38 protein-coding genes and 1 pseudogene are annotated in these 43,293 nt (G+C 68.9%); 19 read left to right on the top strand and 20 right to left on the bottom strand.

Going from position 1 to position 43,293, the window contains the following annotated elements:
• Positions 1-67: 67 nt before the first annotated feature.
• Entirely contained in the window at positions 68-4,090 is a 4,023-nt protein-coding gene (locus ACTRWB_RS27080; protein WP_446903621.1) for a DUF3683 domain-containing protein, read from the bottom strand.
• Between the two features lie 578 nt (positions 4,091-4,668).
• Here ACTRWB_RS27080 and ilvA point away from each other — a divergent pair.
• Positions 4,669-6,192 carry a threonine ammonia-lyase, biosynthetic gene (ilvA, locus tag ACTRWB_RS27085; protein ID WP_129512950.1) on the top strand — a complete coding sequence of 508 codons (1,524 nt, stop codon included), beginning with the start codon at positions 4,669-4,671 and terminating at the stop codon, positions 6,190-6,192.
• 12 nt (positions 6,193-6,204) lie between these two features.
• A complete protein-coding gene (gene queF / locus ACTRWB_RS27090; RefSeq protein WP_446903622.1) occupies positions 6,205-7,035 on the top strand; it encodes an NADPH-dependent 7-cyano-7-deazaguanine reductase QueF in 831 nt (276 codons plus the stop codon).
• Positions 7,036-7,162: 127 nt separating this feature from the next.
• Here queF and ACTRWB_RS27095 read toward each other — a convergent pair whose 3' ends face one another.
• From ACTRWB_RS27095 to ACTRWB_RS27110, 4 genes are all read right to left on the bottom strand, one after another.
• The gene (locus ACTRWB_RS27095) at positions 7,163-7,582 is read right to left on the bottom strand and encodes a bleomycin resistance protein (protein ID WP_446903623.1); all 420 of its coding nucleotides are present in this window, start codon (positions 7,580-7,582) and stop codon (positions 7,163-7,165) included.
• A gap of 175 nt (positions 7,583-7,757) precedes the next feature.
• Complete coding sequence (locus tag ACTRWB_RS27100; RefSeq protein ID WP_011353171.1) at positions 7,758-8,144, bottom strand: RidA family protein; 387 nt, start codon at positions 8,142-8,144, stop codon at positions 7,758-7,760.
• 125 nt (positions 8,145-8,269) lie between these two features.
• On the bottom strand, positions 8,270-9,751 hold the full coding sequence (locus ACTRWB_RS27105) for an N-acyl-D-amino-acid deacylase family protein (RefSeq protein ID WP_446903624.1): 1,482 nt from the start codon (positions 9,749-9,751) through the stop codon (positions 8,270-8,272).
• Between the two features lie 2 nt (positions 9,752-9,753).
• Positions 9,754-10,683, bottom strand: coding sequence for a MurR/RpiR family transcriptional regulator (locus ACTRWB_RS27110; RefSeq protein WP_446903625.1), 930 nt, complete (start codon positions 10,681-10,683; stop codon positions 9,754-9,756).
• A 118-nt stretch (positions 10,684-10,801) separates the two neighbouring features.
• Here ACTRWB_RS27110 and ACTRWB_RS27115 point away from each other — a divergent pair, with 118 nt between their 5' ends.
• A complete protein-coding gene (locus ACTRWB_RS27115) occupies positions 10,802-12,082 on the top strand; it encodes an amino acid deaminase (protein WP_193099066.1) in 1,281 nt (426 codons plus the stop codon).
• Positions 12,083-12,273: 191 nt separating this feature from the next.
• The gene (locus ACTRWB_RS27120; protein ID WP_048242758.1) at positions 12,274-12,855 is read left to right on the top strand and encodes a DJ-1/PfpI family protein; all 582 of its coding nucleotides are present in this window, start codon (positions 12,274-12,276) and stop codon (positions 12,853-12,855) included.
• A gap of 111 nt (positions 12,856-12,966) precedes the next feature.
• On the opposite strand, the gene ACTRWB_RS27125 is transcribed toward ACTRWB_RS27120, so the two are convergent.
• Both ACTRWB_RS27125 and ACTRWB_RS27130 read right to left on the bottom strand, forming a co-directional pair.
• Positions 12,967-13,413: a MarR family winged helix-turn-helix transcriptional regulator gene (locus tag ACTRWB_RS27125; RefSeq protein ID WP_129512955.1), complete on the bottom strand. Its 447-nt coding sequence runs from the start codon at positions 13,411-13,413 to the stop codon at positions 12,967-12,969.
• 51 nt (positions 13,414-13,464) lie between these two features.
• Positions 13,465-15,060: an MDR family MFS transporter gene (locus tag ACTRWB_RS27130; protein ID WP_446903626.1), complete on the bottom strand. Its 1,596-nt coding sequence runs from the start codon at positions 15,058-15,060 to the stop codon at positions 13,465-13,467.
• Between the two features lie 422 nt (positions 15,061-15,482).
• Between ACTRWB_RS27130 and ACTRWB_RS27135 the strand changes: the two genes are divergently transcribed.
• Positions 15,483-16,325: an EcsC family protein gene (locus ACTRWB_RS27135; RefSeq protein ID WP_175847507.1), complete on the top strand. Its 843-nt coding sequence runs from the start codon at positions 15,483-15,485 to the stop codon at positions 16,323-16,325.
• Here the strand turns inward: ACTRWB_RS27135 and ACTRWB_RS27140 are convergent.
• The 5 genes from ACTRWB_RS27140 to ACTRWB_RS27160 form a co-directional block, all read right to left on the bottom strand.
• Positions 16,295-17,257: an alpha/beta hydrolase gene (locus ACTRWB_RS27140; protein WP_446903627.1), complete on the bottom strand. Its 963-nt coding sequence runs from the start codon at positions 17,255-17,257 to the stop codon at positions 16,295-16,297. The genes ACTRWB_RS27135 and ACTRWB_RS27140 overlap by 31 nt on opposite strands.
• 89 nt (positions 17,258-17,346) lie before the next feature.
• Positions 17,347-17,781 carry a CHRD domain-containing protein gene (locus ACTRWB_RS27145; protein ID WP_412023029.1) on the bottom strand — a complete coding sequence of 145 codons (435 nt, stop codon included), beginning with the start codon at positions 17,779-17,781 and terminating at the stop codon, positions 17,347-17,349.
• A 354-nt stretch (positions 17,782-18,135) separates the two neighbouring features.
• Positions 18,136-18,909: a class II aldolase/adducin family protein gene (locus ACTRWB_RS27150; protein ID WP_048242764.1), complete on the bottom strand. Its 774-nt coding sequence runs from the start codon at positions 18,907-18,909 to the stop codon at positions 18,136-18,138.
• A gap of 147 nt (positions 18,910-19,056) precedes the next feature.
• The gene (locus tag ACTRWB_RS27155) at positions 19,057-20,682 is read right to left on the bottom strand and encodes a phospholipase D family protein (RefSeq protein ID WP_446903628.1); all 1,626 of its coding nucleotides are present in this window, start codon (positions 20,680-20,682) and stop codon (positions 19,057-19,059) included.
• Positions 20,683-20,926: 244 nt separating this feature from the next.
• Positions 20,927-21,640, bottom strand: a complete 714-nt coding sequence (locus ACTRWB_RS27160; RefSeq protein ID WP_129512963.1) for a FadR/GntR family transcriptional regulator — start codon at positions 21,638-21,640, stop codon at positions 20,927-20,929.
• Between the two features lie 135 nt (positions 21,641-21,775).
• Between ACTRWB_RS27160 and ACTRWB_RS27165 the strand changes: the two genes are divergently transcribed.
• From ACTRWB_RS27165 to ACTRWB_RS27180, 4 genes are read left to right on the top strand one after another with little or no spacing between them, the layout of a single operon-like run.
• A complete protein-coding gene (locus tag ACTRWB_RS27165; protein WP_446903629.1) occupies positions 21,776-22,573 on the top strand; it encodes a (Fe-S)-binding protein in 798 nt (265 codons plus the stop codon).
• Positions 22,570-23,295 carry a LutC/YkgG family protein gene (locus tag ACTRWB_RS27170; protein ID WP_446903630.1) on the top strand — a complete coding sequence of 242 codons (726 nt, stop codon included), beginning with the start codon at positions 22,570-22,572 and terminating at the stop codon, positions 23,293-23,295. The genes ACTRWB_RS27165 and ACTRWB_RS27170 overlap by 4 nt, the downstream gene beginning before the upstream one ends.
• Positions 23,292-24,737, top strand: a complete 1,446-nt coding sequence (locus tag ACTRWB_RS27175; protein ID WP_446903631.1) for a LutB/LldF family L-lactate oxidation iron-sulfur protein — start codon at positions 23,292-23,294, stop codon at positions 24,735-24,737. Before ACTRWB_RS27170 ends, ACTRWB_RS27175 begins: the two co-directional genes overlap by 4 nt.
• Positions 24,738-24,794: 57 nt before the next feature.
• Positions 24,795-26,501 (top strand): lactate permease LctP family transporter, encoded by a 1,707-nt coding sequence (locus ACTRWB_RS27180; protein ID WP_446903632.1) that lies wholly within the window; start codon positions 24,795-24,797, stop codon positions 26,499-26,501.
• A 111-nt stretch (positions 26,502-26,612) separates the two neighbouring features.
• Here ACTRWB_RS27180 and loiP read toward each other — a convergent pair whose 3' ends face one another.
• From loiP to ACTRWB_RS27205, 5 genes are all read right to left on the bottom strand, one after another.
• Positions 26,613-27,374: a metalloprotease LoiP gene (loiP, locus tag ACTRWB_RS27185; RefSeq protein WP_129512968.1), complete on the bottom strand. Its 762-nt coding sequence runs from the start codon at positions 27,372-27,374 to the stop codon at positions 26,613-26,615.
• Positions 27,375-27,572: 198 nt separating this feature from the next.
• A complete protein-coding gene (locus ACTRWB_RS27190) occupies positions 27,573-28,355 on the bottom strand; it encodes a glycosyltransferase family 2 protein (protein WP_446903633.1) in 783 nt (260 codons plus the stop codon).
• 125 nt (positions 28,356-28,480) lie between these two features.
• The gene (locus ACTRWB_RS27195) at positions 28,481-29,773 is read right to left on the bottom strand and encodes a chorismate transformation enzyme, FkbO/Hyg5 family (protein ID WP_446903634.1); all 1,293 of its coding nucleotides are present in this window, start codon (positions 29,771-29,773) and stop codon (positions 28,481-28,483) included.
• Between the two features lie 89 nt (positions 29,774-29,862).
• On the bottom strand, positions 29,863-30,579 hold the full coding sequence (gene fabG, locus ACTRWB_RS27200) for a 3-oxoacyl-ACP reductase FabG (protein ID WP_129512971.1): 717 nt from the start codon (positions 30,577-30,579) through the stop codon (positions 29,863-29,865).
• 109 nt (positions 30,580-30,688) lie between these two features.
• Positions 30,689-30,973 carry a phosphopantetheine-binding protein gene (locus tag ACTRWB_RS27205; RefSeq protein ID WP_129512972.1) on the bottom strand — a complete coding sequence of 95 codons (285 nt, stop codon included), beginning with the start codon at positions 30,971-30,973 and terminating at the stop codon, positions 30,689-30,691.
• 550 nt (positions 30,974-31,523) lie between these two features.
• Here ACTRWB_RS27205 and ACTRWB_RS27210 point away from each other — a divergent pair.
• The 10 genes from ACTRWB_RS27210 to ACTRWB_RS27255 all read left to right on the top strand — a co-directional run bounded on the left by ACTRWB_RS27210 (position 31,524) and on the right by ACTRWB_RS27255 (position 41,918).
• Positions 31,524-32,177 carry a hypothetical protein gene (locus tag ACTRWB_RS27210; RefSeq protein ID WP_446903635.1) on the top strand — a complete coding sequence of 218 codons (654 nt, stop codon included), beginning with the start codon at positions 31,524-31,526 and terminating at the stop codon, positions 32,175-32,177.
• A 64-nt stretch (positions 32,178-32,241) separates the two neighbouring features.
• The gene (locus tag ACTRWB_RS27215) at positions 32,242-34,011 is read left to right on the top strand and encodes an AMP-binding protein (RefSeq protein WP_446903636.1); all 1,770 of its coding nucleotides are present in this window, start codon (positions 32,242-32,244) and stop codon (positions 34,009-34,011) included.
• The gene (locus tag ACTRWB_RS27220; protein WP_446903637.1) at positions 34,008-34,985 is read left to right on the top strand and encodes an LpxL/LpxP family acyltransferase; all 978 of its coding nucleotides are present in this window, start codon (positions 34,008-34,010) and stop codon (positions 34,983-34,985) included. The genes ACTRWB_RS27215 and ACTRWB_RS27220 overlap by 4 nt, the downstream gene beginning before the upstream one ends.
• Entirely contained in the window at positions 34,982-35,641 is a 660-nt protein-coding gene (locus ACTRWB_RS27225; RefSeq protein WP_446903638.1) for an outer membrane lipoprotein carrier protein LolA, read from the top strand. Before ACTRWB_RS27220 ends, ACTRWB_RS27225 begins: the two co-directional genes overlap by 4 nt.
• Positions 35,641-38,103 carry an MMPL family transporter gene (locus tag ACTRWB_RS27230; protein WP_446903639.1) on the top strand — a complete coding sequence of 821 codons (2,463 nt, stop codon included), beginning with the start codon at positions 35,641-35,643 and terminating at the stop codon, positions 38,101-38,103. Before ACTRWB_RS27225 ends, ACTRWB_RS27230 begins: the two co-directional genes overlap by 1 nt.
• Positions 38,100-38,990, top strand: a complete 891-nt coding sequence (locus tag ACTRWB_RS27235; protein WP_446903640.1) for a polysaccharide deacetylase family protein — start codon at positions 38,100-38,102, stop codon at positions 38,988-38,990. Before ACTRWB_RS27230 ends, ACTRWB_RS27235 begins: the two co-directional genes overlap by 4 nt.
• A 63-nt stretch (positions 38,991-39,053) precedes the next feature.
• Positions 39,054-40,265: a beta-ketoacyl-[acyl-carrier-protein] synthase family protein gene (locus ACTRWB_RS27240; RefSeq protein ID WP_446903641.1), complete on the top strand. Its 1,212-nt coding sequence runs from the start codon at positions 39,054-39,056 to the stop codon at positions 40,263-40,265.
• Between the two features lie 8 nt (positions 40,266-40,273).
• Positions 40,274-41,092, top strand: coding sequence for a beta-ketoacyl synthase chain length factor (locus ACTRWB_RS27245; RefSeq protein WP_446903642.1), 819 nt, complete (start codon positions 40,274-40,276; stop codon positions 41,090-41,092).
• A complete protein-coding gene (locus ACTRWB_RS27250; protein ID WP_446903643.1) occupies positions 41,089-41,592 on the top strand; it encodes a hotdog family protein in 504 nt (167 codons plus the stop codon). The genes ACTRWB_RS27245 and ACTRWB_RS27250 overlap by 4 nt, the downstream gene beginning before the upstream one ends.
• Positions 41,589-41,918 (top strand): hypothetical protein, encoded by a 330-nt coding sequence (locus ACTRWB_RS27255; RefSeq protein ID WP_226800052.1) that lies wholly within the window; start codon positions 41,589-41,591, stop codon positions 41,916-41,918. The genes ACTRWB_RS27250 and ACTRWB_RS27255 overlap by 4 nt, the downstream gene beginning before the upstream one ends.
• An 88-nt stretch (positions 41,919-42,006) precedes the next feature.
• On the opposite strand, the gene ACTRWB_RS27260 is transcribed toward ACTRWB_RS27255, so the two are convergent.
• The 3 genes and pseudogenes from ACTRWB_RS27260 to ACTRWB_RS27270 all read right to left on the bottom strand — a co-directional run.
• On the bottom strand, positions 42,007-42,213 hold the full coding sequence (locus ACTRWB_RS27260) for a hypothetical protein (protein ID WP_419685334.1): 207 nt from the start codon (positions 42,211-42,213) through the stop codon (positions 42,007-42,009).
• A 109-nt stretch (positions 42,214-42,322) separates the two neighbouring features.
• Positions 42,323-43,066: an acetoacetyl-CoA reductase gene (phbB, locus tag ACTRWB_RS27265; RefSeq protein ID WP_048242790.1), complete on the bottom strand. Its 744-nt coding sequence runs from the start codon at positions 43,064-43,066 to the stop codon at positions 42,323-42,325.
• An 8-nt stretch (positions 43,067-43,074) separates the two neighbouring features.
• Positions 43,075-43,293 (bottom strand): annotated as a pseudogene (locus ACTRWB_RS27270) (hypothetical protein); the annotation flags it as partial.

The raw sequence follows: 43,293 nt of genomic DNA on the forward strand, positions 1-43,293 counted from the left end.
GGGCGCCGGCGCTACCGCGCCGGCGCCCGCTCATCCCTAGCCCGGTCGGGCGGTCGTCATGCCCGCATTAGACCAGCACGCGCTCGATCCCGCCATGGTTCGCACGTGCGACATAGTCGGCCATCCAGTTCTCGCCGAGCACCTGGCGCGCGATCTCGACCACGATGTAGTCGGCCTCGATGTTCGCATCCTCGTTGTAGCGCGACAGGCCCTGCAGGCACGACGGGCAGCTCGTCAGGATCTTCACGTCCGGGCCGTTCGCGGCCGGCGCCGGTGCGCTCGCGCCGTCGGCCACGACCGGGATGCTGCGCAGCTTCGCGGCACCCTTGCGGATCTCTTCTTCCTTGCGGAAGCGGACCTGCGTCGACACGTCCGGGCGCGTGACCGCGAGCGTGCCCGATTCGCCGCAGCAACGGTCGTTCTTCTCGATCTTGTAGCCGTCCTTCTCCGTGCCCATCAGCTCGTTGACGAGCTTGACCGGGTCCATCGTCTTGATCGGCGTGTGGCACGGGTCGTGATACATGTAGCGCGTGCCCGTCACGCCATCAAGCTTCATCCCCTTCTCGAGCAGGAACTCGTGGATGTCGATGATCCGGCAGCCCGGGAATATCTTGTCGAATTCATACCCGGCAAGCTGGTCGTAGCAGGTGCCGCACGACACGACCACCGTCTTGATGTCGAGGTAGTTCAGCGTGTTCGCGACCCGGTGGAACAGCACGCGGTTGTCGGTGACGATCTTCTCGGCCTTGTCGTACTGGCCCGCGCCGCGCTGCGGATAACCGCAGCACAGGTAGCCCGGCGGCAGCACCGTCTGCACGCCGGCTTCCCACAGCATCGCCTGCGTCGCCAGACCGACCTGCGAGAACAGGCGCTCGGAGCCGCAGCCCGGGAAGTAAAACACCGCCTCCGAATCGACGGTCGTCGACTTCGGGTTGCGGATGATCGGCACGATCTTGTTGTCCTCGATGTCGAGCAGCGCGCGCGCCGTCTTCTTCGGCAGGTTGCCCGGCATCTTCTTGTTGACGAAGTGGATCACCTGCTCGACGACGGGCGGCTTGCCGGTCGTCGCGGGCGGGTGCTGCGTCTGCTTCGTCACGACCTTCTTCAGCATGTCGTTCGCGAAGCGCTGCACCTTGTAGCCGACGCCCATCATCACGCCGCGCGCGGCGTTGATCGTCTGCGGATTGGTCGCGTTCAGGAAGAACATGCCCGCGGCCTGGCCCGGGTTGAACTTCTTCTTGCCCATCTTGCGCAACAGGTTGCGCATGTTCATCGTGACATCGCCGAAGTCGATCTTCACCGGGCACGGCGTCGCGCACTTGTGGCACACCGTGCAGTGGTCGGCCACGTCGTTGAACTCGTCCCAGTGCTTGATCGACACGCCGCGGCGCGTCTGCTCTTCATACAGGAACGCCTCGACCAGCAGCGACGTCGCGAGGATCTTGTTGCGCGGGCTGTACAGCAGGTTCGCGCGCGGCACGTGGGTCGCGCACACCGGCTTGCACTTGCCGCAGCGCAGGCAGTCCTTCACCGAATCGGCGATCGCGCCGATGTCGGACTGCTGCATGATCAGCGACTCGTAGCCCATCAGCCCGAAGCTCGGCGTGTACGCGTTGCGCAGATCGGCGCCGTCGAGCAGCTTGCCCTTGTTGAAACGGCCGTTCGGGTCGACGCGCTGCTTGTACGCGCGGAATTCGGCGATCTCGTCGTCGGTCAGGAACTCGAGCTTCGTGATGCCGATCCCGTGCTCGCCGGAGATCACGCCATCGAGCGAGCGCGCCAGCTTCATGATGCGCGCGACTGCCGCGTGCGCGTCCTGCAGCATCTCGTAGTTGTCGGAGTTGACCGGCAGGTTGGTGTGAACGTTGCCGTCGCCCGCGTGCATGTGCAGCGCGACGAACACGCGGCCGCGCAGCACCTGCTTGTGGATCGCCTGCGCTTCGTCGAGGATCTGCTTGAACGCGCCGCCGTTGAAGATCGCGCGCAGCTCCGCACGGATCTCCTGCTTCCACGAGATGCGGACCGTGCGGTCCTGCGTGATGTGGAACACGGTCGCGCCCGGCTGCTCGTCCGCGCGATCCGCGAACTTCTCGGCCAGCGCCTCGTAGCCAAGCTGAACGAGGTAGTGCTGCGCCTCGCGCAGCGGCTGGTCGAGCCGGTCGCGCACGAATTCCCAGCGCGCACGCACGCGCTTGAACAACTCCAGCGCCTGCTGGACACGGTCTTCGAGCAGCTCGGCGCTCGGGATCTCGTTCGCGTCGTCGGTCTTGCCGAGCGGCAGGTTGCCGGCGCGGAAGAATGCTTCGAGCGCGTCGACGAGTTGCAGCTTGTTCTTCAGCGACAGCTCGATGTTGATCCGCTCGATGCCGTCGGTGTACTCGCCCATCCGGTTCAGCGGGATGACGACGTCCTCGTTGATCTTGAACGCGTTCGTGTGCTTCGCGATCGCGGCCGTGCGGCTGCGGTCGAGCCAGAAGCGCTTGCGCGCCTCCGCGCTGACCGCGACGAAGCCTTCGCCGCTCTTGCCGTTCGCCATCCGGATCACTTCGGACGTCGCTTGCGCCACTGCGTCGGCATCGTCGCCGACGATGTCGCCGATCAGCACCATCTTCGGGAAGGCATTGCGCTTGCTCTTGGTCGCATAGCCGACCGCGCGCAGGTAGCGCTCGTCGAGGTGCTCGAGGCCCGCGAGGATCGCGCCGCCCCGCTTCGACGTCTCGAACAGGTAGTCCTTGATTTCGACGATGCTCGGGATCGCCTCGCGCGCCTGGCCGAAGAATTCGAGGCAGACGGTGCGCGTGTGCGCGGGCATCTTGTGCAGCACCCAGCGCGCGGACGTGATGAGCCCGTCGCAGCCTTCCTTCTGCACGCCCGGCAGGCCGGCGAGGAACTTGTCGGTCACGTCCTTGCCGAGCCCTTCCTTGCGGAAACGGCGGCCTTCGATCTCGAGCATCTCGGTGCGCAGCAGCTTCTCGCCCGGCGCGTACGCGCCGTCGAACCACTTCAGCTCGAAGCGCGCGACCGCGATGTCGTGGATCTTGCCCTGGTTGTGCTCGTGACGCGTGACTTCGAGCCAGTTGCCGTCCGGGTCGACCATCCGCCACCAGGCCAGGTTGTCGAGCGCGGTGCCCCACAGCACGGCCTTCTTGCCGCCCGCATTCATCGCGACGTTGCCGCCGATGCACGATGCGTCGAGCGACGTCGGATCGACCGCGAACACGTAGCCGGCCGCCTCGGCCGCCTCGGTCACGCGGCGCGTGACGACGCCCGCGCCGGAGAAGATCGTCGCCACCTTGTGCGCGACGCCCGGCAGCTCGGTCAGCTCGACCGCGCCGAGCTGTTCGAGCTTCTCGGTGTTGATCACCGCGGAGAACGGCGTGAGCGGCACCGCGCCGCCCGTGTAGCCGGTGCCACCGCCGCGCGGGATCACGGTCAGGCCGAGCTCGAAGCAGGCCTTGATCAGTCCGGCGATCTCGGCTTCGGAATCGGGCGTCAGCACGACGAACGGGTATTCGACGCGCCAGTCGGTCGCGTCGGTCACGTGCGACACGCGCGACAGCCCGTCGAAGCGGATGTTGTCCTTTTGCGTGCAGCGGCCGAGCGCCTTGGTCGCGCGGCGGCGCAGGTCGGCCATCTTCTCGAATTCGTCGGCGAACTCGCTCACCGCACGCCGCGCGGCGGCTTCGAGCATCTCGACGCGCAACGCGCGCTCGCGGCCCGCGTCGTCACGGTGCGCGGTGAGATCCGCGCTGCGGCGCTTGCCGATCTCGGTCAGGCGGTGGTTCAGCGCCTCGATCAGCAGCGCGCGGCGCTTCGGGTTGTCGAGCAGGTCGTCCTGCAGGTACGGGTTGCGACGCACGACCCAGATGTCGCCGAGCACTTCATACAGCATCCGTGCCGAGCGGCCCGTACGGCGCTCGGCGCGCAGCTCGTCGAGCACCGACCACGCCTCCTCGCCGAGCAGGCGGATCACGATCTCGCGATCCGAGAAGGACGTGTAGTTGTAGGGAATCTCGCGCAATCGGGGCGCGGGGTCGGCGGCGACGGCGGCGGCCGCGCCATTCGGATCGAAAACTTGTGGTGCGTTCATGTTCGGACGACTCGGAGGGCCGATACCCCGTGCACGGGCGTCGGCAAGCGCGTGGGCGCAATCTTGGGGAAATCTGTTCTGTTACCAGGCGCGCGGCTGTCCTTCATGGGGCCGGAGCGGGCGTTGACTCGCCCCTCCTGGCCGGCGACAGGGCCTGGCGGCACTCGGAACCATCAGCACGATCGCGCGCGGCGCTCATGCCGTTCCGCCGCGGGGCTGGCTGCGCGCGGCGACGGCTTCAACTGGGCGATCCGAGGGTGCCTCTGCATCTTCCGATCCTTGATTCAAAACGGAATTCTAACCCATGATCGGGCCATACGTGACACGCCGGACAGGCCGTGGGGCTATCGCCGCAAGCCGCGCCACGCCTGGTTCGGCACGGTTTCGGGCGTTCATTCGCCGCCCGTCCGGTCGGTAACCGCGCAGTTAACCCGGTAAAAAAGGGACGCTCCGCGTCGCGAACGCGCCACCCGAACGGCCCCGCGACCGCTCTCCCGGCATGCCGCTTGCGTGCAGGCGGACCCTTGGCGCTATCATTGACGTTTTCCCGTCTGCTTCCGCACTGCACGCGAGCACCCATGGCATCCCACGATTACCTGAAGAAAATCCTCACCGCGCGCGTCTACGACGTCGCGATCGAGACGGAACTCGAACCCGCCCGCAACCTGTCGGCCCGGCTGCGCAATGCCGTCTACCTGAAGCGCGAGGACAACCAGCCGGTGTTCTCGTTCAAGCTGCGCGGCGCGTACAACAAGATGGCGCACATTCCGGCGGACGCGCTCGCGCGCGGCGTGATTACGGCATCGGCCGGCAATCACGCGCAGGGTGTCGCGTTCTCGGCGGCCCGGATGGGCATCAAGGCCGTGATCGTCGTGCCGGTCACGACGCCGCAGGTGAAGGTCGATGCGGTGCGCGCGCACGGCGGCCCGAGCGTCGAGGTGATCCAGGTCGGCGAATCGTACAGCGATGCGTACGCGCACGCGGTCAAGGTGCAGCAGGAGCGCGACCTGACGTTCGTCCACCCGTTCGACGATCCGTACGTGATCGCGGGCCAGGGCACCGTCGCGATGGAAATCCTGCGCCAGCACCAGGGCCCGATCCACGCGATCTTCGTGCCGATCGGCGGCGGCGGGCTCGCCGCGGGCATCGTCGCGTACGTCAAGGCCGTGCGCCCGGAGATCAAGGTGTTCGGCGTGCAGACCGAGGATTCGTGCGCGATGGCGCAGTCGATCGATGCCGGCAAGCGCGTCGAGCTGACCGAAGTCGGCCTGTTCGCGGACGGCACCGCGGTGAAGCTCGTCGGCGAGGAAACCTTCCGCCTGTGCAGCGAACACCTCGATGGCGTGCTGACGGTCAACACCGACGCGCTGTGCGCGGCGATCAAGGACGTGTTCCAGGACACGCGCAGCGTGCTCGAACCGTCCGGCGCGCTCGCGGTCGCGGGCGCGAAGCTGTATGCGGAACGCGAAGGCATCGAAAACCAGACGCTCGTTGCGATCACGTCCGGCGCGAACATGAACTTCGACCGGATGCGCTTCGTCGCGGAGCGTGCCGAGGTGGGCGAGGCGCGCGAAGCCGTGTTCGCGGTCACGATCCCCGAGGAGCGCGGCAGCTTCAAGCGCTTCTGCTCGCTCGTCGGCGATCGTAACGTCACCGAGTTCAACTACCGGATCGCCGATGCGCAATCCGCGCACATCTTCGTCGGCGTGCAGATCCGCCGCCGCGGCGAATCGGCGGAGATCGCCGCGAACTTCGAGTCGCACGGCTTCAAGTCCGTCGACCTGACGCACGACGAGCTGTCGAAGGAACATATCCGCTACATGGTCGGCGGCCGCTCGCCGCTCGCGCTCGACGAGCGCCTGTTCCGCTTCGAATTCCCGGAGCGTCCGGGCGCGCTGATGAAGTTCCTGTCGTCGATGGCGCCGGACTGGAACATCAGCCTGTTCCACTACCGCAACCAGGGCGCGGACTACAGTTCGATCCTCGTCGGGCTGCAGGTGCCGCAGGCCGATCGCGCCGAATTCGAACGCTTCCTCGCGGCGCTCGGCTATCCGTATGTCGAAGAGAGCGCCAACCCGGCTTACCGCCTCTTCCTGTCGTAAAGGCGACACGCAATGAATCCCGAACATTCCCCGCTCGGCAAGGCCACCGTCTACGCAGCCCAGTACGACGCGTCGCTCCTGTTCCCGATTCCGCGCGCCGGTGCGCGCGAGCAGATCGGCATCACGTCGGCGCTGCCGTTCTTCGGCACCGACATCTGGAACGCGTACGAGCTGTCGTGGCTCAACGCGCGCGGCAAGCCGCAGGTCGCGGTCGCGACCTTCTACGTGCCGGCCGAATCGCCGAACATCGTCGAATCGAAGTCGTTCAAGCTGTATCTCGGCTCGTTCGCGCAGTCGACGTTCGACTCGGTCGAGGCGGTGCGCGACACGCTGAAGCGCGACGTTTCGGCCGCGTGCGGCGCGAGCGTATCCGTGCAGCTCGTGTCGCCGCACGACTTCGGCAAGCTGCAGATGGACGAACTCGACGGGCTGTCGCTCGACCGGCTCGATCTCGATACCGACGTGTACGAACCCGATCCGTCGCTGCTGTCGGCGGCCGACGCCGAGGATGAAGCGCCGGTCGAGGAGACGCTCGTGTCCGACCTGCTGCGCTCGAACTGCCCGGTCACGGGCCAGCCCGACTGGGGCAGCGTGCAGATCCACTACGTCGGGCCGCAGATCGATCACGCGGGCCTGCTCCGTTACATCATCTCGTTTCGCAACCACACGGGCTTTCACGAGCAATGCGTCGAGCGGATCTTCCTCGACATCCTGCATGCGTGCAAACCGGTCAAGCTCGCGGTGTATGCGCGTTATACGCGCCGCGGCGGGCTCGACATCAACCCGTTCCGCACGAACTACAACCAGCCGATGCCGGACAACGCGCGGACGGCGCGGCAGTGACGGCGGCGGGTGGTCGCCGCAGGTCGCAATTGGCGACGCGCGGCAGCCACTCCAGACAAAACGGCCCGACCGGATTCAACCGGCCGGGCCGTTTTTCATTGCGCGGGGGAGCGCAGACGGTCCGCGGTCACCCGCTCACCGGCCGCTCCGGCAGGATCTCCACCAGGCGCAACAGGTAACCGTCGGGATCCTGCACCAGCATTTCGATCTGGCCATGCTCGATCTCATCCTGCCGATACCAGGACGTGCGCGGCTCGACGAACAGCGTCACGCCCGCGGCGCGGATCCTGTCGAGGATGGGGTCGAGCGCATCGACCTCGATCTGGAGATTGATCCCGCGCCCGAACGGCGGCTCCAGCGGGCCGGTCAGCCAGCCCTCCGGGCTGTACTGCTCGAGCATCAGCTGAGCCCGCCCGATTTCAAGATAGGCGAACCCGTCTTCCGGACGCTCGAAGCGAATCCGGAATCCCAGCACGTCACGATAGAAGCGAACGCTTCCGGCAAGGTCCGAGCAGATCAACTCCGGCACCAGCGCAGCCCATTCCATGCATTTCCCCTCAGTACGATCATGCGGCACATTACATGAACGGGCGGGTGGCGTTGCGGCGGTTGCCGCCGCGGCAGCGCCGCCCACCCGTCGACCGGTGCCCGGCACATGACAAAACGGGCCCGGCGCACGTGAATGCGCCGGGCCCGTTGCGTAGCGGCTCGTCGTTGCGGCGTTACTTCGCCGGCGCCTTGTACGCGATGCAGTCGACCTCGACCTTGCAGTCGATCACCATGCTCGACTGCACGCATGCGCGTGCCGGCGGATGCTCGCCGAAGTACGAGATGAACACCTTGTTGAACGACGCGAAATCGCGCGCGTCGTCGAGCCACACGCCGCAGCGCACGACGTGCTCGAGGCCGTAACCGGCTTCCTTCAGGATCGCGATCACGTTCTCGATCGTCTGCTTCGACTGCGTGACGATCCCGCCTTCGACGACCTCGCCGTTCACCATCGGCGTCTGGCCCGACACGTACAGCCAGCCGTCGGCCTCGACCGCACGCGCGAACGGCATCACCTGGCCGCCCGTACCCTTCGCTTCGCCTACGCCATATCGCTTCATCGTTTCACTCCTTGTTTTGTCGACCCGCGCCGCGCTTCAGCGCTGACCCGGATCCCATGCAACGCTCGGTTGCGGATGCGCGCGCCGGCAGCGGCACGCGCGGAAGATCGAACCCGATGCCTCGCTCAGAACGCGGCGTCGGCGCTCGCCGGCACGCGCTCGCCGCGCGCGACGAAGCCGCCGGCGCGCTCGCCGGTCGGCTGGCCGTTCTCGTAGGTCAGCACGCCGTTCACCCACACGGCGTCGATCCCGTGCGCGGGCTGCTGCGGCTTCTCGAACGTCGCGGCGTCGATCACGCGCGCCGGATCGAACAGCACGAGATCCGCGTGGTAACCGACATGCACCTCGCCGCGCCGCGCGATCCCGTAACGGCGCGCGGACAGCGACGTCATCTTGCGGATCGCTTCCTCGAGCGGCAGCAGGTTCGTGTCGCGCACGTAATGGCCGAGCACACGCGGGAACGCGCCCCACAGCCGCGGGTGCGGCAGCGGATCGTTCGGCAGGCCGTCCGAACCGACCATCGTCGCGGGGTGAGACAGGATCCGGCGCACGTCGTCCTCGGACATGTTGTGGTACACGGCGCCCGCCGGGCGGATGCGCTGCGCGGCTTCCTGCTCGGATACGCCCCAGTCGGCCGCAATCGCCTTCAGCAGCTTGCCCGCGACTTCCGGATGCGGCTCCGACCACGTGATCGTGATGTCGATGTCGCCCGTCACCTGCTTCAGGTCGAGCGTCGACGAACTGCGGCTGTACGGATAGCAGTCGCAGCCGACCGGCTGGTAACGGCGCGCGCCTTCGAGCGACGCGAGCACTTCGGTGCTGCGCCCCCAGTTCGACGGGCCCGCGCATTTCAGGTGCGAGATCACGACCGGCACCCGCGCATGGCGGCCGACGCGATACGCTTCGTCCATCGCGTCGAGGATCGCGTCGAACTCGGTGCGCATGTGCGTGGTGTACAGCGCGCCCGCGTTCGCGAGCGGCTCGGCGAGCGCCATCACTTCCTCGGCCGGCGCCGCGAACGCGGAGCCGTACGCGAGACCCGACGACAACCCGAGTGCGCCGTTCGCGAGCGCCTCCTCGAGCTGCGCGCGCATCCCGGCGATTTCGCCGTCGGTCGCCGCGCGGTCGAGGCGGTCCATCTGGTTGTTGCGCAGCGCCGTGTGGCCGACGAGCGCCGCGACGTTCACAGCCGGACGCGCGTCGTTCACGGCCGCGACGTAGTCGGCGAAGGTCGGGTACCGGAACGCGCCGCGCTCGCCGAGCAGGTTCATCGGGTCGGGCGGATCGCCCGCGAGCGTCACCGGCGACGCGCTGATCCCGCAGTTGCCGACGATCACGGTCGTCACGCCCTGCGAGATCTTCGGCAGCATCTGCGGCGCGCGGATCACGTGCGTGTCGTCGTGCGTGTGCACGTCGACGAAGCCCGGCGCGAGCGCGCGGCCGTCCGCATCGACGACGGTCTCGGCGAGCCAGTTCGACAGGTTGCCGATCGCCGCGATCACGCCGTTGCGGATCGCGACGTCGCGCGTGACGGGCGGCGCACCGGTACCGTCGTAAAGCTGCGCGCCGACGATCAGCGTATCGGCCGCTTCGGGATGCGAATGCATGTTCAGTCTCCTACCGGTTGACGGTCTCCGCCGCCGCGATGCGCATCGAGCGCATGCTTGATGCGGCGCAACGATTCTCGGCCCGCATCGCCGAGCCGCAACGCGACTCCGGTGACGAGCACGTCGATCGCCATCATCATCGCGTAACGCGATGTCGACGGCTTGTAAATGAAATCGGTTTCGAACGCGACGACCGGAATCAGGTGGTCGGCCAGCTTCGCAAGCGGGGAAGCCGGCGCCGTGATCACGATCAGCTTCGCGCCATAACGCTGCGCGAGCCGGCAGCTTTCGAGCAGCTCGGGTACGCGCCCACTGACCGACAGCGCGACGACGACGGCGTCGCGCGACAGCGTCGCGGACACCATCCGCTGCAGCAGGCTGTCCTGATAGGTCGCGACCGGCCGGCCGAAGCGCACGAGCCGGAAGCGCAGCTCGTCGGCGAGCGCGGTCGAGCCGCCGCCCTGCCCGTACACGTAGATCATCTTCGCGCCGGCGAGCAGCTCGGCCGCCGCGTCGAACGACGTGTTGCGCAGCAACTGGTGGTTGTGTGCGAGCGCCAGGCGGATCTCGTCGTAGACGACCGATGCGGGGTTCGTGTCGTCGGCCGGTGCATCGTCGGACGGCACGAGAAAGCGCTGCCCGACGGCCGCCGCCTGCGCGACGAGCACCTTCAATTCGCGCACGTCGCGACAGCCGACAGCCTTCGCGAAACGCGTGACGGTCGCGACGCTGACTTCCGCGTCGCGTGCGAGCGCGCCGATGCTCGCATGCGCGGCGCGCGCGAGATCGGCAAGGATGAACGCGGCGACCTTGCGCTCGGCTTCACGCAGCTCGGGCGCGCATTCGGCGATCCGCGCGACGATGTCGAGGACCGGCGGAGCCGGATGAGGCTCGACCGCGTGCGAAGCGGACGGAGTAGCGGGCGTATTCATCTGCGGAAAGGATGGGGAGCTTGATGTTACTAAATAACATCACCGCGCAAATCCTACTTTCTGTACCATCTGCATGTCAACTTCAGTGCAATGCATAGTGATGATGGAGCAGATTGACATGAAAGTTACAAACTATCAGGAAGCGACGATCGATCCGTTCGGCAAGGGTCTCGGCAATCTGCCGAGCGCGAGCGTGCCGCTGGGCGACGCGGGCCGCCTCGAGTGGAACCTGCTCGCGGAAGACGTCAGCCTGCCGGCTGCCGTGCTCTACGAGGATCGCATCGAACACAACCTGAACTGGATGCAGGCATTCGTCCAGCAGTATGGCGTCAAGTTTGCGCCGCACGGCAAGACGACGATGGCGCCGCAACTGTTCCGCCGCCAGCTCGACGCAGGCGCATGGGGCATCACGCTCGCGACCGCGCACCAGACGCAGGCCGCGTATCACGGCGGCGTGCGGCGCGTGCTGCTCGCGAACCAGCTCGTCGGCCGCCAGAACATGACGATCATCGCCGGGCTGCTGTCCGATCCCGACTTCGAATTCTTCTGCCTCGTCGATTCCGCCGAGAGCGTGGACCAGCTCGGCCGCTTCTTCGGCGAGTTGAAGAAGCCGCTGAACGTGTTGCTCGAGCTCGGCGTGCCGGGCGGCCGCGCGGGCGTGCGCGATGCCGCGCAGCGCGAAGCCGTGCTCGCCGCGCTCGCGCGTTATCCGGACACGCTGAAGCTGGCCGGCATCGAACTGTACGAAGGCGTGCTGAAAGAGGAAGGCGAGATCCGCGCATTCCTGCAGGAGGCGGTCGCGCTCACACGCGAGCTGGCCGACGCGGGCCGCTTCGCGCGCACGCCGGCAATCCTGTCCGGCGCCGGTTCGGCGTGGTACGACGTGGTCGCGGAAGAATTCGCGAAGGCGTCCAACGCGGGCTTCGCGGAAGTCGTGCTGCGTCCGGGCTGCTACCTGACGCACGACGTCGGCGTCTACAAGAAGGCGCAGACCGACGTGTTCGCACGCAACCCGATCGCGCGCACGATGGGCGAAGGGCTGCTGCCCGCGCTGCAGCTGTGGGCGTACGTGCAGTCGGTGCCGGAAGCCGACCGCGCGATCGTCGCGCTCGGCAAGCGCGACGCGGCGTTCGACGCGGGCCTGCCCGAGCCGGCGCGCCACTTCCGCCCGGGCCGCGACAGCGCGCCGCGCGACGTCGCCGCCACCGAAGGCTGGGCCGTCACCGGGATGATGGATCAGCACGCGTACCTGCAGATCCCGCCGGGCGCGGACGTGAAGGTCGGCGACATGGTCGCGTTCGACATCTCGCACCCGTGCCTGACGTTCGACAAGTGGCGCCAGGTGCTCGTGCTCGATCCGCAGTTCCGCGTGACGGAAGTCGTCGAAACCTTCTTCTGACGTGCATTGCGCGCACCGCCCCGCCGCTCGCGCGGGGCGGCCGTCACGCGCGCTTCAATCTGCCGGAGTACACTGCGCTTTCGTCCTCGGGGCGGGCTGTTGCGTGCTGCGCAACGGCGTCTCGGGGCCGTTGCGCCCGTCTGCCGCGCACGGCGCGAACGGGCCCTCACGCCGCTTCACTGGAGAAAGCCATGGCCGCGAAGAAGATCCTGTTCCTGACCGGCGATTTCGCCGAAGACTACGAAACGATGGTGCCGTTCCAGGCGCTGCAGGCCGTCGGTCACCACGTCGATGCAGTCTGCCCCGGCAAGCGCGCGGGCGACAAGATCAAGACCGCGATCCACGATTTCGAAGGCGACCAGACCTACACCGAGAAACCCGGCCACCAGTTCACGCTGAACGCCGCGTTCGACGACGTCGACGCGTCGCGCTACGACGCGCTCGCGATCGCGGGCGGCCGCGCCCCCGAATACCTGCGACTCGACCCGAAGGTGATCGCGCTCGTGCGCGCGTTCGCCGAGGCCGGCAAGCCGATCGCCGCGATCTGCCACGCGGCGCAACTGCTCGCGGCCGCCGACGTGATCCGCGGCAAGCGCATCTCGGCCTACCCGGCCTGCGCGCCCGAGGTGAAGCTTGCGGGCGGCGAATACGCGGACATCCCGGTCGATGCGGCCGTGACCGATGCACCGTTCGTCACCGCGCCCGCGTGGCCCGCGCATCCGGCATGGCTCGCGCAGTTCCTCGCGCTGCTGGGAACGCGCATCGAGCTGTAATCCTGAAGTGAATCGAGATGAGATGAAACGCGGGCCGGTGGCGGGATAACGTGCCCGCCTGCCGGTGGCGATCGGTCGCGGCGCGGCTGACGCGCCTGCCCGCGCCGCGCGTCAGCGCGCGGCCGGCGTCGAACCGACGTCCGCGATTCGCGATTCGAGCATCGCCAGCGCGCCCGACAGCGCATTCAGCACGTCGTCCGGCAACTGCGCCATCGTCTGCTCGAGAAACGCCTTGCGGCGCGGCAGGCAGGCGTCGAACGCGGCGCGGCCGTCGTCCGTCAGCGTGACATTGGTCACTCGGTTGTCGCGCGCGTCGGATTCACGCTCGATCCAGCCGAGTGCATCGAGCGACTTCAACTGGCGCGTGAGTGCACCCGGATCGATGCGCAGCACTTCGACGAGCCGCTTCTGCGACGAATGCCCGCCCATCGTGTGCAACGCGACCATGATGCGCCAGCGCGGCATCGGCTGCCCGACGTGCGTTTCGAACGCGGTCATGAACGCGCGATACGTGCGTCCGAATTGCTGCAAGATCGCGACGCGGTCCTGTTCTTCCATGCGCTGATTTCGTTTCCGGTAAATCGGTGAATCGTTGAATCGGTCAATCCGTCAGTCGGCCGCGACATGCGGCTCGATCTTGCGCCGCAGCGCGATCGGCGGCACGCGGCGGCACTGCCACACCGACACCACGGCGATGACGGCCGCCATCGCGACGCCCAGGTGAATCGCGCTGACCAGCGATTCGCGGGCCGCTTCCAGCAGCAGCGCGCCATTATGCCCGGCACGCGTCAGCTCGGCGACGAGACTGCCCTGCGCGGTGCGATCGATCAGGATCTGCGGATCGGCGAGCTGCGCATGCCACTGCATCGCATGGTCGGTCGACAGCGCATTGCGCACGCCGCCCGAATACATCTGGTTGACGAGCGTGCCCGTCAGCGCGGTGCCGACCATCCCGCCGACCATCCGCAGCGATTGCAGCAGCGCCGTCGCGATGCCGAGGTGCTCGCGGCCGGCCGTCTGCTGCGCGAACACGGTGAGGTTCGGCAACACGAAGCCGAGCCCGATGCCGCCCGCGACCATCAGCGCCATCAGCATCCAGGTCGGCGTCGTGTGCGTCGACACGACGATGCCCGCGCACGTGATCGCGAACAGCACGAAGCCGACGTGCAGCATCGCGTTCGGATTGCGGATGCGCGTGACGACGCGGCCGTTCATGATGCTGCCGATCGTGATGAACACGACGAGCGGCGTGATCACGAGCCCCGCCTCTTTCGGCGACATCCCGAAACCGCCCTGGAACAGCAGCGGCGCGTAGAACAGCAGCGAGAACATCGAGAAGCCGGCGAGGATCGCGAGCACGAAGAGCGCCGACAGCGCGCGGTTGCCGAACATGTCGAACGGCAGAATCGGCTGCGCGGCGCGCTTTTCCCAGTGCCACAGGCCGACGCCGGCCGCGACCGCGACGACGAGCAGCAGCGACGCCCAGCTCGCGACGCCATACTTCGGCAGCCATTCGACGAACAGTTGCAGCGAGCCGAGCGACAGTGCGATCAGCAGCGCGCCCGGCCAGTCGAGCCGCATCTTGCGATCGTGCTCGACGTGGCGCAGGTGCGGCAGGTAGCGCCACACGAACAGCAGCGACAGCAGGCCGACCGGCAGGTTCACGTAGAACACCGAGCGCCAGCCGAACGACTGGGTCAGCACGCCGCCGAGCGACGGGCCGACCGCGTTCGCGATGCCGAACGCGGTGCTCATCAGCACCTGCCAGCGCAGCCGTACGACGGAATCGGGGAACAGGTCGGGAATGCACGCGAACGCGGTGCCGACCAGCATCCCGCCGCCAATCCCCTGCAGCCCGCGCGCGAGCACGAGATACAGCATGTCGTTGGCCATGCCGCACAGCACGGACGCGCCGGTGAACACGATGATCGACACGATCACGAACGGCTTGCGGCCGTAATAGTCGCCGAGCCGGCCGAAGATCGGCACCGTGATCACGGAGCTGAGCAGGTACGAGGTCGCGACCCACGCGTACAGGTCGAAGCCCCGGAGTTCGGCGACGATGGTCGGCAGCGCGGTGCCGACGACGGTCTGGTCGAGCGCGACGAGCATGGTGACGAACGAGATCCCGATCATCGCCAGCAGCGATTCGCGGAATGGCAAGACTTGCCCGCTCGAATGGTGGGCGGCAGTGTGGACGGCCATTTTTTGTTGATGCAACTTTTGACGAGTCAATCAATCTTAAAATTCTAGCATGGCGGAGTAATCTAGGCTGGCGATGGTTTAGGGCCTGTTCCCGCTAATAACGGGCTTGCGAACGAGCCTTGCCGGCTGTCCCCCAAGGGGACTTCCTTCGGGGCGCGTGCAAGAAGCAAGGAGCGCCGTTTGGCCGAGCCAAACAAGCGACGCGCGACGCCGCAATACGGCCGGCAAGGCTCGTTCCCCTGTTTGGGAAATATCATTCGTGGGGCTGGCCCCCAGAAGGGCCGATCGCCGCGTCATGCTCCTCGCGAATACGTCGAGTATTCGCTTCGTCGCAATCCTTGCGCTCGGCCCTTCTGGGGGCCAGCGCAAGCCCGTTATTAGCGGGAACAGGCCCTAATCACCCCCGGCCGCCAAGGAGAATGATGGAACCGATTTCAATCACCCCCGCGACAACGCTGTCGCAGGAAGATCGGGACGCGCTGTGGCGCGCGAAGCAGGTGCTCGAAAGCCCGTCGTTGACGATGAAGCTGACGGGCATGCTCGGCGCGCCGGTCGAGAAAATGATCGCCCGGCTGCCGGATTTCGCGACCGGCAAGATCAACGACGCGACGCAGCTCGCGCTGCGCAAGTGCCTGAACATCGCGCTGCGCACGCTCGGCAAGCCGCCGGCGCCGGACGCCGAGCCCGACAAGCCGAGCAACCTGCTGCACAAGCTCGCGGTCGCGACGACCGGCGCGGCGGGTGGCGCGTTCGGCTTTCTCGCGCTGCCGGTCGAGCTGCCGGTGACGACCACGCTGATCTTCCGCTCGGTGTGCGACATCGCGCGCAGCGAAGGCGAGGACCTGACGTCGGTCGATACGCAGCTGCAATGCCTGGCCGTGCTCGGCATGGGCGGCAACCCGGACAAGCAGGAAGAGGACGCCGATCTCGGCTATTTCGTGCTGCGCGGCGCGCTCGCGCAGGCCATCTCGAAGGCATCGTCGGACATCACGACGAAAGGCATCGCCGCGCACAGCTCGGCGGCCGTGTTCAAGCTCGTGCAGACGGTGGCATCGCGTTTCTCGGTGCAGGTGACCGAGCAGATGGCCGCGAAGTCGATTCCGGCGATCGGCGCCGTGCTCGGCGCGACCGTCAACACGCTGTTCATCGACCACTTCCAGCAGATGGCGCACGGCCACTTCACCGTGCGCCGGCTCGAGCGCAAGTACGGTTCGGTGGCCGTCAAGGCCGCCTATCAGGCGATCGACGCCTCGCCGACGCGCTGAACCGCGCGTTCGACCGCGACGCGGCGCAGGAACGCGGCCGCGCGGTCGAGCGCGTCGCGCGCTTCCGGCACCATCGGCGCGTATAGCTGCCACACGTGCGGCATGTCCGGCCACACCTCGATCTCCACCGCCACGCCGGCCGCCTTCGCCTTCTCGGCGACGCGGCGCGAATCGTCGAGCAGCACCTCGGTGCTGCCGACCTGAATGTAGAGCGGTGGCAGGCCCGCGAAATCCGCATAGAGCGGCGACGCGTACGGATGCGTCGCCGGCGCATCGCCGAGGTAGAGCTTCGCGGCCTTCGGCAGCGCCGCGCCGGCGAACATCGGATCGGCGCCGTCGTTGGTGCGCAGCGTGTCGCCGGTGGCCGCCAGGTCGGTCCACGGCGAGAACAGGATCGCGCCAGCCGGCAGCGGCTCGCCGCGATCACGCAGTGCGACGAGCGTCGCGAGCGCAAGGCCGCCGCCCGCCGAATCGCCGCCAAGCACGATCGACTCGGGCGGCGTGCCGAGCGCGATCAGTTGCCGGTACGCGGCCAGCGCATCGTCGAGCGCGGCCGGAAAGCGGTTTTCGGGCGCAAGCCGGTAGTCGAGCGAGAACGAGCGCACGCCCGCGCGCTTCGTCAGGCCGAACACGAGCGGCCGATGGGTCTTCGTTGAACAGAAGTAATAACCGCCGCCGTGGAAATACAGCAGCGTGCGGCCGGGGCCGCGACCCGCGACGGCGTCGGTGCGTTCGAGCCATTCGCCGCGCAGCGGCGCGTCGCCCGCGCCATGGCATTGACGCAGCCGGTAGCCCGACGGCGCGCGGCGCGGCACAAACATCCGCAGGTCGGTAAAGCGCCGTGCGCGGGCGGGATCGAGCACCTCGCGCGTGGTCTCGGGACGGAACTGCCAGCGCAGCAGCCAGCAGGCGAACTTGCTTTGCCAACTCATCGGACCCACTCCGTCATCGCAGTGTGACGATGGTACGTGCGAACGTTCCCGCACCGCTCGACAGGTGCCTCTATATCAAACGCCGGCGCTCAGTTCGCCGGCATCACCTGGCCACGGATCTCGCCGGACGGGTGCTCCTTCGTATGGACGTTGAAGTACCACTTGCCGCCCATCAGGTCGGTGACCTGCGCATCGGTGAGCACCTTCGAACCCTTGATCGGACTCGCCAGCTCGTCCTTCGGAATCGGCACCTGCACGCCCGCATTCTGGCCGACCGGCGCGGGCCCATGGAAATGCGCGGCGGTGGCCGGACCCGTGAGGTGTTCGTAAGTCGCCGTCCACTGCAGCGTGTGCGTGGCCGTGTCGTAGGTGGCATCGACGGCGCCCGAACCCTTGGTCGCGGTTGGCGGCACTTCGCTCGACGGCTGGAGATTGGCGGACAGGCGCACCGTTTCGGCGGCGGCGCTGCCGGCGGCCAGCACGCCCGCGAGTAACGCGACCTGGAGCAAACGCAGCTTGAGCATGGACTCTCCTTGTACGACGTTGTACGCCGCCCGAGCGGGGGCGCCAGACATGATGGTAGTCGATCGCCGATGCGCCGGCAGTCCGCCGAACGGCCATGCTGCGAATCGCCGCACCACCCTTGATGGCGCCGCACGCGGCCGGCTATCTCGCGCGGTGGACGCCGCACGTCGCGTCAGTCTGCGTCAACCTGGAACGGACCTTTGCAGCCTGACGGCTGAATCCGCGTGCGGCCTTTCGCTACACTTCGTTTCACAGTTGCTTGTTTCCTTCGTCCGAAGGAGTCTGCGAGTATTCACGCGGCCACCCGGCCGCGTTTTTTTTGCGTGCGCCGCCAGTGAACGCAGCGCTTCGCGTCACGCGCGATAACCGGGATCGATGCGATCGACGATGCGCTGCAGCGCGTCGAACGCATCCTGCCCCGCGCCATGCTTCGGGTCGAAATTCAGCGAATCGCGCACGCACGCCTCGAGCACGGGCGGCGCGATCGGCAGCGCATCGCCGATCGCATGCGTCGCGACCTGCACCTCGCACGCGCGATTGAGCAGCCACATCAGCGAGAACGTCTGCGCGAGCGTCGCGCCGATCGTCACGGGCCCGTGATTGCGCAGCAGCAGCACGGGCCGCCCGCCGGCGCTCTCGACGATGCGCCGCCCCTCTTCGAGATGCACGGTGATGCCCTCGAAGTCGTGATACGCGATCTTCCCGTACAACTGCGCCGAATAGAAATTGGAGAACGACAGCCCGTCGCGCGAACAGCACACGGCCATCGTGGGCGTCGTGTGCACGTGCATCACGCAGTGCGCATCAGGCAGCGCCGCATGGATCGCGCTGTGGAACGTGAAGCCGGCCGGATTGATCGGCCAGTCGGAATGACCGATCACGTTGCCGTCGATATCGATCTTCACGAGGTTCGACGCGCACACCTCGCGGTAGTGGAGCCCGAACGGGTTGATCAGGAAATGTCCGTCCTCGCCCGGCACGCGCAGCGAGATATGGTTGTAGATCAGCTCGGTCCAGCCGAGATGATCGAAGATGCGATACGCAGCCGCGAGTTGCACGCGCGCCTGCCATTCGGCTTCGGAGAAACGGGCGGGACGCGTGAACGGCTGGTTCGGTACACGTTGCATGGAGGAACTCCGGTTGCGGGTGTGCGCGGCACGCGTGGCGCGGGCCGTCGGGTGGCATCATCACACCGTCATTATGGTTGCGCACACAACCATATCACCTTTCCCGGCGCACCGTTAACGCGGGTTTAGCCGGAGCGCTTCCGTCCCTTAAAGCTGATCGTCGACCGGCAGCAGCATGAAGATGCCGGTCATCAGGTTGCGCAGCAGCCCCGCGCCCGGATCCACGTGATAGGTGGTCGGCCGGCCGTTGTCCGTACCGGTCCATTCGAGTGCGGGCGCGCCGCCGCCCGCCGGCGTCGCGAGGCTCACGCGATAGCTTTCGTCCGGCTGCGTCACGCGCGTGAAGATCGTCGCGACCTGCTGCGCGAGCGCCGGGCTGTGGATCACGAGCGCCAGTTCGGTATTCAGGTGCGCGGAACGCGGATCGAGGTTCATCGAGCCGATCACGAGAATCTTCCGGTCGATCACGTACGCCTTCGCGTGCAGACTCGCACGCGAACCCGACCCGAACAGGCGCGGGCGCTGCCGGCCGGGCTGCGCCTTGAACTCGTACAACTCGACGCCGTGCTGCAGCAGCGGCACGCGGTACGGCCCGTAGCCGGCCTGCACGGCGACCGCGTCGGTCGCGGCGAGCGAATTCGTCAGGATCGCGACGCGCACGCCGCGCGCGGTCGTGTCGCCGAGGATCTTCACGCCCGCGTCGTGCGGCACGAAATACGGCGAGAACGCGAGGAATTCCTGCTGCGCGCCGCGCGTCAGCTCGACGAGGCGCTGCATCGGCGGGCTCACGTACGCGTCGGTTGGCTGCGCGACCTTGTCGGGTGCGTCGGCCTGAAACTCGGCCGGCGCCCACACGAGCGCGAGCTCGTCGCGCGCGATCTGCTGCGCGAGCGGCGTCGCGTTCAGGGGCTTCGCGTTGTACGGATCGGCGTTCTTGCGCCAGTGGTCGCGCAACTCGTCGCGCATCGCGTCGAGATCCTTCGGATCGAACGACTGGTGATTCAGCACGCTCAGCGGATAGCTGCTCGCGCTCGCCCAATAGGTGTCGAAGCTTGCCGAGATGTCATTCGTCACGGGGCCCGCGGCGAGCACGTCGAGATCGCGGAACTGCAGCGTCGGGCTCGCGCTGAAGTATTCATCGCCGAGATTGCGCCCGCCGACGATCGCGATCTGGTTGTCCGCGATCATCGCCTTGTTGTGCATCCGGCGCGTGAAGCTGTCGATGCGCGTGAAGAAGTTGGTCGTGCGCTCCGCCATGCGCTGCTGCGATGCGCCGAACGGGTTGAACACGCGGATCTCGATGTTCGGGTGCGTGTTCAGCGCGGCCATGATGCGATCGATGTCGCGGAAGTTCAGGTCGTCGACCAGCATCCGCACGCGCACGCCGCGATCGGCCGCGTAGAGCGCCGCGGCGAGCAGCAGCTTGCCGGTCGTGTCCTCGGTCGCGATGTAGTACTGCATGTCGAGCGTCTTCGTCGCCGCGCGGGCAAGCGCGATGCGCATCTGCAGCGCCGCGGCGCCGTCGGGCAGCAGCCGGAAGCCAGACTGGCCCGGATGCGCGGCCTCGGGCGCGGCCAGCGCGTCGCGCAACGGCGTCGCCGTATCGGGCGGCAATGCATGGGAAACCGGGCGATCGAGCGTGGTGGCGGGCGGATGCGTCGCGCACGCGGCGATAAGCGACAGCAACACGCAGACGGCCAGCGCACGGGCCGGGCCGCATACGGCGCGCCACGACGGCGCGGCCGGCGCGCGCCGGATGAAAGACGTGAGCACGGAAACTTCCTCGACTGGCGGAACAAAAGTCCGCATTCGCCGCGGCGCGCGGCTGGCGGGCGGTTCCGGCCGATTCTAGTGGGCGCCCGATGAACCGGTCAATCGCGCGGCAAGCGTAGGTGGCGCACCGCGGAGGCGGCGGCCGGCGCGGGCCACCGGCGAACGGCCGCCGTCCGGAAGCCGGCGATGCATCCGTCGCCCCCGCCCGCCGCACCGGCCATGCGCCGAAGCGGTCCGACCAATTTCACCGCGCGTCGTCGCTGCGCTCGAAATGGCTGCGCACGTAATCGATGTGCGTCTGCATCGCGGTGCGCGCCTCCTCGGGCCGGTGCGCGCAGATCGCGTCGCACACCGCGCGGTGCTGCAGCAGCAACTGGTCCGCCTGCTCGTTCTGCACGCTCATGCCGACCACGTTGATCGAAATGTGCTCGCGCAGCATCCCGATCACGCTCGTATGGAGGTGCAGGAACATCGTGTTGCGCGACGCGAGCGCGATCGCCTCGTGCAGCTTCGCGTCGGTCGCGGCCTCGACGGTCCGGTCGTCGTTCGCATGCGCGGTTTCGAGTTCGCGCAGCAGCGCGCGGATTCGGCGGCGGTCGTTCGCGTCGGCCCGCAGCGCGGCGAAATACGCGGTCGCGCCTTCCAGCACGCGGCGGAATTCGAGGATGTCGTCGCGCAGCGCCGGATGGTCGGCAACCAACTGGCCCCACGGCGACGCGATGCCCGCGCGCAACTGGTCCGTCACGTACACGCCCGCGCCGCGCCGGCTCTGCAGCAACCCGCGCGCGACGAGCCGCTGGGTCGCCTCGCGCACCGTATTGCGCGCGACACCGTACTGCTGCGCGAGCACGCGCTCGGCCGGCAGGCGTGCACCGGCCGGCCAGGTGCCGTCGAGCAGCGCCGTCTCGATCTTGCGCATCACCACTTCGGTCCGGCCCCGTGCCGTCATCGCTGCCATCGTCGCGTCCCCCTCCCGTCATGCCCGTCGCGCCGATTGGCCCAACCAATTTGAACTGCGGCGCCGTCGCGGGAATTATGCAGCGAAATCGTCGTCCCGCATCCGCATGCCGGGCCGTCGCCTCTGGAGCGAGACATGAACGAAAGGCAGTACCCCGCCGCCACCGCGCACGTTTACCTGTTCGCGACCTGCCTGGTCGACCTGTTCGTCCCCGAAGCGGGGCTCGACGCGGTCCGCCTGCTGGAACGCGAAGGCCTGACCGTCCACTATCCGCGCGGCCAGAGCTGCTGCGGGCAGCCGGCCTACAGCAGCGGCAATCCCGACGAAGCGCGCCGCGTCGCGGCCGCGCAGCTCGACCTGTTCGCCGAACCGTGGCCCGTGATCGTGCCGTCCGGCTCGTGCGCGGGCATGATCCGGCACCATTGGCCGGCGCTGTTCGCCGACGATCCGGTCCACGGCCCGAAGGCCCGCGCGATCGCGGAGCGGACCTACGAGCTCGCCGAATTCCTCGTCCATGTGCTCGACGTGCAACTCGATGCGGCCGCGGCAAGCGCCGGGCCCGCCGAACGCGTCGTGCTGCACACGTCGTGCGCGGCACGGCGCGAGATGGGCACGCGCGGGCACGGCGTCGCGCTCGTCGACGCGTTGCCGGGCGTGACGCGCATCGAACACGAACGCGAATCCGAATGCTGCGGCTTCGGCGGCACGTTCTCGCTCAAACATCCCGACATCTCCGGCGCGATGGTGCGCGACAAGGTCGCATCAGCCTGCGCGACCGGCTGCGACCGGCTCGTGTCCGCGGACTGCGGCTGCCTGCTGAACATCGGCCACGCTGCGACCCAGTCCGGCGCGCCGCTGCCGGTCGAACATCTCGCGAGCTTCCTGTGGCGCCGCACGGCCGGCGCCGCGTCGTTGCGCGGAGACCAGCAATGAACGGGCGCGCCGCGATTCTCGCGCGCCTGCGCGCCACGGCCCCGGGCGTCGCCGCGACGGCCGCCCCCGCGCTCGACTCTCGCATCGACACGCATTACGACACGCGCCGCGCATCGGCCGCGCGCGATCCGCACGCGCTCGCCCAGGCGATGCAGACCGCGTTCGCCGCCTCGCACGCGGACGTCTGGTGCGCGACCGGCGACGAATGGCCCGCGCAGCTCGCCGCGCGTCTCGCCGACGCCGGCGTGCGCCGCCTGCTGCTCGATCCGCACCGCGCCGAATCCGCGGCCCTCGCCCGCGCGCTGCCCGACACGGTCGCGCCCGTTCCGTTCGACCGGCCGATCGACGCATGGAAGGCCGAACTGTTCGACACGATCGACGCGGGCTTCACCGTGGCGCGCTCGGGTATCGCCGCAACCGGCACCGTCGTGCTCGCACCCGATGCCGGCACGCCACGCACGGTGTCGCTGGTGCCGCCGCTGCATGTCGCGCTCGTCCACGCAAGCACGCTGCATGCGGATCTGCACGCAGCCGTGCACGCGGAACGCTGGCACGCCGGCATGCCGACCAACCTCGTGCTGGTGTCGGGGCCGTCGAAGACCTCCGACATCCAGCAGACGCTCGCTTATGGCGCGCACGGCCCGCGCCGCCTGTGGGTCGTGATCGTCACCGACCCGGCCGACCGGCCGGCCGCAACCGCCTGCGAGGACCTGCCGCAATGAGCGACCGCACGCTGCAATTCGTCGCCCCCGGCGACTTCAAGGCCCGCGCGCGCGCCGCGCTCGACGATCCCGCGCTGCGCCAGAGCTTTCGCGGCGCGATGGACTTCCTGCAGGGCAAGCGCGCGACGCAGTTCCCCGACGACACCGAGCTGCAGCAGTTGCGCGATCTCGGCGAAGCCGTGCGACAGCACGCGCTCGCGCAGTTGCCCGCGCTGCTCGAACGACTGGAGGCGAAGCTCACCGAAGCCGGCGTGCACGTGCACTGGGCCGAGACGGCCGCCGACGCGAACGCAATCGTGCTCGACATCGCGCAGGCGAAGAAGGCGCGCCGCGTGATCAAGGGCAAGTCGATGGCGAGCGAGGAAATCGAGCTGAACCATTACCTCGCGGAGCACGGCGTCGACTGCATCGAGTCCGACATGGGCGAGTTCATCGTGCAGCTCGCGGGTGAGAAGCCATCGCATATCGTGATGCCGGCGATCCACAAGACGCGCGGCGACATTGCCGAATTGTTCGAGGCGCACATCCCCGGCACGCGGTACACGGAGGACGTCGACGAGCTGATCCAGACCGGCCGGCGCGCGCTGCGCCGCGCGTTCGCCGACGCGGACATCGGGCTGTCCGGCGTGAACTTCGCGGCGGCCGACACGGGCACGCTGTGGCTCGTTGAGAACGAAGGCAACGGCCGCCTGTCGACGACGGTGCCCGACACGCACATCGCGATCATGGGAATCGAAAAGGTCGTCGAAAAGCTCGAGCACATCGTGCCGCTGTCGAGCCTGCTCACGCGCTCGGCCACCGGTCAGGCGATCACCACCTACTTCAACCTGATCTCGGGCCCGCGCCGCGACGGCGAACGCGACGGCCCGCACGAGCTGCATCTCGTGCTGCTCGACAACGGCCGCACGCAGGCCTACGCGGACGAACAACTGCGCGCGACGCTGCAATGCATCCGCTGCGGCGCGTGCATGAACCACTGCCCCGTCTACACGCGCATCGGCGGCCACGCATACGGAACCACCTACCCGGGGCCGATCGGCAAGATCATCTCGCCGCACCTGCTCGGCCTCGACGCGACGGCCGACCTGCCGACCGCGTCGACGCTGTGCGGCGCGTGCGGCGAGGTGTGCCCGGTCCGGATCCCGATCCCGCAACTGCTCGTGCGGCTGCGCACCGAGGCGAACCGCAAGCCCGACGAACCCGTCGCGCATCCGCTGCGCGGCCAGGGTGCGAACTACAACCGCGCGGAAGATCTCGTGTGGCGCTTCTGGTCGGGCGCGTTCGCGCATCCGCGTGCGTACCGCGCGTTCCGCTGGGCCGCGACGCGCCTGCGTGCGCTGACGCCCGCGAAACAGATGGGCTGGACGCAGCACCGCACGCCGCTCGAACCGGCGCCGCGCAGCCTGTCCGACCTGCTGCGCGCACGCGGCCAGCCCGAATAGAACACCGTTTTCCCGCCCTTACCCATAGAAATACAGACACAGATGGAGGAGACATCCATGCAGGTTTGGCATCAGATCTACACCCCGCTCGGCAGCCTCGGGCTGTCGGCGTTCGTCGCCGCGATCCCGATCATCTTCTTTTTCGTCGCGCTGGCCGCACTGCGGATGAAGGGCCACGTCGCCGCCGCGATCACGCTGCTGCTGTCGCTCGGCGTCGCGATCCTCGCGTATGGCATGCCCGTGCCGCAGGCGCTCGCGGCGGCCGGTTTCGGCTTCGCGTACGGCCTGTGGCCGATCGCGTGGATCATCGTCGCGGCCGTGTTCCTGTACAAGATCGTCGTGAAGACCGGCCAGTTCGACATCATTCGCGCGTCCGTGCTGTCGATCACCGACGACCAGCGCCTGCAGATGCTGCTGATCGGCTTCTCGTTCGGCGCGTTCCTCGAAGGCGCGGCCGGCTTCGGCGCGCCCGTCGCGATCACGGCCGCGCTGCTCGTCGGCCTCGGCTTTCGCCCGCTGCACGCGGCCGGGCTGTGCCTGATCGCGAATACCGCGCCGGTCGCGTTCGGCGCGATGGGCATCCCGATCATCGTCGCCGGACAGGTGACGGGCATCGACCCGTTCCATATCGGCGCGATGGCCGGCCGCCAGCTGCCGCTGCTGTCGCTCGCGGTGCCGTTCTGGCTCGTGTTCATGATGGACGGGCTGCGCGGTGTGCGGCAGACCTGGCCGGCCGCGCTCGTCGCGGGCGGCAGCTTCGCGGTCACGCAGTACTTCACGTCGAACCACATCGGGCCCGAGCTGCCGGACATCACGTCGTCGCTCGTCAGCCTCGTCGCGCTCGCGGCGTTCCTGAAGGTGTGGCAGCCGCGCACCGCGCGGCAGCCGGCCGGCGGCATCGTCGCATCCGGCGGCGGTGCGGCGCTGGCCGGGTTCGGTGCGGGCAGCAACGGCTTTGGCGCCGGTTCGAGCCGGCAAGCGTCGCCGTACACGCTCGCGCAGACCGTGCGCGCATGGTCGCCGTTCCTGATCCTGACGGCCGTCGTCACCGTATGGAGCATCGCGCCGTTCAAGGCGCTGTTCGCCGCACACGGCGCGCTCGCGTCGACCGTGCTGAAGTTCCATGTGGCGGGGCTCGACCAGCTCGTCGTGAAGACCGCGCCGATCGCCGCGACGCCAAAGGCACTCGAAGCCGTGCTGAAGATCGACCTGGTATCGGCGGTGGGCAGCGCGATCCTCGTGACCGGGCTGATCTCGATGGCGCTGTTGCGGATGAAGCCGCGCGACGCGCTCGTCACGTTCGGCGAGACGCTGAAGGAACTGACGCGCCCGATCCTGTCGATCGGCCTCGTGCTCGCGTTCGCGTTCGTCGCGAACTACTCGGGGATGTCGTCGACGCTCGCGCTGATGCTGGCCGCGACCGGCGCCGCGTTCCCGTTCTTCTCGCCGTTCCTCGGCTGGCTCGGCGTGTTCCTGACCGGCTCGGACACGTCGTCGAATGCCCTCTTCTGCTCGCTGCAGCAGGCCACCGCCCATCAGCTCGGCGTGCCCGAGACGCTCGCGGTGGCCGCGAACACGACGGGCGGCGTGACCGCGAAGATGATCTCGCCGCAGTCGATCGCGGTCGCCTGCGCGGCGACGGGCCTCGTCGGCAAGGAGTCGGAGCTGTTCCGCTTCACGGTGCGGCACAGCCTGCTGTTCGCGGTGGTCGTCGGGTTGATCACGCTCGTGCAGGCCTACGTGCTGCCGGGGATGGTGCCGTAAGCGGCGCGCACCCCAAAAAGCAAAACCCCACGCCCGGAAGAGCGTGGGGTTTTGTTTTCTGCGTACCGATTGCCGATGCCGGCCTGCGCTGGCCGGCGCTCGGCTGCTCGATCAGCTGCCCTTCGCGATGCGATCCTCGATGTGCTGCGCACGGCTCGCCGACGACGGGTGCGAGCTCATCATCGAGCTCTGGCCGCCATCGAGCTTCGCGAGCTTCTGGAAGGCGGTGACGAGGCCCTTCTGGGTCATGCCCTTCTGCTTCATCAGGTCGAACGAGTAATCGTCCGCCGCGCTTTCCTGCGTCTGCGAGAACTGCGCGTTGATGAACTTCTCGGTGATGTCGCCGAGCTGCGAGCTCGACAGTGCCGCCACGCCCGGCGATGCCGCGCCGGCCGCGCTGCGCGCCGCGCTCACCGCGTAGGCGGTCTGCATCGCCTTCTTCGAGTGACCCAGTGCGACGTGGCCCATTTCATGGCCGATCACGCCGCGCAGCTCGTCGTCGTTCATCATGTCCATCAGGCCGCTGTACACGCGCACGCAGCCGTTGCCCATCGCCCACGCGTTGACGTCCTTGGTCATGTAGACCTTGTAGTTGATCTTCTGGCCGTTCAGCGTCATGTCGCCGAAGCCCTTCATCACCTTCGTCAGGCGCTTCGAATACGCGCTGTTCGCCGGCGCGATCTTCGATTCGGCGTCGCTGGACTTGCACGAGTCGTTCGACAGCGCGGCGATGTCCGCATCCGACAGCGTCGCTGCCTTGTACAGGTTCGTGCCCGCCGACGTCAGGCTGTTCGCGTCGAGGCTCTGCACCCCACCGCATGCGCTCAACAGAAACGCCACGCCACACGCTGCCACCGCTTTCTTGAGTTGCATCCCGGATCTCTCGATAGTTGTATTTGGAAGCGGCGATTTTGCATAATCCGGCAGAAAATTACCAGATGTTTACATCCGATGACACCTTTATTACTCAGCGGATTGAGATTAAACAGTGATCCGGGACGGGATTAACGGCGAAAATCGGTGCAATCGCCACGGCCGGGCGATGATCGGGACGGAAACCGGGTGTAGCGCTCAGGCCGCCTGATCGCGGCGGCGTGTCAGCCGCCGCGCGACCAGCATCGGCAGCCGCACCGCGAAGCCGGTGAAGAGGCGCAGATGCATCCACGCGAGCAGCGCGTTGTCGCGGCCGTAATGGAAGTGCGACACGCCGCCTTCGTGGCGGCCGAAATAGCGCACCGGCGCGTCGATGCGGATCGGACGCACGCCGGCCCAGCACAGCCGCACGGCCGCTTCGGGATCGAAGTCGAAGCCGCGCATCCACGGCTGGCGGCGCATGATCGCGGCCAGCGGTGCGACCGGATACACGCGAAAGCCGTACAGCGAATCGCCGATCCCGGCCCACAGCGTCTCGAGGTCGGCCCATGCGTTCGACAGCCGGCGCCCCTGTACGCGCAACTGCGGCGCGCTCGCGTCGAACTTCGGCACGCCGAGCACCATCGCGTCGGGCGCGGCCTGCGACTCGGCCATGAACGCGGGAATCAGGTCGGCCGGATGCTGGCCGTCGGAATCCATCGTCAGCACGTGCGTGAAGCCGCTCGCGGCAGCCGCGTCGAGCCCCGCGAGCACCGCGGCGCCCTTGCCGCGATTCTCCGGCAGCACGATCACGCGCAGCCCGGGATCGCGCTCGGCCATTGCCTGCAGCCGTTCGGCGCTGCCGTCGGTGCTGCCGTCGACGACGACCCACACCGGACTCCACTGCGCACGGGCATTGCGCACGGTCGTGTCGACCTTGGCGCCCGGGTTGTAGCTGGGAATCAGAACGAGATGGGTAGACGAGGCGTGCAGCGTGGACATGGGAACGGCCGATTGCGAAGACGGGGATCCTGACAAAAGTTTATGACTTGCCGGCGACTGCCGGCGGGCTTCGTCGATGCCGTCCGCGTGCGGCGCCCGTTGCCGGAGCGTGAGGTTGTCGCGCTTCATGACAGCCACTCCGCCGTATGACCCGCGCTGGCCTCGATCTCGACCAGCAGGTCGTCGCGGCACACGTCCGCATGCACGAAGAGCGGCCGCACGCCTGGGCCGGCCGCATCGCGCAGCACGCGCTCGATCGCGGCCAGCGCCGCGGTGTCGCCGGCATCGCGCACGTAGACGCGATAGCTCAAGTCGGCGAGCGAGAACGGGCCATGCCCCTGCCGCGCAGCCTGCTCGAGCACGGCGGCGAGGTTCGCGACCGTCTCGCGCGTTTGCGCGACGACGTCGCCGTGATGCACGGTGCGATGCCCGACGATGCTCGCGGTGCCCGACACGAACAGCACCGGCGCGGCGTCGCCGTCCGCCCACGCGGCGGCGCGCGCGAACGTCGGTGCACGCGGGCCGTACTGCGCCGGATAGTGATACGCGCTGACCTGGCGCGGGTTCTCGACCGGATCGGCCGGCGTGCGGCTCGCGAGGAAATGGATCGCGAGCGGCGCGGCGGGCATCGCATCGCCCGCGACCGCCTCGACCGAGCCGAGCGCGCACGCGGCCGGCACGCCGCCCGTCAGTGCGCGGCGGCACGCGTCGAAGGCGTGTTGACGGCCGATATTGAACTGACGATAGCGTTCGATCCCGAACTGCACCGCATTGATCGCCGGCACGGTATTCCAGATGCGCAGCGGATGCGGCATGCCGAGCGCATCGAGTACGTCGAACAGCGCGCGGTATGCGTCGTGCGTCGCACGTTCGAGCGGCGTGCCGTCGTCGCGATGCGCGTCGGGCATATCGTGCTCGTGCACGACGATGCTGCCGAACACGAGGCCCGCCGTTTCGCTGTAGCGATAGTGCAGCGCGCCGCGCCGTTCGCTGCGCAGGTCGCGCGCATTGCATTGCCAGATTTCGCAGACGGCATCGGCCGGCTCGGCACCGGCGCCGAGCAGCGCCATCTGCACCGGCGCGATCGGCAGATCGGGCGCGGCATCGGTCAACATCCGTGCCGCTGCACCGGCCTGCGACTCATCGTGCGTCCCGGCCGAGCCGATGCACACCGCGCCGAGCGCACCGGGAAACGCGTGGTCGAAACCATCGCCGCGGATACGCGCATCGTGCAGCAACGCGGCGAGCCGCGCATGGCTCATCTGGACGAGCCGCAATGCGTGGTCGCCGCCGCGCGCGAGCGGCGCACGCGATCGCGATGCGGCCGGCCCGGCCGCCGACTGCCCGCGCGCGACGGGCGCACTGGCGGACGACAGGGAACACGGGCGCCGTTCGGCGTCGACTGGATGCACGGACACTTCGATTTCCTCACTATGCGGCGCAGGCCGCGCGCCAACGCGGCCCTGCGCCGCGTTGCATTACGTTCAAGCCAACGCCGCGCGCTTCGTCATGCGAGCCCGCCGTTGACGGACAACACTTGCCCCGTCACATAGGCCGCGGCGTCGGATACCAGATACGCGACCATCGCCGCGACTTCGTCGGGCCGACCCGCGCGCTGCGCGGGCACGAGCTGCTTGATGCGTTCGGCGGGAAACGCGTGCTCGGCCATCGGCGATTCGATGATGCCGGGCGCGACCGCATTCACGGTGATGCCGCGCGACGCGAGTTCCAGCGACAGCGATTTCGTCGCGCCGATCAGCCCCGCCTTCGCGGCCGCGTAGTTGACCTGCCCGCGATTGCCGGTCACGCCGGCCACCGACGCGATGTTGACGATCCGGCCGCGCCGCGTGCGGATCATCGGCAGCAGCAGCGGCTGCGTGACGTTGAAAAAGCCGTTGAGCGTCACGTCGATCACGCTGTGCCACTGCTGGCGCGACATGCCGGCCATCGGCGCGTCGTCGTGAATGCCCGCGTTGTTGACGAGGATCTGCACCGGCACGTCGTCGGCGAGCGGCGCCAGCGCGGCGAGCGTCGCATCGGCGTCAGTCACGTCGAACGCGATCGCGCGCGCGGTGCCGCCGGCCGCGACGATCTGCTGCGCGACCGCTTCCGCTTGCGCGAGATGGCGGTTCGCATGCACCCACACTTCATGGCCGGCCTGCGCGAGCGCCGTGCAGATCGCCTGCCCGAGTGCGCCGCTGCCGCCCGTCACGAGCGCCCGCATCGATTTGCTCCGTTCATCGCGTTTCACGTTGATCGACGCGCCGGCGAATCGTCTGCCGATTGCCGCCGCGTGCCGTCATCCCCGCGCGCCGCGCCCATGCGCGCCGCCGTCACTTCGTGCGATGCGCGGCGACGTACGCGGCCAGCGCGCCGAGCGTCGCAAAGATCTTCTGGTTGTCCGGATTGTCCGAGCGCAGTTCGAAGCCGTATTTCTTCGAGATCAGCAGCGCGATTTCCAGGATGTCGATGGAGTCGAGCCCGAACCCTTCGCCATACAGCGGGGTCCCGGCCGTCACTGTTTCGAGCGGGACGTCTTCGAGATTCAATTCGCCGACGATCAGCGTGGCGAGCTCTTGTTCCAGTGCGTTCATCATGCGTGCGGGCAGGCGGCCCATGGCAGCGGGAGGCGCCCGGAAACGGCAACTGTCGTGCACGCCCGGCGCGTGCAAATCTCCGTCCCTCCGGCGTCTGCCGGCGTCCCCGCCTGCGTTATTTGGGGATCGTTGGTAAAAGTTACGCGGATTCTAGACGAAGGGTATCGGGTCGTATACCGGGAATGGTTACAGACTGGCGGGCCTGCGCCGCACCCCGTTTCGGGACCCGAATGCACGAGACGCTTGAGCCGCTTTGGACGGAAATGGACCGACCCTGCGAAACACCTCATCCGGTGCCATACAATCGGTTACAAAACCCGTTCACGCGTGCCCCGAACACGCGGTGCCGGGGCCCTAAAATGAGCGTGCCCGACCACCGGCCCGGACCTGCGTCCCGGCCGCCATTCATATGATGTTTGACGGCCCGACCACCGCGTCCGGCCACGACCCGCCCGATGTCTCCAGTCATGCCGCGCCCGTCCTTCCGCTCCGTTCCGGTTCACCCGCCCGTCCGCCGCCGTTCGGCCGCCGCCGGGGACGTGTGCCCGCGCCGCACGCCCGGAGGCCGTCGATGAGCCGGCTGCTGCCCATCGCGCGCGGCGTCGCCGCGGTCGGCGCCGTGGCGGCCTACCAGGCCGGCGCGCACTACGCGGCCGCGACGCCCGGCGCACACGGCTTCGGCCTCGCGATGGCGCTCGTGCCGCCGCTGTTGCTCGCGCTCGGCGCGGCGCTGCGCTCGCCGCGACGTGCGTGGTTCGTGCCGGCGTGGCTGCTTGCCGCCGCCCTGCTGTGGGCCGCCCGCGCGCCGCTCGCGCGACATTTCGAATGGGGCCTGTATCTGGAACACGCGAGCTTCAACATCGCGATGGCGCTGCTGTTCGGCCGCACGCTCGCGGCCGGCAAGGTGCCGCTGTGCACGCGCTTCGCGGCGATGATCCACGGCACGGTCACGCCGGCCGTCGCACGCTACACGCGGCAGATCACGTTCGCGTGGACGCTGTTCTTCGTCGCGATCGCCGCGGTGTCGACGCTGCTGTTCGCGACCGCGCCGATCGTCGCGTGGTCGACGTTCGCGAACTACCTGTCGCTGCCGCTCGTCGCCGTGATGTTCGCCGCTGAGCATGCGTGCCGGCGCTTCGCGCTGCCGCACGAGCCGCGGCCGCGGATGGTCGACGCGGTGCGCGCGTATCGCGCGACAACACAGGCGCCGCAGGCCTCACGATGAATTCACGGCCGGCGCGGCGCCGCAACGCGGCCGCGCCGGTCTTTGCTCCCGTTTTTACCGATTTATGCCGACTCACCCGCTGGTATTCCATTCCTCGCCGGACCAGACGATCGCCTGGCGCGACGGCGCGCCCGTCACCGTGCGCGCGTTCATCGCCGACGTCGCGCGCGTGGCCGCCGCGCTGCCCGCCGGCGCGCACGTGTTCAACGTGTGCCGCGACCGCTACCGTTTCGCGGTCAGCCTGTGCGCGGCGCTCGTCGCCGGCAAGATCAGCCTGCTGCCGTCGACGCACACGCCGGAAATGGTCCGCCAGCTCGCGTCCTTCGCGCCCGACGCGTTCTGCCTGCACGACGCGCCCGACTGCACGATCGACCTGCCGCGCTTCGCGTATCCCGATGCCGCGCCCGGCGACTTCGCGGACGATGCGCCGTTCGCCGTGCCGCGGATCGATGCGGCGCGGATCATGGCCTACGTATTCACCTCCGGCTCGACCGGCGCGCCGGTGCCGCACCGCAAGACCTGGGGCTTCCTGGTCGGCTGCGTGCGCGCGGCGGCCGACCGCCTCGGGCTGCTCGACGGCCGCGCGGCGACGCTGATCGGCACGGTGCCCGCGCAGCACATGTACGGCTTCGAGTCGACGGTGCTGCTCGCGCTGATCGGCGGCCTCGCGTTCAGCAACCGCCAGCCGTTCTACCCGATCGACATTCGCGACGAACTCGACACGATCCCGCAGCCGCGCGTGCTCGTCACGTCGCCGATCCACCTGCGCGCGCTGCTGTCGGCCGGCCATGCGCTGCCGCGCGCGGCGCTCGTGCTGTCAGCCACCGCGCCGCTGTCGGAAAAACTCGCGTGCGAAGCCGAGGCCGCGCTCGACGCGCCGCTCGTCGAAATCTACGGCAGCACCGAAACCGGCCAGATCGCGACCCGCCGCACGTCGCAAGGCGCGGCATGGCAACTGTTCCCGGACATCCGGCTCGACGCGCGCGACGAACCGGCAAGCGACAGCACGGGCGACGACGGCGGCCCGACCGTCTGGGTGTCGGGCGGGCACGTCGAGGCGCCCGTGCCGATGGGCGATGCGCTCGAACTGCTCGGCGACGGCCGGTTCCTGCTGCACGGACGCAAGGCGGACCTCGTCAACATCGCGGGCAAGCGCACGTCGCTCGCGTACCTGAACCATCAGCTCAACGCGATTCCGGCGGTGGTCGACGGCGTGTTCTTCATGCCCGACGAAGCCGCACCGGCGCACGCCGACACGGATCTCGAACCGGTCACGCGCCTGGTCGCGCTCGTCGTCGCGCCGACGCTCACCGCCGCCGATCTGCAGCGCGCGCTGCGCGAGCGGATCGATCCCGCGTTCATGCCACGCCCGCTCGTGTTCGTCGACGCGCTGCCGCGCAACGAAACGGGCAAGCTGCCGCGCGACGTGCTTGCCGCGCTCGTTGCGCGACACGCGCACGCCACGGCCGCGCCGATGCCCGCACCCGCCGCACCCGCCGCGGCAGACACGCCGGCGCCCTCGCTCGCGTTCACGATTCCCGCCGACCATCCGGCGCTGCCCGGCCACTTCCCCGACCATCCGGTCGTACCGGGCGTCGTGCTGCTCGATCACGCGATCCACGCGATCGGCGCGGCGCTGAACCGTCCGCTGCACGCGTGGCGGCTCGGGTCCGCGAAATTCCTGAGCCCGGTCGCCCCCGGCGAACCGCTCGATCTCGCGTTCGATACCGCAGCCAGCGGCGCGATCCGCTTCACGCTGCGCACCGGGTCGCGCGAGGTCGCGACCGGCGTGCTGTCGGCGCCGCCGGCCGCGCAGGACGGTGCGCAGCCATGAAGCGCACCGCGTGGGCCGAACGCCAGGAGCGCAGCAATGCGGGCTTGCTGCGCGCGATGACGTGGATCTCGCTGCGCTTCGGCCGGCAGCGCGCGCGCATCGTGCTGCATCTGATCGCGACGTATTTCGTGCTGTTCTCGCCGGTCGCGTGCGCGGCGTCGCGCGACTACCTGCGCCGCGTGCTCGGCCGCCCCGCGCGCTGGCGCGACGTGTACCGCCATGTATTCACCTTCGCGGCGACGATCCACGACCGCATCTACCTGATGAACGGACGCTTCGACCTGTTCGACATCCGGCTGCACGGCGAAACGCTCGTCGACGATGCGCTCGCGGGCGGACGCGGCGCGTTCCTGATGGGTGCGCACCTCGGCAGTTTCGAGGTCGTGCGCGCGATCGGCCGCACGCATCCGGACCTGCGCGTCGTCATCACGATGTACGAGAAGAACGCGCGCAAGATCAACGCGACGCTCGCCGCGGTGAATCCCGCCGCGAAGCCGGAAGTGATCCCGCTCGGGCAGGTCGACTCGATGCTGAAGGTGCGCGAGCGCCTCGACGCGAACTGCATGATCGGCATGCTCGCCGACCGCACGCTGCTCGACGACGCGGCCGCGTCGCTGCGGCGGCTGCCGCTGCTCGGCGCGCCGGCCGCGTTCCCGCTCGGGCCGCTGTACATGGCGGCGATGCTGCGGCGCCCGGTGATCTTCATGACGGGCCTCTATCGCGACGGCAATCGCTACGATGTGCACTTCGAGACGCTCGCCGATTTCTCCGACGTGTCGCGCGACGCACGCGCGGCGGCCGTCGACGCGGCACTCGCGCGCTACGTCGCGCTGCTCGACCAGTACTGCCGCGCGGCACCGTACAACTGGTTCAACTATTTCGATTTCTGGCACGGCGGCGATGCCGCGGCCGCGCGCCGCGATGCGGCGCACGCCGGTGCCGACCTGCCCGCCACGAGGGATTCCGACGCATGACCGCCGTTCGCCGCTTCCTGTCCTTGCCGCTGCTTCCGTTCCCGCCCGCGCTGGGTCGTGCCGTCCGCACGCTCCGCGTCGCCGCGACCGCGGCCGCGATCGCGCTGGCCATGCCCGCGCACGCGGCCGACACGGGGGCGGCCTGGAACCTCGACCGGCTGATGGCGACGCTCGCGCAGCACAAGTCGGGACGCGCGACGTTCACCGAGACGAAGTACCTGTCAATCGCCACGCAGCCGGTCGAATCGTCCGGCGAACTCGTGTTCGTCGCGCCCGACCATCTCGAGAAGCACACGCTGAGCCCGAAGCCCGAACACCTCGTGGTCGACGGCGACATGCTCACCGTCGAGCGCAACAACCGCAAGTACACGCTCGCGCTCGCACGCTATCCGGAACTCGGCGCGTTCATCGACAGCATCCGCGCGACGCTCGCCGGCAACCGCTTCGCGCTCGAACAGGTCTACAAGGTCGCGCTCGCCGGACGCGGCGACGACTGGACGCTGACGCTCACGCCGCTCGACTCGCGGATGCTGAAGGTCGTCAGCACGATCACGCTCGACGGCACGCGCGACATGTTGCGCAGCGTCGCGATCCGGCAGGCCGACGGCGACCATTCGGTGATGCGCCTGCAACCCGTTCCGGCGAACCCGAACTGATGGACCAGCGCATCCGGCCCTCGCCCGTCAGCCGCCGCCTGCACGCGTTGCGACAGCGCGCGGTGCTCGTGTGGCTGCTCGCGCTCGTCGCGTGCGGCGTCGCGATCGGGCGCGCGCACTTCACGGCCGACCTGTCCGCGTTCCTGCCGAACTCGCCGAGCGCCGGACAGCGCGTGCTCGTCGACCAGTTGCGCGACGGCATCGTGTCGCGGCTGATCCTCGTCGCGATCGACGGCGGCGACGCAAGCACGCGCGCGGCGCTGTCGCGGCGCGTCGCCGGCGCGCTGCGCGCCGATCCGCAGTTCGCGGCGGCTCACAACGGCGAAGCCGCGAACGACGTGCGCGACCGGCAATTCATCTTCGATCACCGCTACCTGCTGAGCCCGGCGGTCACGCCGCAGCGCTTCAGCGCCGACGGCCTGCACCAGGCGCTCGGCGACAGCCTCGACCTGCTGAGTTCGTCGGCCGGCCTCGTGGCCAAGGCGATGCTGCCGCGCGATCCGACCGGCGAAGTCGCCGCGCTCGTCGACCAGCTCGACAGCGCGGCGGAACCGGCGAGCCGCGACGGCGTGTGGGCGTCGCGCGACGGCTCGCGCGCGGTGCTCGTCGTGCAGACGGCCGCCGCCGGTTCCGATACCGACGCGCAGGCCCGCGCGATCGACGCGGTGCGCCGCGCGTTCGCCGCCGCGACACAGGCCGTGCCGAACTCGGCTGCAACCACGCTCGCGATGACGGGCCCCGGCGTGTTCTCGGTCGACATGCGCGACACGATTCGGCACGACGTCGAACGGCTGTCGACGGCAAGCGTCGTGCTGATCGTCGCGCTACTGCTGACGCTGTACCGCTCGCCGCGCACGCTCGCGCTCGGCTTGCTGCCGGTGCTGACGGGCGTCGCGGCCGGGATCGCGGCGGTCAGCGTCGCGTTCGGCACGGTTCACGGGCTGACGCTCGGGTTCGGCACGACGCTGATCGGCGAAGCCGTCGACTATTCGATCTACCTGTTCGTGCAATCGGCGCAGGCCGGCACGCGCGGCGCCGCACGCCCGGCCGACGCGACGCGCGCCTGGGTCGCCGCGTACTGGCCGACGATCCGGCTCGGCGTGCTGACGTCCGTGTGCGGGTTCGCGTCGATGCTGTTCTCCGGATTCCCGGGCCTCGTGCAGCTCGGGCTCTATTCGATCGTCGGGCTGACGGCCGCCGCGCTCGTCACGCGCTTCGTGCTGCCGCACCTGCGCGGCGAGCATGTCGCGATCCGCGACGTGTCGCGCGTCGGCGCCGTGCTCGCCCGCGCGACCGACGCCGCGCCGCGGCTGCGCTGGCCGCTCGCCGTGCTCGTGCTTGCCGCCTGCGCGACGCTCGTGCTGCATCGCGACGGCCTGTGGAGCCGCGAGCTCGCCGCGCTCAGCCCCGTGCCGGCACGTGCGCAGGCGCTCGACGCGCGGCTGCGCGCCGATGTCGGTGCGCCCGACGTGCGCTACCTCGTCGTGATTTCCGCGCCGACCGAACAGGCCGCGCTCGAACGCGCCGAACAGGTCGCCGCGCAATTGCAGCCGCTCGTCGACCGAGGCGCGCTCGCGGGTTTCGAAAGCCCCGCGCGCTACTTGCCGAGCGACGCCGCGCAGCGCGCGCGCCAGGCGAGCCTGCCGGATGCGGACGCACTCGCCGCACGGATGCGCGACGCCGTCGCGAACCAGCCGATCGCGGTAAAACCCGACCTGTTCGCGCCGTTCATCGCCGACGTCGAGGCCGCGCGCCACGTGCCGCTGCTCACGCGCGCGGACTTGCGCGGCACGTCGATGGCGCTCGCCGTCGATGCGCTGCTGACCGAACGCGCGGGCCGCTGGAGCGCGATGCTGCCGCTGCGCGCGCCGGACGCCGCGCGCACCGGGCAGCCTGCATCGGGGCTCGATGCCGCACCGATTCGCGCGGCCGTCGCCCGAGCGGGTGTGCCCGATGCGCTGTTCGTCGACATGAAGGCCGAAGCCGATCGCCTGTACGTGAGCTACGTGCACGAGGACATCCGGCTGTCGCTCGCCGGTTTCGCGGCGATCGCCGTGCTGCTGCTGATCGCGTTGCGCTCGCCGCGCCGCGTCATGCACGCGCTCGCACCGCTCGTCGCGGCCGTGCTGGTCGTGACGGCAGGTTTCGCGCTCGCCGGCGTGCAGCTGACGATCCTGCACCTCGTCGGCATGCTGCTGATCGTCGCGGTCGGCTCGAACTATGCGCTGTTCTTCTGCAAGCGCGACGACGCGCAGCCCGTCACGCCGTACACGCTCGTGTCGCTGCTGATCGCGAACCTCGCGACGGTCGCCGGCTTCGGGCTGCTGGCGCTGTCGCGCGTGCCGCTGCTCGAAACCTTCGGGCTGACCGTCGGCCCCGGCGCGATGCTCGCGCTCGCGTTCGCGGCAATTCTCGCGCCACGCGCCGCGGCGAATGCTCGTCGTCAAGGAGGCCCGGCATGAACGCACCGTCGTCCGTTCCGCCGCGCCAATCCGACCAATCCGGCGTGCGCCGCTGGAAACCGACGCCGCTGATCGCCGGCACGGCTGCACTGCATGCGGGCGCGGCGGCCGCCGTCGTCGCGCAGCCGGCCGCGTGGCCGTGGGCCGTCGGCGGCGTGGTCGCGTCGCATCTCGCGTTGACCGCCGCCGGCCTGTGGCCGCGCAGCACGCTGCTCGGCCCGAACTGGACGCGCCTGCCGGCCGGCGCCGGCCGCCGGATCGCTCTGACGATCGACGACGGCCCGGACCCCGAGGTCACGCCACGCGTGCTCGACCTGCTCGAACGCTACGACGCGCGCGCCACATTCTTCTGCATCGGCGATCTGGCACGACGCCATCCGCAGTGGATCGAAGCGATCGTCGCGCGCGGTCACGCGGTCGAGAACCACAGCCAGCGGCACCGGCACACGTTCTCGCTGTCCGGGCCGGCCGCGCTGCGGCGCGAGATCGCGGCCGCGCAGCAGACGCTGACCGAGATCGCCGGCACGCGCCCGCTGTTCTTCCGCGCGCCGGCCGGCCTGCGCAATCCGTTTCTCGAACCGGTGCTGTGCGAGTTCGGCCTGCAACTGGCGAGCTGGACCCGGCGCGGCTTCGACACGCGCGCACGCGATGCCGCGATCGTCACGCGCCGCCTGCTGCACGGCCTCGACGCGCGCGACATCCTGCTCGTGCACGACGGTCACGCGGCGCGCGACACACGCGGCGAACCGGTCGTGCTCGACGTGCTGCAGGCCGTGCTGCGCGCGGCCGCCGACGCGCAGTTGCACTGGACCACGTTGCGCGCGGCGCTCGCGCCCGAACCGCCCGGCCAGCCGGGCGTTCCGGCACCCCCGTTTGATAAAATCTGACCGCGAACGGCACGCGTGCCAGCCCTGCTGCGGCGCCCGTTCCGGCCACCGGATGCGACCCTCGTGAAACCTCTCCTGCTCTCGCACTTCACCGCCACCAGCTGCATCGGCCGCGGCCTCGATGCGACCCTCGACGCGCTGCGCCACGCCCGCGGCGGGCTCGCGCCGTGCGACTTCGAGCGCGCGGACCTCGACACGTGGATCGGCGCGGTGGACGGTGTCGATACGCAGCCCGTGCGCGCGGACCTCACCGACTTCGATTGCCGCAACAACCGCCTCGCGCAGCTCGGCCTCGTGCAGGACGGCTTCGACGCAGGCGTCGCGGCGGCGGTGGCGCGCTACGGCGCAGCGCGCGTCGGCGTGTTCATCGGCACGAGCACGGCCGGCATCCTCGAGACCGAACGTGCGTACCAGCGCCGCGATCCGGCGAGCGGTGCGCTGCCCGCCGACTTTCGTTATGCGCAGACGCACAACCCGTATTCGCCCGCCGCATTCGTGCGCGCGTATTTCGCGCTGCGCGGGCCGGCGATGGCGATCTCGTCCGCGTGTTCGTCCGGCGCGAAGGTGTTCGGCTCCGCGCGCCGCATGATCGAAGCCGGGTTGATCGACGCGGCCGTCGTCGGCGGCGTCGATTCGCTGTGCCTGACGACGCTGTACGGCTTCAATTCGCTCGAACTGCTGTCGCGCCGGCCGTGCCGGCCGTTCGACATCGCGCGCGACGGCATCTCGATCGGCGAGGCCGCCGCGTTCGCGCTCGTCGAACGCGTGCCCGACCCGCCCGCCACGCTCGACGGCAACGCGATCCTGCTGCTCGGCATCGGCGAATCGAGCGACGCGCATCACATGTCGTCGCCGCATCCGGAAGGGCTCGGTGCGCGCGTCGCGATCGAGCAGGCGCTCGCGTCCGCCGGCCTCGGTGCGAACGACATCGACTACGTGAACCTGCACGGCACCGCGACACCGAGCAACGACGCGGCCGAAAGCCGTGCGGTCGGCGCACTGTTCGCCCACACGCCGTGCAGCTCGACGAAGGGCGCGACCGGCCACACGCTCGGCGCGGCGGGCGCGCTCGAAGCGGTCGTCGCCGCGCTCGCGCTGCGCGAGCAATTCGTGCCGGCCGGCGTCAACACGACGCAACCCGACTCGGCCCTCGCCGCCGACTACGTGCTCGCGAGCCGCGATACGCGCGTGCGCGCCGCCCTCTCCAATTCGTTCGGCTTCGGCGGCACGAATTGCAGCCTGATCCTCGGCCGCGCCGATCACGCACGCCGTTGAGGCCCGACATGACACTCACCGCCTTCATCGAAAGCATCGGCCTCGTCGGGCCGGGATTGAACAACTGGCCGCACGCGGCCGACGTGCTCGCGGGCCGAGCCGCCTATGCGAGCGCACGCACCGAGCTACCGCCGCCCGCCGGCCTGCCTTCGGCCGAACGGCGCCGCACGGGCCCCGTCGTGCGCGTCGCGCTCGCGGTCGGCCATGAGGCGGTGGCCGCGAGCGGACGCGATGCCGCGACGCTCGCGACCGTGTTCAGCGCGTCCGGCGGCGATGGCCAGAACTGCCACGCGATCTGCGAAACCCTCGCCGGCGACGATCGCCAGTTATCGCCGACGCGTTTCCACAACTCCGTGCACAACGCACCGGCCGGTTACTGGAGCATCGCGACCCGCGCGATGGCGACGTCGAACGTGCTGTGCGCGCACGACGGCAGTTTTGCCGCCGGCCTGCTCGAGAGCCTGTGCCAGGTCGTCGTCGATCGCGTGCCGACCCTGCTGATCGCGTACGACACCGATTACCCGGAACCGCTGCACGCGGTACGACCGATCGGCGACGCGTTCGGCGTCGCGCTCGTGCTCGCGCCCGAAGCAAGCGAACGCACGCTCGCCCGCATCGATGCGCAGCTCACCGACGCGCCCGCCACGGTACTCGCGAACGCCGAGCTCGACGCGCTGCGCACCGGCAATCCGGCCGCACGCGTGCTGCCGCTGCTCGATGCGCTGGCCGCGCGGCGCTCGGCGCGCGTCGTGCTCGACTACCTGTCCGACACGCACGTGCAGGTCGACATCGCGATGCCGGACACCTTCGCGGAGCACGCGCGATGACCGCCACGATCGCACTGACGCCGCCGCTCGACCACGCGTGGATCGCCGCGCACATTCCGCACGGCGGCGCGATGTGCGTGCTCGATACGGTCGATGCGTGGGACGCCGCGCGCATCAGCTGCACCGCGACGAGCCACCGCGATCCGCACAACCCGCTGCGCTCGCACGGCCGGCTCGCATCGGTCTGCGGAATCGAATACGCGGCGCAGGCGATGGCCGTGCACGGCGCGCTGCTCGGTGCGCAGGAAGCGCGCCCGCGCGTCGGTTATCTCGCGAGCGTGCGCAACGTCGACGCGTTCGTCGACCGGCTCGACACGTTCGACCAGCCGCTCACCGTCGACGCGGAACGCGTGAGCGGCGACGGCCGCTCGGTGCTGTACGGCTTCGCGCTGCGCTGCGGCGCTCGCGTGCTGCTGTCCGGCCGTGCCGCGGTGATGCTCGACGCATCGTCGGCCGGCACGTTTTCCCCGGCGCCCGCCGGCAATACGCATCCTCGATGAATACGCTTACTCAAGGAAACCAGGTCGTGAAAGTTCGTCAGTTCATTGGCACCGCACTCGTTCTGGCGCTGATCAGCCCGATCGCGCATGCGGACATGTCGGAAGTGAAGCAGGACATCAAGCGCGATTCGAAGGAAGCCGCGCACAAGACCGGCGAGGCGGCACGCAGCTTCGGCCATGCGACCGCGAGCGCCGCGAAGGCAGTCGGGCACGGCGTCGCACACGCATCGCGCGAAGGCTGGGATGCCACCAAACGCACGACCAAGCGGATCTTCCACAAGAACGACTCGGGCGAGTCGAGTGGAAAGAGCGAAAAGAGCAACTGAGCACGCGCACCGCGCGCATCACCGACTGCATCCGCGCGATGCATGACCGTGCCCAACCGCGGACCGCAATACCGCGATACCGCCGCCGTCAACGCGCGCCGCGCATGCGGCGTGCCGGCCCCGCCGGCCTGCGCGCGATGCACTTGCCGTACGCGACGAGCCAGCAGTCGCGATGATCGAAGTTCCGCAGCAGCCGCGCGCGGCGCCGCTCGAGCCAATAGAGCGAGATCATCATCGTCAGCGCAACGGCCAGTGCCCCACCGCCGATCGCGAGTCCTATCCAGGTATCGCCCATGCCTTCTCCGGAATGCGAGACCGAAGCGGTACGCCTGCCGCCGCTCCGGCACTGGATCTAGCGGAACGCGGCCCGGCACGTGCGCGAACGCCGTCCGGGCCGCCACGCGTCAATGCATGTGCTGGCCGCCGTTGATCGCGATGTTGGAGCCCGTCACGAAGCCGGCCTCCTCCGAGCACAGGTAGGCGACCAGCGCCGCGACTTCCTCGGGCTTGCCGAGCCGGCCCGCCGGAATCTGCGGGAGGATCTTCGTGTCGAGGATCTCCTGCGGAATCGCGGTGACCATCTTCGTCGCGAGGTAGCCCGGCGACACCGTGTTCACCGTCACGCCCTTGCGCGCGATCTCGAGCGCCAGCGACTTCGTGAAGCCGTGCATGCCGGCCTTCGCGGCCGCGTAGTTGGTCTGGCCGACCGAGCCCTTCGAGCCGTTCACCGACGAGATGTTGACGATGCGACCCCAGCCGCGCTCGACCATGCTTTCGCAGACGGGCTTCGTCATGTTGAACACGGAGTCGAGGTTCGTGCGGATCACCGCATCCCAGTTGACCTTGTCGAGCTTGCGCAGCGTCATGTCGCGCGTGATGCCCGCGTTGTTCACGAGAATGTCGACCGGGCCGACGTCCCGCACGATCTTCTCGATGCATTGCTGGCACGAATCGTGATCGGCCACGTCCACCGGGTACGCATGGAACTCGCGACCGGCCGCGTGCATCTCGGTCAGCCAGCGGTCCGCGCCGGTGTTGTTCGGCGAATACGTGACGACTACCCGGTGGCCCGCGTCGTTCAACCTGATGCTGACCGCTTCGCCGAGGCCGCCCATTCCACCTGTCACAACTGCAATTCGCTTAGTCATCCTATAAATTACCGACAAAAAAGTAATCGATGAAAGCGGGGCGACGGCATCGTACATGCTGCCGCCCCACCGCTACGATGCGCAGCCGCCCGCGTCGCGGGCGCGGCACGCACCGGAACCTCGCGCTTGTTGTTGGCTGCTTGTCGTGCGCGAAACCGCTTCGCGCGGATGCCGTGCTTGCCGGCACCGCATCCGCGTGATGTCGTCAGACCCTGCTCAAACGCGCT

This window comes from Burkholderia sp. YIM B11467 (assembly GCF_052952715.1).

Excerpts from the sequence above, each read along its gene's own strand:
- phbB (WP_048242790.1), bottom strand. The coding sequence starts at position 43,066 with ATGACTAAGCGAATTGCAGTTGTGACAGGTGGAATGGGCGGCCTCGGC.
- ACTRWB_RS27210 (WP_446903635.1), top strand. The coding sequence starts at position 31,524 with ATGAGCCGGCTGCTGCCCATCGCGCGCGGCGTCGCCGCGGTCGGCGCC.
- fabG (WP_129512971.1), bottom strand. The coding sequence starts at position 30,579 with ATGCGGGCGCTCGTGACGGGCGGCAGCGGCGCACTCGGGCAGGCGATC.
- ilvA (WP_129512950.1), top strand. The coding sequence starts at position 4,669 with ATGGCATCCCACGATTACCTGAAGAAAATCCTCACCGCGCGCGTCTAC.
- ACTRWB_RS27175 (WP_446903631.1), top strand. The coding sequence starts at position 23,292 with ATGAGCGACCGCACGCTGCAATTCGTCGCCCCCGGCGACTTCAAGGCC.
- ACTRWB_RS27230 (WP_446903639.1), top strand. The coding sequence starts at position 35,641 with ATGGACCAGCGCATCCGGCCCTCGCCCGTCAGCCGCCGCCTGCACGCG.
- ACTRWB_RS27105 (WP_446903624.1), bottom strand. The coding sequence starts at position 9,751 with ATGCATTCGCATCCCGAAGCGGCCGATACGCTGATCGTCGGCGCGCAG.
- ACTRWB_RS27225 (WP_446903638.1), top strand. The coding sequence starts at position 34,982 with ATGACCGCCGTTCGCCGCTTCCTGTCCTTGCCGCTGCTTCCGTTCCCG.
- ACTRWB_RS27190 (WP_446903633.1), bottom strand. The coding sequence starts at position 28,355 with ATGTCCACGCTGCACGCCTCGTCTACCCATCTCGTTCTGATTCCCAGC.
- ACTRWB_RS27120 (WP_048242758.1), top strand. The coding sequence starts at position 12,274 with ATGGCCGCGAAGAAGATCCTGTTCCTGACCGGCGATTTCGCCGAAGAC.
- ACTRWB_RS27110 (WP_446903625.1), bottom strand. The coding sequence starts at position 10,683 with ATGAATACGCCCGCTACTCCGTCCGCTTCGCACGCGGTCGAGCCTCAT.
- ACTRWB_RS27145 (WP_412023029.1), bottom strand. The coding sequence starts at position 17,781 with ATGCTCAAGCTGCGTTTGCTCCAGGTCGCGTTACTCGCGGGCGTGCTG.
- ACTRWB_RS27160 (WP_129512963.1), bottom strand. The coding sequence starts at position 21,640 with ATGGCAGCGATGACGGCACGGGGCCGGACCGAAGTGGTGATGCGCAAG.
- ACTRWB_RS27180 (WP_446903632.1), top strand. The coding sequence starts at position 24,795 with ATGCAGGTTTGGCATCAGATCTACACCCCGCTCGGCAGCCTCGGGCTG.
- ACTRWB_RS27165 (WP_446903629.1), top strand. The coding sequence starts at position 21,776 with ATGAACGAAAGGCAGTACCCCGCCGCCACCGCGCACGTTTACCTGTTC.
- ACTRWB_RS27255 (WP_226800052.1), top strand. The coding sequence starts at position 41,589 with ATGAATACGCTTACTCAAGGAAACCAGGTCGTGAAAGTTCGTCAGTTC.
- ACTRWB_RS27135 (WP_175847507.1), top strand. The coding sequence starts at position 15,483 with ATGGAACCGATTTCAATCACCCCCGCGACAACGCTGTCGCAGGAAGAT.
- ACTRWB_RS27260 (WP_419685334.1), bottom strand. The coding sequence starts at position 42,213 with ATGGGCGATACCTGGATAGGACTCGCGATCGGCGGTGGGGCACTGGCC.
- queF (WP_446903622.1), top strand. The coding sequence starts at position 6,205 with ATGAATCCCGAACATTCCCCGCTCGGCAAGGCCACCGTCTACGCAGCC.
- ACTRWB_RS27170 (WP_446903630.1), top strand. The coding sequence starts at position 22,570 with ATGAACGGGCGCGCCGCGATTCTCGCGCGCCTGCGCGCCACGGCCCCG.
- ACTRWB_RS27150 (WP_048242764.1), bottom strand. The coding sequence starts at position 18,909 with ATGCAACGTGTACCGAACCAGCCGTTCACGCGTCCCGCCCGTTTCTCC.
- ACTRWB_RS27220 (WP_446903637.1), top strand. The coding sequence starts at position 34,008 with ATGAAGCGCACCGCGTGGGCCGAACGCCAGGAGCGCAGCAATGCGGGC.
- ACTRWB_RS27125 (WP_129512955.1), bottom strand. The coding sequence starts at position 13,413 with ATGGAAGAACAGGACCGCGTCGCGATCTTGCAGCAATTCGGACGCACG.
- loiP (WP_129512968.1), bottom strand. The coding sequence starts at position 27,374 with ATGCAACTCAAGAAAGCGGTGGCAGCGTGTGGCGTGGCGTTTCTGTTG.
- ACTRWB_RS27115 (WP_193099066.1), top strand. The coding sequence starts at position 10,802 with ATGAAAGTTACAAACTATCAGGAAGCGACGATCGATCCGTTCGGCAAG.
- ACTRWB_RS27245 (WP_446903642.1), top strand. The coding sequence starts at position 40,274 with ATGACACTCACCGCCTTCATCGAAAGCATCGGCCTCGTCGGGCCGGGA.
- ACTRWB_RS27080 (WP_446903621.1), bottom strand. The coding sequence starts at position 4,090 with ATGAACGCACCACAAGTTTTCGATCCGAATGGCGCGGCCGCCGCCGTC.
- ACTRWB_RS27250 (WP_446903643.1), top strand. The coding sequence starts at position 41,089 with ATGACCGCCACGATCGCACTGACGCCGCCGCTCGACCACGCGTGGATC.
- ACTRWB_RS27095 (WP_446903623.1), bottom strand. The coding sequence starts at position 7,582 with ATGGAATGGGCTGCGCTGGTGCCGGAGTTGATCTGCTCGGACCTTGCC.
- ACTRWB_RS27140 (WP_446903627.1), bottom strand. The coding sequence starts at position 17,257 with ATGAGTTGGCAAAGCAAGTTCGCCTGCTGGCTGCTGCGCTGGCAGTTC.
- ACTRWB_RS27205 (WP_129512972.1), bottom strand. The coding sequence starts at position 30,973 with ATGGGCCGCCTGCCCGCACGCATGATGAACGCACTGGAACAAGAGCTC.
- ACTRWB_RS27215 (WP_446903636.1), top strand. The coding sequence starts at position 32,242 with ATGCCGACTCACCCGCTGGTATTCCATTCCTCGCCGGACCAGACGATC.
- ACTRWB_RS27100 (WP_011353171.1), bottom strand. The coding sequence starts at position 8,144 with ATGAAGCGATATGGCGTAGGCGAAGCGAAGGGTACGGGCGGCCAGGTG.
- ACTRWB_RS27130 (WP_446903626.1), bottom strand. The coding sequence starts at position 15,060 with ATGGCCGTCCACACTGCCGCCCACCATTCGAGCGGGCAAGTCTTGCCA.
- ACTRWB_RS27235 (WP_446903640.1), top strand. The coding sequence starts at position 38,100 with ATGAACGCACCGTCGTCCGTTCCGCCGCGCCAATCCGACCAATCCGGC.